The organism is Geobacillus sp. BMUD (assembly GCF_013096845.1).
Lineage (GTDB): Bacteria > Bacillota > Bacilli > Bacillales > Anoxybacillaceae > Geobacillus > Geobacillus vulcani.
In genome coordinates, this window is sequence record NZ_SDLA01000017.1 from 1 (window position 1) to 54,788 (window position 54,788).

General features: G+C 51.7%; 69 protein-coding genes, 1 rRNA gene and 2 other annotated features (1 of these 72 running past the window's edge). Of the genes, 2 read left to right on the forward strand and 68 right to left on the reverse strand.

The genetic code is table 11. The features are described from left to right. Nucleotides 1–201 (reverse strand): 16S ribosomal RNA (locus ETC05_RS14695); the annotation flags it as partial. A gap of 538 nt (nt 202–739) precedes the next feature. Between ETC05_RS14695 and pdaB the strand changes: the two genes are divergently transcribed. Next, nucleotides 740–1,495 (forward strand): polysaccharide deacetylase family sporulation protein PdaB, encoded by a 756-nt coding sequence (pdaB, locus tag ETC05_RS14700; RefSeq protein ID WP_031406163.1) that lies wholly within the window; start codon nt 740–742, stop codon nt 1,493–1,495. A gap of 135 nt (nt 1,496–1,630) precedes the next feature. On the opposite strand, the gene ETC05_RS14705 is transcribed toward pdaB, so the two are convergent. Further along, the gene (locus ETC05_RS14705) at nt 1,631–2,230 is read right to left on the reverse strand and encodes a KinB-signaling pathway activation protein (protein ID WP_031406165.1); all 600 of its coding nucleotides are present in this window, start codon (nt 2,228–2,230) and stop codon (nt 1,631–1,633) included. A 150-nt stretch (nt 2,231–2,380) separates the two neighbouring features. Here ETC05_RS14705 and gerD point away from each other — a divergent pair, with 150 nt between their 5' ends. Then, entirely contained in the window at nt 2,381–3,010 is a 630-nt protein-coding gene (gerD, locus tag ETC05_RS14710; protein WP_031406167.1) for a spore germination lipoprotein GerD, read from the forward strand. Nucleotides 3,011–3,095: 85 nt separating this feature from the next. Here the strand turns inward: gerD and ETC05_RS14715 are convergent, their stop codons facing one another. The 66 genes from ETC05_RS14715 to clpC form a co-directional block, all read right to left on the reverse strand. Continuing rightward, on the reverse strand, nt 3,096–4,112 hold the full coding sequence (locus ETC05_RS14715) for an Mrp/NBP35 family ATP-binding protein (protein ID WP_031406169.1): 1,017 nt from the start codon (nt 4,110–4,112) through the stop codon (nt 3,096–3,098). Nucleotides 4,113–4,303: 191 nt separating this feature from the next. Beyond that, nucleotides 4,304–5,020 carry an N-acetylmuramoyl-L-alanine amidase CwlD gene (cwlD, locus tag ETC05_RS14720; RefSeq protein WP_171661353.1) on the reverse strand — a complete coding sequence of 239 codons (717 nt, stop codon included), beginning with the start codon at nt 5,018–5,020 and terminating at the stop codon, nt 4,304–4,306. 66 nt (nt 5,021–5,086) lie between these two features. Continuing rightward, the gene (locus tag ETC05_RS14725) at nt 5,087–5,527 is read right to left on the reverse strand and encodes a YbaK family protein (protein WP_031406173.1); all 441 of its coding nucleotides are present in this window, start codon (nt 5,525–5,527) and stop codon (nt 5,087–5,089) included. Between the two features lie 118 nt (nt 5,528–5,645). Next, on the reverse strand, nt 5,646–6,038 hold the full coding sequence (rpsI, locus tag ETC05_RS14730) for a 30S ribosomal protein S9 (RefSeq protein WP_025950570.1): 393 nt from the start codon (nt 6,036–6,038) through the stop codon (nt 5,646–5,648). Nucleotides 6,039–6,058: 20 nt separating this feature from the next. Further along, complete coding sequence (gene rplM / locus ETC05_RS14735) at nt 6,059–6,496, reverse strand: 50S ribosomal protein L13 (protein ID WP_011229651.1); 438 nt, start codon at nt 6,494–6,496, stop codon at nt 6,059–6,061. Nucleotides 6,497–6,672: 176 nt separating this feature from the next. Beyond that, nucleotides 6,673–7,449: a tRNA pseudouridine(38-40) synthase TruA gene (gene truA / locus ETC05_RS14740; RefSeq protein WP_031406179.1), complete on the reverse strand. Its 777-nt coding sequence runs from the start codon at nt 7,447–7,449 to the stop codon at nt 6,673–6,675. A gap of 12 nt (nt 7,450–7,461) precedes the next feature. Further along, complete coding sequence (locus ETC05_RS14745; protein WP_171661354.1) at nt 7,462–8,259, reverse strand: energy-coupling factor transporter transmembrane component T family protein; 798 nt, start codon at nt 8,257–8,259, stop codon at nt 7,462–7,464. Further along, nucleotides 8,252–9,124 (reverse strand): energy-coupling factor ABC transporter ATP-binding protein, encoded by an 873-nt coding sequence (locus ETC05_RS14750; RefSeq protein ID WP_031406183.1) that lies wholly within the window; start codon nt 9,122–9,124, stop codon nt 8,252–8,254. Before ETC05_RS14750 ends, ETC05_RS14745 begins: the two co-directional genes overlap by 8 nt. Continuing rightward, nucleotides 9,100–9,939 carry an energy-coupling factor ABC transporter ATP-binding protein gene (locus tag ETC05_RS14755; protein WP_031406184.1) on the reverse strand — a complete coding sequence of 280 codons (840 nt, stop codon included), beginning with the start codon at nt 9,937–9,939 and terminating at the stop codon, nt 9,100–9,102. Before ETC05_RS14755 ends, ETC05_RS14750 begins: the two co-directional genes overlap by 25 nt. Nucleotides 9,940–10,056: 117 nt before the next feature. Continuing rightward, entirely contained in the window at nt 10,057–10,419 is a 363-nt protein-coding gene (gene rplQ, locus ETC05_RS14760; RefSeq protein ID WP_031406187.1) for a 50S ribosomal protein L17, read from the reverse strand. A gap of 100 nt (nt 10,420–10,519) precedes the next feature. Next, nucleotides 10,520–11,464 carry a DNA-directed RNA polymerase subunit alpha gene (locus tag ETC05_RS14765; protein ID WP_011229645.1) on the reverse strand — a complete coding sequence of 315 codons (945 nt, stop codon included), beginning with the start codon at nt 11,462–11,464 and terminating at the stop codon, nt 10,520–10,522. A 150-nt stretch (nt 11,465–11,614) separates the two neighbouring features. Further along, on the reverse strand, nt 11,615–12,004 hold the full coding sequence (gene rpsK / locus ETC05_RS14770) for a 30S ribosomal protein S11 (protein ID WP_011229644.1): 390 nt from the start codon (nt 12,002–12,004) through the stop codon (nt 11,615–11,617). Nucleotides 12,005–12,029: 25 nt separating this feature from the next. Continuing rightward, the gene (gene rpsM, locus ETC05_RS14775) at nt 12,030–12,395 is read right to left on the reverse strand and encodes a 30S ribosomal protein S13 (protein WP_015373728.1); all 366 of its coding nucleotides are present in this window, start codon (nt 12,393–12,395) and stop codon (nt 12,030–12,032) included. Nucleotides 12,396–12,415: 20 nt separating this feature from the next. Continuing rightward, nucleotides 12,416–12,529, reverse strand: a complete 114-nt coding sequence (gene rpmJ / locus ETC05_RS14780) for a 50S ribosomal protein L36 (RefSeq protein ID WP_011229643.1) — start codon at nt 12,527–12,529, stop codon at nt 12,416–12,418. Nucleotides 12,530–12,564: 35 nt separating this feature from the next. Beyond that, nucleotides 12,565–12,783, reverse strand: a complete 219-nt coding sequence (gene infA, locus ETC05_RS14785) for a translation initiation factor IF-1 (protein ID WP_031406191.1) — start codon at nt 12,781–12,783, stop codon at nt 12,565–12,567. 96 nt (nt 12,784–12,879) lie between these two features. After that, nucleotides 12,880–13,647, reverse strand: coding sequence for a type I methionyl aminopeptidase (map, locus tag ETC05_RS14790; RefSeq protein WP_171661355.1), 768 nt, complete (start codon nt 13,645–13,647; stop codon nt 12,880–12,882). Continuing rightward, nucleotides 13,644–14,297: an adenylate kinase gene (locus tag ETC05_RS14795; protein ID WP_031406195.1), complete on the reverse strand. Its 654-nt coding sequence runs from the start codon at nt 14,295–14,297 to the stop codon at nt 13,644–13,646. Before ETC05_RS14795 ends, map begins: the two co-directional genes overlap by 4 nt. A gap of 45 nt (nt 14,298–14,342) precedes the next feature. Continuing rightward, complete coding sequence (gene secY, locus ETC05_RS14800; protein ID WP_171661356.1) at nt 14,343–15,635, reverse strand: preprotein translocase subunit SecY; 1,293 nt, start codon at nt 15,633–15,635, stop codon at nt 14,343–14,345. Further along, a complete protein-coding gene (gene rplO / locus ETC05_RS14805; protein ID WP_031406199.1) occupies nt 15,635–16,075 on the reverse strand; it encodes a 50S ribosomal protein L15 in 441 nt (146 codons plus the stop codon). The genes secY and rplO overlap by 1 nt, the downstream gene beginning before the upstream one ends. A 20-nt stretch (nt 16,076–16,095) precedes the next feature. Then, nucleotides 16,096–16,284 (reverse strand): 50S ribosomal protein L30, encoded by a 189-nt coding sequence (gene rpmD, locus ETC05_RS14810; RefSeq protein WP_031406201.1) that lies wholly within the window; start codon nt 16,282–16,284, stop codon nt 16,096–16,098. Between the two features lie 13 nt (nt 16,285–16,297). Then, entirely contained in the window at nt 16,298–16,798 is a 501-nt protein-coding gene (gene rpsE / locus ETC05_RS14815) for a 30S ribosomal protein S5 (RefSeq protein WP_011229636.1), read from the reverse strand. A 19-nt stretch (nt 16,799–16,817) separates the two neighbouring features. After that, nucleotides 16,818–17,180, reverse strand: a complete 363-nt coding sequence (gene rplR / locus ETC05_RS14820) for a 50S ribosomal protein L18 (protein ID WP_011229635.1) — start codon at nt 17,178–17,180, stop codon at nt 16,818–16,820. Nucleotides 17,181–17,213: 33 nt separating this feature from the next. Continuing rightward, complete coding sequence (gene rplF, locus ETC05_RS14825; protein WP_011229634.1) at nt 17,214–17,750, reverse strand: 50S ribosomal protein L6; 537 nt, start codon at nt 17,748–17,750, stop codon at nt 17,214–17,216. 32 nt (nt 17,751–17,782) lie between these two features. Further along, entirely contained in the window at nt 17,783–18,181 is a 399-nt protein-coding gene (rpsH, locus tag ETC05_RS14830) for a 30S ribosomal protein S8 (protein ID WP_012820490.1), read from the reverse strand. 33 nt (nt 18,182–18,214) lie between these two features. Then, on the reverse strand, nt 18,215–18,400 hold the full coding sequence (locus ETC05_RS14835) for a type Z 30S ribosomal protein S14 (protein WP_003247599.1): 186 nt from the start codon (nt 18,398–18,400) through the stop codon (nt 18,215–18,217). Nucleotides 18,401–18,429: 29 nt separating this feature from the next. Then, nucleotides 18,430–18,969, reverse strand: a complete 540-nt coding sequence (gene rplE / locus ETC05_RS14840; protein ID WP_011229632.1) for a 50S ribosomal protein L5 — start codon at nt 18,967–18,969, stop codon at nt 18,430–18,432. A 27-nt stretch (nt 18,970–18,996) separates the two neighbouring features. Beyond that, nucleotides 18,997–19,308 carry a 50S ribosomal protein L24 gene (gene rplX, locus ETC05_RS14845; RefSeq protein WP_011229631.1) on the reverse strand — a complete coding sequence of 104 codons (312 nt, stop codon included), beginning with the start codon at nt 19,306–19,308 and terminating at the stop codon, nt 18,997–18,999. 36 nt (nt 19,309–19,344) lie between these two features. Further along, the gene (gene rplN / locus ETC05_RS14850) at nt 19,345–19,713 is read right to left on the reverse strand and encodes a 50S ribosomal protein L14 (protein ID WP_011229630.1); all 369 of its coding nucleotides are present in this window, start codon (nt 19,711–19,713) and stop codon (nt 19,345–19,347) included. 49 nt (nt 19,714–19,762) lie between these two features. Continuing rightward, nucleotides 19,763–20,026, reverse strand: a complete 264-nt coding sequence (gene rpsQ / locus ETC05_RS14855; RefSeq protein ID WP_031406208.1) for a 30S ribosomal protein S17 — start codon at nt 20,024–20,026, stop codon at nt 19,763–19,765. Between the two features lie 24 nt (nt 20,027–20,050). Beyond that, on the reverse strand, nt 20,051–20,251 hold the full coding sequence (rpmC, locus tag ETC05_RS14860) for a 50S ribosomal protein L29 (RefSeq protein WP_011229628.1): 201 nt from the start codon (nt 20,249–20,251) through the stop codon (nt 20,051–20,053). Beyond that, nucleotides 20,251–20,676, reverse strand: a complete 426-nt coding sequence (gene rplP / locus ETC05_RS14865) for a 50S ribosomal protein L16 (protein WP_011229627.1) — start codon at nt 20,674–20,676, stop codon at nt 20,251–20,253. Before rplP ends, rpmC begins: the two co-directional genes overlap by 1 nt. Before the next feature lie 2 nt (nt 20,677–20,678). Further along, nucleotides 20,679–21,335, reverse strand: coding sequence for a 30S ribosomal protein S3 (rpsC, locus tag ETC05_RS14870; protein WP_011229626.1), 657 nt, complete (start codon nt 21,333–21,335; stop codon nt 20,679–20,681). A gap of 3 nt (nt 21,336–21,338) precedes the next feature. Then, nucleotides 21,339–21,680, reverse strand: coding sequence for a 50S ribosomal protein L22 (gene rplV / locus ETC05_RS14875; RefSeq protein WP_011229625.1), 342 nt, complete (start codon nt 21,678–21,680; stop codon nt 21,339–21,341). Nucleotides 21,681–21,698: 18 nt separating this feature from the next. Then, nucleotides 21,699–21,977 (reverse strand): 30S ribosomal protein S19, encoded by a 279-nt coding sequence (rpsS, locus tag ETC05_RS14880; protein ID WP_011229624.1) that lies wholly within the window; start codon nt 21,975–21,977, stop codon nt 21,699–21,701. 33 nt (nt 21,978–22,010) lie between these two features. Next, nucleotides 22,011–22,841 (reverse strand): 50S ribosomal protein L2, encoded by an 831-nt coding sequence (gene rplB / locus ETC05_RS14885; protein ID WP_011229623.1) that lies wholly within the window; start codon nt 22,839–22,841, stop codon nt 22,011–22,013. A 27-nt stretch (nt 22,842–22,868) separates the two neighbouring features. Next, nucleotides 22,869–23,156, reverse strand: coding sequence for a 50S ribosomal protein L23 (gene rplW, locus ETC05_RS14890; protein ID WP_011229622.1), 288 nt, complete (start codon nt 23,154–23,156; stop codon nt 22,869–22,871). Then, the gene (rplD, locus tag ETC05_RS14895) at nt 23,156–23,779 is read right to left on the reverse strand and encodes a 50S ribosomal protein L4 (RefSeq protein ID WP_011229621.1); all 624 of its coding nucleotides are present in this window, start codon (nt 23,777–23,779) and stop codon (nt 23,156–23,158) included. The genes rplW and rplD overlap by 1 nt, the downstream gene beginning before the upstream one ends. A gap of 29 nt (nt 23,780–23,808) precedes the next feature. Continuing rightward, entirely contained in the window at nt 23,809–24,450 is a 642-nt protein-coding gene (gene rplC, locus ETC05_RS14900) for a 50S ribosomal protein L3 (protein ID WP_011229620.1), read from the reverse strand. A 20-nt stretch (nt 24,451–24,470) separates the two neighbouring features. After that, entirely contained in the window at nt 24,471–24,779 is a 309-nt protein-coding gene (gene rpsJ, locus ETC05_RS14905; RefSeq protein ID WP_008881945.1) for a 30S ribosomal protein S10, read from the reverse strand. A gap of 351 nt (nt 24,780–25,130) precedes the next feature. After that, nucleotides 25,131–26,318: an elongation factor Tu gene (tuf, locus tag ETC05_RS14910; protein ID WP_011229619.1), complete on the reverse strand. Its 1,188-nt coding sequence runs from the start codon at nt 26,316–26,318 to the stop codon at nt 25,131–25,133. A gap of 128 nt (nt 26,319–26,446) precedes the next feature. Further along, complete coding sequence (fusA, locus tag ETC05_RS14915; RefSeq protein ID WP_013522754.1) at nt 26,447–28,525, reverse strand: elongation factor G; 2,079 nt, start codon at nt 28,523–28,525, stop codon at nt 26,447–26,449. Between the two features lie 180 nt (nt 28,526–28,705). Then, nucleotides 28,706–29,176 carry a 30S ribosomal protein S7 gene (gene rpsG, locus ETC05_RS14920; protein WP_011229617.1) on the reverse strand — a complete coding sequence of 157 codons (471 nt, stop codon included), beginning with the start codon at nt 29,174–29,176 and terminating at the stop codon, nt 28,706–28,708. A 39-nt stretch (nt 29,177–29,215) separates the two neighbouring features. After that, on the reverse strand, nt 29,216–29,638 hold the full coding sequence (rpsL, locus tag ETC05_RS14925; RefSeq protein WP_011229616.1) for a 30S ribosomal protein S12: 423 nt from the start codon (nt 29,636–29,638) through the stop codon (nt 29,216–29,218). 95 nt (nt 29,639–29,733) lie between these two features. Continuing rightward, nucleotides 29,734–29,982 (reverse strand): 50S ribosomal protein L7ae-like protein, encoded by a 249-nt coding sequence (locus ETC05_RS14930; RefSeq protein WP_031406215.1) that lies wholly within the window; start codon nt 29,980–29,982, stop codon nt 29,734–29,736. Nucleotides 29,983–30,116: 134 nt separating this feature from the next. Next, nucleotides 30,117–33,716 (reverse strand): DNA-directed RNA polymerase subunit beta', encoded by a 3,600-nt coding sequence (gene rpoC / locus ETC05_RS14935; protein WP_031406217.1) that lies wholly within the window; start codon nt 33,714–33,716, stop codon nt 30,117–30,119. Nucleotides 33,717–33,817: 101 nt separating this feature from the next. Continuing rightward, nucleotides 33,818–37,390 carry a DNA-directed RNA polymerase subunit beta gene (gene rpoB, locus ETC05_RS14940; RefSeq protein WP_171661357.1) on the reverse strand — a complete coding sequence of 1,191 codons (3,573 nt, stop codon included), beginning with the start codon at nt 37,388–37,390 and terminating at the stop codon, nt 33,818–33,820. A 404-nt stretch (nt 37,391–37,794) separates the two neighbouring features. Continuing rightward, nucleotides 37,795–38,397 carry a class I SAM-dependent methyltransferase gene (locus tag ETC05_RS14945; protein ID WP_171661358.1) on the reverse strand — a complete coding sequence of 201 codons (603 nt, stop codon included), beginning with the start codon at nt 38,395–38,397 and terminating at the stop codon, nt 37,795–37,797. A gap of 112 nt (nt 38,398–38,509) precedes the next feature. Beyond that, on the reverse strand, nt 38,510–38,878 hold the full coding sequence (gene rplL, locus ETC05_RS14950; protein ID WP_031406223.1) for a 50S ribosomal protein L7/L12: 369 nt from the start codon (nt 38,876–38,878) through the stop codon (nt 38,510–38,512). Between the two features lie 52 nt (nt 38,879–38,930). Further along, on the reverse strand, nt 38,931–39,431 hold the full coding sequence (gene rplJ, locus ETC05_RS14955; RefSeq protein ID WP_031406226.1) for a 50S ribosomal protein L10: 501 nt from the start codon (nt 39,429–39,431) through the stop codon (nt 38,931–38,933). A gap of 48 nt (nt 39,432–39,479) precedes the next feature. Next, nucleotides 39,480–39,641: a sequence feature (ribosomal protein L10 leader region), on the reverse strand. A 47-nt stretch (nt 39,642–39,688) separates the two neighbouring features. Next, nucleotides 39,689–40,390 carry a 50S ribosomal protein L1 gene (gene rplA / locus ETC05_RS14960; RefSeq protein WP_012820483.1) on the reverse strand — a complete coding sequence of 234 codons (702 nt, stop codon included), beginning with the start codon at nt 40,388–40,390 and terminating at the stop codon, nt 39,689–39,691. Nucleotides 40,391–40,571: 181 nt separating this feature from the next. Then, a complete protein-coding gene (gene rplK, locus ETC05_RS14965; RefSeq protein WP_011229608.1) occupies nt 40,572–40,997 on the reverse strand; it encodes a 50S ribosomal protein L11 in 426 nt (141 codons plus the stop codon). 236 nt (nt 40,998–41,233) lie between these two features. Then, entirely contained in the window at nt 41,234–41,767 is a 534-nt protein-coding gene (nusG, locus tag ETC05_RS14970; RefSeq protein ID WP_031406229.1) for a transcription termination/antitermination protein NusG, read from the reverse strand. Nucleotides 41,768–41,879: 112 nt separating this feature from the next. Further along, nucleotides 41,880–42,062 carry a preprotein translocase subunit SecE gene (gene secE, locus ETC05_RS14975; protein ID WP_012820481.1) on the reverse strand — a complete coding sequence of 61 codons (183 nt, stop codon included), beginning with the start codon at nt 42,060–42,062 and terminating at the stop codon, nt 41,880–41,882. 40 nt (nt 42,063–42,102) lie between these two features. After that, the gene (gene rpmG / locus ETC05_RS14980) at nt 42,103–42,252 is read right to left on the reverse strand and encodes a 50S ribosomal protein L33 (RefSeq protein ID WP_012820480.1); all 150 of its coding nucleotides are present in this window, start codon (nt 42,250–42,252) and stop codon (nt 42,103–42,105) included. Between the two features lie 93 nt (nt 42,253–42,345). Continuing rightward, entirely contained in the window at nt 42,346–43,029 is a 684-nt protein-coding gene (sigH, locus tag ETC05_RS14985) for an RNA polymerase sporulation sigma factor SigH (protein ID WP_031406231.1), read from the reverse strand. Nucleotides 43,030–43,065: 36 nt separating this feature from the next. After that, nucleotides 43,066–43,578, reverse strand: coding sequence for an NYN domain-containing protein (locus ETC05_RS14990; protein ID WP_031406233.1), 513 nt, complete (start codon nt 43,576–43,578; stop codon nt 43,066–43,068). A 3-nt stretch (nt 43,579–43,581) separates the two neighbouring features. Next, entirely contained in the window at nt 43,582–44,319 is a 738-nt protein-coding gene (gene rlmB / locus ETC05_RS14995; protein WP_033842309.1) for a 23S rRNA (guanosine(2251)-2'-O)-methyltransferase RlmB, read from the reverse strand. Further along, entirely contained in the window at nt 44,319–44,744 is a 426-nt protein-coding gene (locus ETC05_RS15000; RefSeq protein WP_033842310.1) for a Mini-ribonuclease 3, read from the reverse strand. The genes rlmB and ETC05_RS15000 overlap by 1 nt, the downstream gene beginning before the upstream one ends. Before the next feature lie 6 nt (nt 44,745–44,750). Then, a complete protein-coding gene (cysS, locus tag ETC05_RS15005) occupies nt 44,751–46,151 on the reverse strand; it encodes a cysteine--tRNA ligase (protein WP_171661359.1) in 1,401 nt (466 codons plus the stop codon). Beyond that, nucleotides 46,129–46,803, reverse strand: coding sequence for a serine O-acetyltransferase (gene cysE / locus ETC05_RS15010; RefSeq protein WP_031406241.1), 675 nt, complete (start codon nt 46,801–46,803; stop codon nt 46,129–46,131). Before cysE ends, cysS begins: the two co-directional genes overlap by 23 nt. Nucleotides 46,804–46,866: 63 nt before the next feature. Then, nucleotides 46,867–47,102: a binding site (T-box leader), on the reverse strand. A 71-nt stretch (nt 47,103–47,173) separates the two neighbouring features. Further along, entirely contained in the window at nt 47,174–48,646 is a 1,473-nt protein-coding gene (gltX, locus tag ETC05_RS15015) for a glutamate--tRNA ligase (protein ID WP_031406243.1), read from the reverse strand. 191 nt (nt 48,647–48,837) lie between these two features. Then, nucleotides 48,838–49,314, reverse strand: coding sequence for a 2-C-methyl-D-erythritol 2,4-cyclodiphosphate synthase (ispF, locus tag ETC05_RS15020; protein ID WP_031406245.1), 477 nt, complete (start codon nt 49,312–49,314; stop codon nt 48,838–48,840). Nucleotides 49,315–49,328: 14 nt separating this feature from the next. Further along, nucleotides 49,329–50,015: a 2-C-methyl-D-erythritol 4-phosphate cytidylyltransferase gene (ispD, locus tag ETC05_RS15025; protein ID WP_031406247.1), complete on the reverse strand. Its 687-nt coding sequence runs from the start codon at nt 50,013–50,015 to the stop codon at nt 49,329–49,331. Nucleotides 50,016–50,035: 20 nt separating this feature from the next. Beyond that, nucleotides 50,036–51,130 carry a PIN/TRAM domain-containing protein gene (locus ETC05_RS15030; protein WP_031406249.1) on the reverse strand — a complete coding sequence of 365 codons (1,095 nt, stop codon included), beginning with the start codon at nt 51,128–51,130 and terminating at the stop codon, nt 50,036–50,038. 298 nt (nt 51,131–51,428) lie between these two features. Continuing rightward, entirely contained in the window at nt 51,429–52,802 is a 1,374-nt protein-coding gene (radA, locus tag ETC05_RS15035; RefSeq protein ID WP_031406251.1) for a DNA repair protein RadA, read from the reverse strand. Nucleotides 52,803–52,883: 81 nt separating this feature from the next. Beyond that, on the reverse strand, nt 52,884–54,788 hold the 3' portion of the coding sequence (gene clpC / locus ETC05_RS15040; RefSeq protein WP_031406254.1) for an ATP-dependent protease ATP-binding subunit ClpC. 528 nt of this gene lie beyond the right edge of the window; the window shows 1,905 of its 2,433 coding nt (coding positions 529–2,433); its start codon lies off the right edge, out of view — the gene reads right to left on this strand; it ends in the stop codon at nt 52,884–52,886.

Consider the following 54,788-nt stretch of genomic DNA (forward strand, 5'->3'; position numbering starts at 1 on the left):
AGACCATGCGGTCTTCGGTGTTATCCGGTATTAGCCCCGGTTTCCCGGAGTTATCCCGGTCTTGCGGGCAGGTTGCCCACGTGTTACTCACCCGTCCGCCGCTGACCAAACCAGAGCAAGCTCCGATCCGGTCCGCTCGACTTGCATGTATTAGGCACGCCGCCAGCGTTCGTCCTGAGCCAGGATCAAACTCTCCAAAGAAAGTTGATTGGCTAATTCCGCTTCGGTCCGCCGCCGCTCGGGGTCAAATACCCCCCTCGGGGTGCAAGTACCCCTGTGGGTGAAGAACATTTGCCCGTCGCGGCGACCCGCGGACCTCCGCTTTTCGTTGCGCTTCGTTTCGTTCAGTTTTCAAGGAACGCATGCAACTGCAATAAAGTTCGCTTCCTCGCTATTCACGCTGAAGAAGCACGCTATGATGACTTAACGTCGGCTCTTCTGCTATTGTTGATCTACAAACAGCTCTTTTATGCTAACACATCCACTTTTTCTTGTCAAGATGTTGTTTATTGTTTATCGCTATCGAACATTGCGCTCGATCAGCGACGTTCATTAATATAGCACCTTTAATCGAAAAATGCAATATCTTTTTTAATGGTATTTACAGGTTATTGATTCAATGAACCCCAATTGCCCTTTCATCCTTTTTTACCAACATGGTTCATAACCGCCGCAGTGGTCCGCATAAGAATGTATGGGGACAACGATTTTATCATGTCAAAAAAGGGGGATCGATGTCATGTTTTACGCCCTGAATGGACGAACGTTGAAAAAAGCTTTCATTATTATCTGCTCCGCCTTTTTCACTGCTGTCGTCTTATACGCTTATGAAACGAACCGTCCAGTTTTTTCTCTTCCTTCTGGGCCGAAGGCGGTATATAAAGTGGACAACGCCCGCGACGAGGTGGCGTTGACGTTCGATATCAGCTGGGGAGATGAAAATGCAGACAAAATTTTAGATGTCTTGAAGCAACACGGGATTCGAAACGCAACGTTTTTTTTATCCGCCTCATGGGCCGAACGCCATCCAGCCGTGGTGAAGCGGATCAAAGAGGAGGGGCATGAAATTGGCAGTATGGGATATAACTTTGTCAACTATACGGAACTTGAGAACGCCAAAATCCGCCAAGATTTAATGATGGCGAAAAAAGTGTTTGACATGTTGGGAATTAAACAGGTCGAGCTGTTGCGTCCCCCTGGGGGGAACTTCAACAAAAATGTGCTGAAGGTTGCTCAGTCCCTCGGCTACACCGTCGTCCATTGGAGCATTGACTCGAAAGACTGGCTCAACCCTGGGACCGACCAAATTGTTGAGAACGTTACGAGGAGCCTGGAACCAGGCGATATCGTGCTCCTTCACGCATCCGATTCGGCAAAACAGACGGTCAAAGCGCTGCCGAAAATTATCGCTTCCATGAAAGAAAACGGCTACAAAAACGTCAACCTCTCCGAGTTGTTGGCGAATGGCGAAGCCGAAAGCCGTGGGATCGAGTGACACGTTCTGACGGTGACCTGAGCTGATGCGGTTGAATTGCGGCGGCAGACAGCCGCCAATCGAAACAATGGCCTTCGGCGACACGCCGTCTTGTTTCGCGGCTGCCATAAGAAAACAGGCGGCGCCTTGCTTTCTTTATTGTTTCGCGCCGCCCGTCAATTTATGCAGTATAAGAAGCTGATATGCATTACATACTAATAAAGGAATCAACATCAAATACAGCCAATCGCGGTCGTTGATGCGCAATACGGGAAACCATTCAATAACCGTAACGACGACCATAAAGAACAAAGCTGGAACGAACGCCCCCTTGTTCGTCTGTGCGCTCTTGACGTAGGCAACAACGAGGCCAACCGCCAAAATAAACAATGCGGTCAATAGATACGGAATGATTGAATCCCCCCTGTCCGCAAAAGCCATGTAGCGGAAATACACTAAATCGAACAGCACAAACATAATCAAAACAACCTGCACGGCGTTCCATAGCGAACGGAAGATGCCAAGCCCGAACCGATGGACGGTTAAATAAGCAAAAAAACCCGCCTGACTGATCACGCTGAAAATAAAGCCAACGCCGATATGCCATAAAAAAACAGCCATAAACTCCACCATTTCCAGGCGCAGCAACAAGCGCCCGAACTCCTCCCAGTTGAAAACAATGCCGACAGCCGCCGTGGCGATACCGCCGATCAGCAGCGTCGACAAAAATAAACGCACCCATTTGCGGCTGTTCACTGCTTCATCCTCCATCATTTCAGCATAACCCGCTTACCATTTTACCAACGCTCTTGTGAAAAAGCTAGCTCCGATCTCCCTCCATGCATATTTTTTTCACCAACATTCATATTAAGGGTGAGGGATTTTTGCAGAAAGGAGCTCACTTTCATGAACAAATATTTACCGCTCCTCTTGCTCAGTTTTCTCGTTCTTGGTTCCTGTGCCCCTCAAGAAATCAGCCCTCCTCCCCCGGATTATGACGAAACAAAAAAGATGGTTGTTGACATTTTAAAAACCGACGAGGGAAAAAAGGCGATTCAAGATATTATGTCGGAAGACCAGATGAAGCAACAGCTGGTCATAGATCAAAAAGCTGTAAAAGAAACATTGCAGCAAATGCTGACATCTGATCAAGGAAAAAAATTTTGGGAAAACGCGCTAAAAGACCCGAAATTCGCTGAAAGTTTTGCCAAAGGGCTGCAGGCAGAACATGAAAAAATGATGAAGGCGCTCATGAAAGATCCCGATTACCAGGCGCTGATGATCGATATTTTAAAAGATCCAGAAATGGAAAAAGCCATGGTCGATGTCTTAAAAAGCAAAGAGTTCCGCCAACATTTGCAAAAGGTGATCACCGACACGTTGAACAGCCCGCTGTATCAGGCGAAAATTCAAGATATGTTGATGAAAGCAGCTGAAACGGTTCAGCAAGGTGGAGAAAAACAAGGTGAAGAAGGCGGAGGGGAAGGGGGAGAGGGAGAAGAAAGCACCGGCAATCAGCAAGGCGGAGGAGGTTAATCAAACGAAAAAGCGTCCGTGCGCTGAAAACCGCCACCGCTCTAATCGGCGGTTTCTCGCCATCGGACGCTTTTTGCGAAACTGATTAATATTTCGCAACGATTTTGCGGGCGATATCCATATAAATTTTACCGATAGGATGATCTTCTGCGTAAACGGACGGAGCGAAGTCGTCGTCGTTCCAATCCGGCTGCTGAAGCGGCAACTGCCCTAACAGCTCGGTTTGCAGTTCTTTGGCCAACTTTTCTCCCCCACCCTTGCCGAAGACATACTCCCGCTCTCCTGTTTTCCGGCTTTCGTAGTACGACATATTTTCGATCACGCCGATAATTTCGTGTTCGGTGCGCAACGCCATGGCTCCAGCGCGGGCAGCGACAAACGCAGCGGTCGGATGCGGAGTCGTGACGATAATTTCTTTGCACGACGGCAAGAGCGTATGGACGTCCAAGGCGACATCGCCCGTGCCAGGGGGCAAGTCAAGCAGCAAGTAATCCAAGTCTCCCCATTCGACCTCTTTGAAAAAGTTGTTCAACATTTTCCCAAGCATCGGGCCGCGCCAAATGACCGGGGCGTTGTCCTCGACGAAAAAGGCCATCGAAATGACTTTGACGCCAAACCGTTCGACCGGGATGATTTTGTCGCCCCTCACGGTCGGACGCTCCGTAATGCCCATCATGTCTGGAACGCTGAACCCGTAAATGTCCGCGTCAATGAGCCCGACTTTTTTGCCGAGCCGGGCGAGCGCGACCGCCAAATTGACGGAAACGGTTGACTTGCCGACTCCACCTTTGCCGCTGGCGATGGCGATATACGTCGTTTTTTGCTTGTTTTCGCTATATTTCTCGACCACATCGCGCGGCAGTTCGGCGAACCGCAGACCGACCGTCGCAAAGCCCGCATCTTTCAGCTGCTGGACGATCGCCGTTTGCACGCGAAGCTGCTCGGGCGTTCCGGTTTTGGCAAGCGCGATTTTCACGCTGACATGGTTTTTCTCTTCCTTAATTTTGATTTCTTGGATGGCATTCGTCTCTTTAAACGTTTTGTTTAGAAAGGGATCTTTCATCTTTTCAAGAATGGCGCGCACTTCGGTTTCTGTCAACATCGTATTCACCAACCCTTTTGCAAATCAATGGTCGTTTCTACATGTTATCATACCATAAATCGGCAAACAGCCGCCATGTTGGACTTGCTCCCACACGCCCCCGTGGTTGAAAAGGGATAATTTTCCGTTTCTTTTGGCGAAACGAGACCGGTCGATTGTCTCCTCTATTCCAAATCATAAAAAAATCCCCGCTACTCGCGAGGCGTATGTTCGTTGGAAAAGTAGCGAAGCACTCCTTTATAAATCGAGGCGGCCAGCTTCGTTTGGTAGCCATCAGACACAAGCAGTTCTCGCTCATCGGGATTCGACAAAAACCCAACCTCGACAAGCGCGCCGGGGATTTTTGCATGCTTGAGCAAATAGACCGTATCAATCATTTTTGCCAGCCGATGCGTATTCTCCAAATTGCGCCGCAATTCCGCTTGAATCAATCTTGCCAGCCGCTCGTTTTCGATGAAAGACCCGTAATAAAACGTCTGCGCCCCTCGCCAACGCGGCGACGGGATGGCGTTGAGATGGATGCTGATGAAAAGATCAGCATTCGATCGATTGACGAAAGCCGTTCGTTCGAGCAAATCCTCCGTTTTCCGTCGGCTGTAGCCGCGTGTTGACGGGCTGGCCAAATCCCGATCCGTCTCGCGCGTCATCAGGACGAGCGCCCCTTGCTGTTGCAGATAATCGCGCAGCTTTTTCGCCACGTTGAGTGCGATGTCCTTTTCCAACGCCTTACCCCCGACGGCGCCGCCGTCCGGCCCACCATGACCAGGATCCAATACGATGATCCTCCCCGATAACGGGAGATTCCATGATTTTGTTGATGTCATATTGGAAAATAAAAACGGAAATAGCAAAGTGATCATAAGGGCGACGCCAGCAAAAGCGACCAGCCACTTCCATTTTTCCCTCATTGTTTCTCCTCCCGCACGTTTCCCTTCTCTATCTTATATGGGACAAGGCGCGGGAATAGAACTCATTTAGCGAAGTTTTAGACGACGCCGTTTTTTGCCCCGCTCAAATCCTTCCATCCACCAGTTGCCGATATATTGTTCACACACATCATATAGCGATTGGCTAAGGAAATCGTCGTCGATATTGCCCCAAAAGCAAAGAAAATCAAACAGCGTATCGATTAAATATTTTTCTTCTTGAGCACATCGGCAGCGTACGCTGTCCGCTGTCTCTCCATAATAGCCGAATCGGCTGTAGCGAGCACCGAGCAAATACGCTTCAATGGCCAGATCAATGCAGCCTTCCTCAACAACGGATGGGAACATTCGATACGCCGTATAAAACGGAACAAAGTGCTCAAGCGCTTTGGTCCGTAATTTCTCAAGTGACAGTTCGCGCAACATAGTTCGTTCATAGCGAAGCTGCTTTTCCTGCCTTTTTTCCGCCAATGAAGTGATGACTGCCATCGTCTTTCACGCTCCTTTACGATGTAGTGTTTAACGATCAGGCGCATTCATACGTGCGGACGAAAGGCAGAAATAAGCAAAAAACCCAGCCACATTGGCTGGGTTGGACATCATGCGATTAACGTTTCGAGAACTGCGGAGCGCGGCGGGCGCCTTTGAGCCCGTATTTTTTGCGTTCTTTAACGCGGGCATCGCGCGTCAGTAAACCGGCCCGTTTCAGCACCGTGCGGAATTCCGGATCCACTTCAAGCAACGCGCGAGCGATGCCATGGCGAATCGCACCAGCTTGGCCGGCAAATCCGCCGCCTTGGACGTTCACCAAAACGTCGTAGCTGCCAAGCGTTTCCGTCAATACGAGCGGCTGTTTGACCATTTCGATGAGCGCTTCCGACGGAATGTACTCGCGAATGTCACGCTTATTCACAATGATGCGACCATCGCCCGGGACAAGGCGGACGCGGGCGACCGAGCTTTTGCGACGACCTGTGCCGTAATATTGTACTTGTGCCAAAATCATACCCTCCCTTATGATTATCCGCGAAGTTCATATACTTCCGGTTTTTGTGCTTGATGCGGATGTTCGCTTCCACGGTAAACGTGCAACTTTTTGAACATTTGCCGGCCAAGGCTGCCTTTTGGAAGCATGCCACGCACCGCACGTTCGATCATTTGTTCCGGATAGTTCGTACGCATTTCCAGCGCTGTTCTTACTTTTAATCCACCCGGATATAAGCTGTGGCGATAGTATAGCTTTTTCGTCAACTTTTTCCCAGTGAGTTCGACTTTGTCCGCATTGATGACAATGACATGATCTCCGCAGTCAACGTGCGGGGTGAACGTCGGTTTATGTTTGCCGCGCAACAGCGCCGCTACTTCGCTGGCCAAGCGACCTAACGTCTTGCCAGCTGCGTCGACAACGTACCATTTACGCTCTACTTCATTCGGTTTCGCCATATAAGTCGTACGCAATGTCATTCCCTCCTAAAATAAAAAATGAACAAACAAATGGTCGTTTATTTCAACACGATTATGGTCCGGGGCTAATCGTGGAAAATACATGCCATATGATATAATAGCTTGCTGGCGCGCCAATGTCAAGAAGATGTTACACAAGGACTCGTTGTCTTAAAAAGCCGGGGAAGCCATCAGCCATTTGCCAATGAGTGGTCCAAACATTCAGCCTCATAGTATACGCGCCATAAATACAGTCCTTCGGGCGGCGCGGTTGGACCAGCGAGGCGCCGATCTCTCGCCGCAAGCAGTGTTGAAATGTCGGCAGGAGAACGCTTCCCTTGGCCGATCTCCAACACCGTGCCCACAATAATGCGTACCATGTTGTATAAGAAGCCGCTGCCGACAAACCGAAACTCGAGCATCGGGCCGTCGGCCTTCAATTCAGCCCGATACATGGTGCGCACCCGGTCTTCGATCGACGTTTTTGCGGAACAAAAGCTTGTAAAATCATGCGTTCCATGAAGCAAACGGAGCGCCTCGTTCATCGCGCTGATATGAAGCGAATATGGATGCCATGCGCAATAATGGCGGCGAAACACGTCGCGCTCGGCAGCCGTCCATACTTTATAGCGGTATTCTTTCGCTTTCGCCGAAAAACGAGCATGAAAGTCTGCATCAGCCTCCTGTACAAAGCGAACGACGATATCATCCGGCAGCTGAGCATTCAACGCCTTTTTCCACTGCTCCGAGGAAAGGGAAAGCGGCGTATCAAAGTGGATCACTTGCCCATAAGCATGAACGCCGGCATCCGTCCTTCCGGAAGCCGTCACACGCACTTCGGTCCCTTTATGCATCCGCCGAAGCACTTCCTCGAACTCGCCTTGCACCGTCCGCTTTCCCGGCTGGATTTGGTAGCCGAAAAAATGGGTGCCGTCATAGGCGATGATGCATTTGATCCGTTGTGTCATGGCCTTCCTCCGCTATGAGCGTAATAGACAAAGCAATACGGCTAGCAGCGCCACGGCCGCTAAAAACGCGGTGTCCACTGGCTTCCAAGCGAGCTGGCGGAATTTGGTCCGCCCTTCCCCGCCGCGGTAGCCGCGCGCCTCCATGGCTGTCGCCAGCTCATCGGCTCGTTTGAACGAGCTGATAAACAGAGGCACAAGCAGTGAGACGATGGCTTTCATCCGTTCGGAAAAACGGCCGCCAGAAAAATCAACACCACGGGCCGCCTGTGCTTTCATAATTTTTTCTGTCTCTTCCATCAATGTTGGAATGAATCGAAGCGAAATGGCCATCATCAAGGCGAGCTCATGGACGGGGACGCGCATCTTTTTGAGCGGCCCGAGCAAACTCTCGACGCCGTCGGTCACTTCAATCGGCGTCGTCGTCAACGTCAGCATCGTCGTCATCAATACAAGGAGCAAAAACCTTAGGGAAATAAAGATCCCTTGCTTGATGCCGCCTTCATATATAGAGAGCGAACCGATTTGGTAGATGACGTCTCCTTCCTTCGTCATGAATAGATGCAACAGCAATGTAAACAAAACGACCCATAAAATCGGTTTCAAGCCGCGGACAATGAACGAAAATGGGATGCGAGACAGCGCCGCAAAGGCAAACGCAAACAGCGACAGCAGCGCATACGTTGCCGCATTGTTTGCCAAAAAGACGATCAGGACGTAGGTAAACACGACCAATAGTTTGGCGCGCGGGTCTAAGCGATGAATGACGGAATGACCGGGTACATATTGCCCGATAATCAAATGGCTACTCATGGGCACTCACCTTAGCGAACAATTGCTGAATGGCTTCCACCGTCTGTTCCAACGTTAGGCACGGCGATGGAATGACAACACCGAACCGCTTTTCGAGCTGTTGTTTCAATTTGACCGTTTCCGGCACACTCAAACCGATGGCAGCCAGTTTGTCAGCATCGTGAAAGATCTCTTCCGGCGTTCCATGCCGCCACACCGTTCCTTCATGCATGACGATGATTTCATCGGCGTACCGGGCGGCGTCCTCCATGCTGTGGGTGACGAGGACCGTCGTCAACTGCTTTTCCCGATGAAGGCGATAAAACATCTCCATCATCTCTTTGCGCCCACGCGGATCAAGGCCAGCGGTCGGCTCATCGAGCACAAGCACTTCCGGCTCAAGCGCCAGCACACCGGCGATGGCAACCCGCCTCATTTGCCCCCCGCTCAAGTCAAACGGCGATTTCGCCAGTACGTCCTCGCTCAACCCAACAAGCCGAATGAGCTCCCGCGCCTTCCGTTTCGCCTCGTCTTCTGGCACGCCAAAATTGAGTGGGCCAAAACAAATATCTTTCTCCACCGTTTCCTCAAACAACTGATGTTCCGGGAACTGGAAGACGACCCCGACCTTTTTGCGCAGCGGTTTCAGCTGCTTTGGCCGCTTATTGCTCGTGATCGTCTCTTCGCCGATTTTCACCGCGCCGCTTGTCGGCTGCAACAACCCGTTTAAATGCTGAAGGAGGGTCGATTTTCCCGAGCCCGTATGCCCAACCACAGCGACGTACGCCCCGCTTCGGATCATGACATTGACATCATAAAGCGCTCGGCGGGCAAGCGGCGAACGGGCATTGTACACATGCTCTACTTTTTCGAATACAATGTCCATAGCTCCTCGACCAACTCCTCTGTCGTGAAATACCCCGTTCGAAGCGGAATACCTTGTTCCCGCAGACGGCTGCTCATTTTCACGGCAAATGGCAAATCAAGACCGATGCGTTCAAGCTTGCCTCCGAGCTGAAAGATTTGCTCCGGCGTCCCTTCTGCCATAACCTGACCTTTGTTCATGACGATGATGCGATCCGCCTTCGCTGCTTCCTCTAAATCATGGGTGATCGACAACACCGTAATGCGCTGCCGGCGGTTTAACCGGCGCACGGTCTCTAGCACTTCTTCCCTTCCCCGCGGGTCAAGCATCGATGTCGCCTCGTCCAAAATGATGATATCAGGGCGGAGCGCCAAAATGCCAGCGATGGCGACGCGCTGCTTTTGTCCACCGGACAACCGGTGCGGCTCATGACGGAGAAACGATTCCATATGGACTTCGCGGACGGCGTCGCGGATGCGCTCGATCATTTCTGCACGCGGAATGCCGTTGTTTTCAAGGGCAAAAGCGATGTCGTCTTCAACGGTCGCGCCGACAAACTGGTTGTCCGGATTTTGAAACACCATCCCGACGCGGCGCCGCACCTCCCATACGGTCGAATCATCCAACGGACGTCCAAACAGACGAATGACGCCCCGCTCCGGCCAAAGCAAGCCAATGAGCATTCGCGCGATCGTCGACTTGCCAGATCCGTTATGGCCGACGATCGCTAACCATTCCCCGCGCTCCGCCCTGAAGCTGACATTTTGCACCGCATAGTCGAATTGATTTGGATAGCGAAAGGACACTCCCTCGATTGACAAGATTGGTTCGATCATGATCGTTTCCCCTTGCTTCGCCGCGTTGCAAACGCAGCCTGCTAAATGATGGTAAACAAAAAAAGGGCATAGACCCAGTTCAAACGAAACTGTCTCGCCCTTGTTGAAATGAAACCGTTACACGAGTTCAATAATGACCATCGGCGCCCCGTCGCCGCGGCGAGGACCAAGTTTCATAATGCGCGTATAGCCGCCTTGGCGATCTTGGTAGCGCGGCGCAATGTCGCTGAACAGCTTTTGCAACGCATCTTGACCGGTTTCGCTGTTGGCGACCTCCTTGCGGATAAATGCCGCTGCTTGGCGGCGGGCATGCAGATCGCCGCGTTTGCCGAGCGTAATCATTTTTTCCATGATCGAGCGCAATTCTTTCGCCCGCGCTTCCGTCGTTTCAATGCGTTCGTTGATGATTAAGTCTGTTGCCAAGTCACGAAGCAGTGCTTTTCGTTGCGAAGTCGTGCGTCCTAATTTTCTGTACGACATCAAATGTCCCTCCCTTTTAAAGTGATGTGTTCCTCATGGTGGTCATCATCAAAGCGATATGGTGAAAGCCCGTTTCCGGCTTGCCGGCGGAGGCCGGCTCTTAGTCATCTTTGCGCAGACTGAGGCCGAGCTCGGCCAGTTTCGCTTTCACTTCCTCAAGTGACTTGCGGCCGAGGTTGCGCACCTTCATCATATCTTCTTCCGTTTTTTGCGTCAGCTCTTGAACGGTGTTGATGCCGGCCCGCTTCAAGCAATTGTAGGAACGAACCGAAAGATCGAGTTCCTCAATCGTCATTTCAAGCACTTTTTCTTTTTGGTCGTCCTCTTTCTCGACCATGATCTCCGCATTTTGCGCCTCATCCGTCAAGCCGACAAAAATGTTCAGGTGCTCCGTTAAAATTTTTGCTCCAAGAGAAATGGCCTCTTTCGGCCCGATGCTTCCATCCGTCCACACATCAATGGTCAGTTTGTCATAGTCCGTCACTTGGCCGACCCTTGTATTCTCGACTTGATAAGAAACTCGGGAAACCGGCGTATAAATGGAATCGATCGGAATGACGCCGATGGGCTGGTCTTCGCGCTTATTTGCCTCAGCAGGAACATATCCGCGCCCCCGCTTGGCGGTCATGCGCATACGCAGGCGGCCGCCTTCCGCCAGCGTCGCGATATGAAGGTCCGGGTTTAAAATTTCTACATCACTGTCGTGAGTGATATCAGCAGCCGTGACAACTCCTTCACCCTGCACATCAATCTCTAACGTTTTCTCTTCGTCTGAATAAATCTTCAGCGCTAATTTTTTGATATTCAAAATGATAGCTGTCACATCTTCAACAACGCCGTCAATCGTTGAAAACTCATGCAAGACGCCGTCGATTTGCACCGATGTTACAGCTGCACCAGGGAGTGAAGACAATAGGATACGACGCAAGGAGTTCCCTAAAGTTGTACCATATCCACGCTCAAGCGGCTCGACGACGAATTTGCCGTATTTGGCATCTTCGCTCAGTTCGACCGTTTCAATTTTCGGCTTTTCAATTTCAATCATCGATTATTATACCCTCCTTCAAAACGTCGAGACCCCGATCAAACAGTACACGCCTACCAACATTCCCCCATGAATCTCTCTTTACGCTTGCCTGCCATGGTCTTTATCATATCCCATTATTGACAACGGCGCAAATTCTATACAGGGGCGTTACACGCGGCGACGTTTTGGCGGACGGCATCCATTGTGCGGGATTGGAGTGACGTCTTTGATCGCTGTAATTTCCAATCCAGCGGCTTGCAGGGCACGGATCGCTGCCTCGCGGCCAGCCCCTGGACCTTTGACGTTCACTTCGACCGTTTTCATGCCATGTTCCATCGACGCTTTCGCTGCTGCTTCAGCCGCCATTTGCGCCGCAAACGGCGTTGATTTGCGCGAACCTTTGAACCCCAGCGAACCAGCGCTCGCCCAAGCAATGGCGTTGCCATGAACGTCCGTAATTGTCACGATCGTGTTGTTGAACGTGGAACGAATATGGGCGATGCCTGTATCAATATTTTTTCTTACCCGGCGTTTGCGAGTGTTTGTTCTACGTGCCATTCGTCAAATGACCTCCCTTGCGTGATTATTTTTTCTTGTTTGCTACCGTACGGCGCGGACCTTTGCGCGTGCGGGCATTGTTTTTCGTGTTTTGGCCGCGAACCGGCAACCCACGGCGATGGCGAAGACCACGATAGCAACCGATCTCCATCAAGCGTTTAATGTTCAACGATACTTCACGGCGCAAATCGCCTTCCACTTTCAAGCGGCCGACGATTTCACGAATGCGGCTAAGCTCCTCTTCCGTTAAGTCGCGAACGCGCGTGTCTTCCGATACGCCAGCTTCTTTTAAGATTTTTTGTGCTGTCGGTTTGCCGATCCCATAAATGTATGTTAACGAAATGACTACCCGTTTATCACGCGGAATATCGACACCTGCAATGCGTGCCATATGATACACCTCCTTGGAAATTACCCTTGGCGTTGTTTATGTTTCGGATTTTCGCAAATGATCATGACTTTGCCGCGTCTGCGAATAACTTTGCATTTTTCGCAAATCGGTTTGACAGATGGTCTTACTTTCATATTGTTTACCTCCCTATTGAACGGAGTGCATTCCTTTATTTATATCGATACGTGATCCGCCCACGCGTCAAATCATACGGCGACAGCTCCACCGTCACCCGATCGCCAGGCAAAATGCGAATAAAATGCATGCGGATTTTGCCCGATACATGAGCCAACACCGTGTGCCCATTTTCTAATTCTACACGAAACATCGCATTTGGCAATGTTTCGACGACGGTGCCTTCCACTTCAATTACATCATCTTTCGCCATCGAGCGGCTCTCCCTCCTTCGAATGAGTAACATTGTGTTACGCAAAACCGAACGTGATGTCCATGATGCTCGAGAAGACGTTCGCCCCTTTCCTACTTATAAAGTAGGGGGCTCATTTCCACAAGGCGTCAAAATTTCATAGCCATCTTCTGTAATGACAATCGTATGTTCAAAATGGGCGCACCGTTTTCCATCAGCCGTGACGACAGTCCAATCATCGGCCAACGTTTTCACGTAACGGCTGCCGGCATTGACCATCGGTTCGATGCACAGCGCCATCCCTGGCCGCAAAATCGGACCTTTGTTCGGTGGTCCATAATGTGGGATTTGTGGGTCTTCATGTAAGTGTTGACCAATTCCATGCCCGACATACTCGCGAACAACGGAAAAGTGATGCGCTTCGACATACGTTTGAATCGCATGGGAGATGTTTGTTAAACGAGCACCCGGCTTTGCCTCGGCAAGCCCGACATACAGCGATTGCTTTGTCACATCAAGCAACCGTTTCGTCTCGGCGTCGATGTCCCCAACTGGATACGTCCAAGCCGAGTCGGCATGATAGCCTTCATACTGCGCGCCAACATCGATCGTAATAATATCGCCTTCCTGCAATACACGGCCGCCGGGAATCCCGTGCACCAGCTCTTCATTCACCGAAGCGCAAATGCTTCCGGGAAACCCATGATACCCTTTAAACGACGGAATGGCGCCATGGGAACGAATCACTTCCTCCGCGATGGCGTCCAGTTCCTTTGTCGTGATCCCGGGACGAATGTGCTTTTGCACTTCTTTTAATGTAAGGGAAACGATTTTTCCCGCCTCGCGCATCAAAGCAATTTCCTGCGCGGTTTTGCAACGAATCATCGGGCAAGTCCCCCGAGCAATTCACGAATATCAGCAAACACCTTTTCCATTTCCTGTTCGCCGTTAATGTGACGCAAATAGCCTTTTTGCTCGTAAAAGTCGAGGAGCGGCTTCATTTGTTTCTTATTCACCTCAAGCCGATTGGCCACCGTTGCTTCATTATCATCAGGGCGCTGGTACAGATCGCCACCACATTTGTCGCATACGCCCGGTTTTGCCGGTGGATGAAAGACCAGATGGTACGTTGCTCCGCAGTTGCGGCAAATGCGTCTGCCGGTCAGACGCTCCATTAGGACCTCTTGGCGGACATCGATATGGATGACATAGTCAAGCTTGCGCTGGATTTCCGCCAGCATCGTTTCAAGCGCTTCTGCTTGGGCGACCGTGCGCGGGAATCCATCGAGCAAAAAACCATTTTGGCAATCCTCTTTGCTCAGTCGTTCGCGGACGATGCCGATCGTCACCTCATCCGGCACAAGATCGCCGCGGTCCATATACTGCTTTGCCTGCAACCCTAACGGCGTCCCCTCTTTGATCGCCGCTCGGAACATGTCTCCCGTTGAAATATGAGGAATTCCATAAGCCTCGACAATTTTCTCGGCTTGCGTGCCTTTGCCGGCGCCCGGCAGCCCCATCAGCACTAAATTCATCCTAACTCCCCCTATCGGCAAGGGACGATCCCGCTCTTGCCTTCTTTACTTGATGAATCCGCGGTAATGGCGTTTCACCAGCTGGCTCTCAAGCTGTTTCATCGTCTCCAGCGCCACGCCGACGACGATGAGCAAGCTCGTTCCGCCGATTCGTGCAGAAGGCGGCAAGTTCGCAAAGTTCACAAAGAACACCGGCAACACGGCGATGACTGCCAAAAAGATCGCTCCGACCAACGTCAGCCGGTATAAAATTCTCGTTACGTACTCTTGTGTGTTTTTCCCTGGACGAATCCCCGGGATATAGCCGCCTTGTTTTTTCAAGTTGTCCGCCATCTGCTCCGGATTGACTTGAACAAACGCATAAAAGTACGTAAATGCGATAATGAGCACAACGTAAATGATCATCCCAACTGGGTGCGTATAATCAAACGTTCGGCGAATCCACAATGTTACATCATTCGTGCCAAAAAATGATGCAATTGTCGGTGGTGCAATTAAAAACGATACAGCGAAAATGACCGGAATGACTCCCGCTGGATTCACTTTGAGCGGCAAATGGGTCGAGTGGCCACCGACCGGGCTTCGGCCTTCCAACCGCTTCGCGTATTGAATCGGAATTTTCCGGAACGCCTGCTGGATGTAAATGACGCCGACAATGACGGCAACGACCGCCAGCGCCACAAGCAGAAGCCGGACGATGCGCAAAAACACATCTTCCCCGACATTTTCAAACTGTTGGGCGTAAATTTGGTTCAAAACCGTCGGAATGCCTGAGACAATCCCGGCGAAAATAATGATCGAAATACCATTGCCCACGCCTTTCGCGGTGATCTGTTCGCCGAGCCACATTAAAAAGGCTGTGCCAGCGGTCAAGACAACCGCGATCAGCAAATACGTGCCGATGCCCGGATTTCGAATGAGCATCCCGCCAGCCAAGTTGTTAAAGCCGTACGACATGCCGATGGCCTGAATAAACCCGAGCACGACTGTGAAATAGCGGGTAAACTGAGCTAATTTACGCCGGCCAACCTCGCCTTGTTTCGACCACTCCGTAAATTTTGGAACAACGTCCATTTGCAATAGCTGGACGATAATCGATGCCGTGATATAGGGCATAACCCCCATGGCAAAAATCGAGAAGTTTTGCAGCGCCCCGCCGCCGAAAATGTTCAGGACGCCGAATGCATTCAATTCATCTTGCAGTTTTAATACATCCGCGTTCACGCCCGGAACAGGGATGAACGTCCCGATGCGGAACACGATGAGCATAAGAAGAGTGAAAATGATTTTGTTGCGAATATCGCTGACGCGCATAAAGTTGGAGATTGTCCGAAACATTAAATCACCTCAGTTTTACCGCCAGCCGCCTCAATGGCCTCTTTTGCCGATGCCGAGAACTTATGCGCTTTGACCGTGAGTTTTCTCTCGATTTGGCCTTTGCCTAAAATTTTCACACCCGATTTCAGTTTGCTGATGACACCCGTCTCAAGAAGCAATTCCGGTGTCACTTCCGTTCCGTCTTCAAAACGATTCAGTTTTTCCAAATTCACAACAGCATACTCTTTGCGGTTGATGTTCGTAAATCCGCGTTTCGGCAAGCGGCGGAATAGCGGAGTTTGACCGCCTTCGAACCCAAGACGAACTCCTCCACCTGAGCGGGCATTTTGACCTTTTTGACCACGTCCGGACGTTTTGCCGTTGCCCGATCCGATCCCGCGCCCGACGCGGACCGCTTTCTTCCGGGATCCCGGTGCTGGTTTCAGTTCATGAAGTTTCATGGCGAAGCACCTCCTTATGATTATTCCTCGATTTCTTTCACGTTGACAAGGTGGGCCACTTTGTTGATCATCCCGCGGATGGCAGGATTGTCGTTATGGATGACCGTTTGATGCATTTTTCGCAAGCCGAGCGTTCTGACGGTAACGCGTTGGTCTTCCGGACGGCCAATCACGCTGCGCGTGAGGGTAATCGCCAGTTTTTTTGCCATGATCGTTCCCTCCTTATCCTAACAGTTCCTCGACTGTTTTACCGCGCAATCTCGCAACGTCTTCGGCGCGTTTTAATTGTTTCAGCCCATCAAACGTTGCACGCACCATGTTGATCGGCGTGTTTGATCCGATCGATTTCGACAAAATGTCGCTGATGCCCGCCAGCTCTAATACAGCACGCGCCGGCCCCCCAGCGATGACCCCGGTACCTTCGGAAGCAGGTTTCAAAATGATTTCCCCGGCACCGAAATGGCCGATGACTTCATGTGGAATCGTTGTGCCGACGATCGGCACCTCAATCAAGTTTTTCTTCGCATCTTCAATGGCTTTGCGGATCGCTTCCGGAACCTCTTGCGCTTTTCCGGTGCCAAAGCCGACATGGCCGTTTTTATCACCGACGACGACGAGAGCTGAAAAGCGCAGGCGGCGTCCGCCTTTCACGACTTTTGCTACACGGTTGACCGCGACTACACGTTCTTCCAATTCAAGTTTGTTTGGATCGATACGACGCATCGTTGTCCCTCCTTTGTAATTAGAATTCCAAGCCGGCTTCGCGGGCGGCGTCTGCCAATGCTTTCACCCGTCCATGATACAAATACCCGCCACGGTCGAATACAACTTTTTTAATGCCTTTTTCCAACGCCCGTTTGGCGACAAGTTCGCCGACCTTTTTCGCTGCCTCAATGTTGTTCGTCGAATCTAAACCAAACTCTTTATCTAGCGTCGAGGCGCTGACGATCGTCGACGATTTTGTATCATCAATAATTTGTGCATAAATATGTTTATTTGAACGGAACACGCTCAACCGCGGACGTTCAGCCGTGCCGAAGATTTTTTTGCGGATGCGCGCGTGTCTTTTTTTCCGAACCGCGTTTCGGTCCACTTTCGTGATCATCGAATGTCACTCCTTTCGCTTCGCTATGCCGCGTTATTTACCTGTTTTGCCTTCTTTCAAGCGCACCAGTTCGCCTTCGTAGCGAATGCCTTTGCCTTTATACGGCTCTGGCGGACGAACCGCGCGAATGTTGGCAGCCAATTCACCGACGCGCTGTTTGTCTGCCCCTTTGACGATGATTTTCGTTTGGGACGGCACTTCAATTTCAAGTCCTTCTTCCGGCTCAATTTCGACCGGATGAGAATAACCGACGCTCAATACGAGCTTTTTCCCTTGTTTCGACGCCCGGTACCCGACACCAACGAGTTCGAGCGCTTTTTCATAACCTTTCGAAACGCCTTCGACCATGTTGGCGAGTAAGCTGCGCGTCGTGCCATGGAGCGCACGATGATGTTTTTCATCGCTTGGACGCGTAACAGTGATCACATTGCCCTCAACGGTGATCGTCATATCTGGATGGAACGTGCGGGTCAGTTCTCCTTTCGGCCCTTTGACCGTAACCGTGTTGCCGTTGACCGTAACGGTGACACCGGCAGGAATTTCAATTGGTTTTTTGCCGACACGTGACATGTCAAAAACACCTCCATTCTTGAGCAGATAAATTACCAAACGTAGGCGATTACTTCGCCGCCCGTGCCTTTTTGCCGTGCTTCTTTGTCTGTTAAGATGCCTTGCGATGTCGAAAGAATGGCGATTCCTAAGCCGTTCAAAACGCGCGGCACTTCATGGGCTTTGACGTAAACGCGCAGCCCCGGTTTGCTGATGCGTTTCAGCCCGGTAATGACACGTTCGTTGTTCGGACCGTATTTCAAGAAGATGCGGAGAATGCCTTGTTTGTTGTCTTCGATATATTCATAATCACGAATAAACCCTTCGCGCTTTAAAATTTCCGCGATTTCCCGTTTGATTTTCGAAGCCGGGACCTCGAGTTTTTCGTGACGCACCATATTCGCATTGCGGATGCGAGTCAGCATATCAGCAATTGGATCTGTCATCACCATTATGTTTTACCTCCTTCCCAATCAATGGGTTGATTACCAGCTGGCTTTTTTGATGCCTGGAAGTTGGCCTTTGTATGCGAGCTCACGGAAACAAATACGGCACAATTTGAATTTGCGATAGACCGAGTGCGGACGGCCGCAGCGCTCGCAGCGGGTGTACGCTCTCACTTTAAACTTCGGCGTCCGTTTTTGTTTCGCGATCATCGATTTTTTAGCCACGATTTCGCCTCCCTTGCGTTATGGGATCATTATTTTTGGAATGGCATGCCGAGCAACGCCAGCAGTTCACGAGCTTCTTCATCCGTGTTGGCCGTTGTGACGATCACGATGTCCATGCCGCGCACTTTGTTCACTTTATCGTAATCGATCTCTGGGAAAATGAGCTGTTCTTTAATGCCGAGCGTATAGTTGCCGCGGCCGTCAAACGACTTTTTCGATACGCCGCGGAAGTCGCGCACGCGCGGAAGCGAGACCGAAATCAACTTATCGAGAAACTCATACATCCGTTCGCCGCGCAGTGTGACTTTCGCACCGATCGGCATCCCTTGGCGAAGACGGAAGCCGGCGATCGATTTTTTCGCACGCGTTACCACCGGACGCTGGCCGGCGATCAGCGTCAGCTCTTCAACGGCGCTGTCTAATGCTTTCGGGTTTTGCACCGCATCGCCGACACCCATGTTGATGACGATTTTTTCGATTTTTGGCACTTGCATGATCGATTTATAGTTGAACTTGCTCATGAGAGCAGGTACGACTTCATTTAAATACTTCTCTTTCAGGCGGTTCATAAAAGTACCTCCCTTCCTGCGTCACGGTTATTTATCCAGAATCTCACCGGATTTTTTCGCATAGCGCACTTTTTTGCCATCGACAATTTTGTAGCCGATGCGCGTCGGCTCACCCGTTTTCGGGTCGAGCGGCATGACTTTCGAAACGTGAATCGGCGCTTCCTTCTCAATGATGCCGCCTTGCGGGTTGGCTTGCGACGGTTTCGCATGCTTTTTCACAATATTGACGCCTTCGACGATGACGCGGTTTTTCTTCGGAAACGCCGCCAGAATGACGCCTTGCTTGCCTTTGTCTTTGCCGGAGATTACTTGCACTTTATCGCCTTTTTTTACATGCATCGCATTCGCACCTCCTTGAAACGCTGTTCCGTTCCATTAAATAACTTCCGGAGCTAAAGAAATGATTTTCATGAAGTCTTTATCGCGCAGTTCACGGGCAACCGGTCCGAAAATCCGCGTACCGCGCGGGCTTTTGTCATCGCGGATGATGACGCAGGCGTTTTCGTCAAAACGGATGTATGAACCGTCCGGACGGCGCACCCCGCGTTTCGTACGAACAACAACGGCTTTCACGACTTGACCTTTTTTAACAACGCCACCTGGTGTCGCATCTTTGACCGTCGCCACAACGACATCGCCGATGTTCGCATAGCGGCGACCCGAGCCTCCGAGCACTTTAATGACAAGCACTTCGCGCGCACCAGAGTTATCAGCTACTTTCAAGCGAGATTCTTGTTGAATCATCGACGAAACCTCCTTTCGGAATTATCTCTCCGAACTAAGCGAAGAACCATTAGAGAACAACAGCCTTTTCAACGATTTCCACCAAACGGAAGCGTTTTGTGGCCGACAGCGGGCGAGTCTCCATGATTTTCACGATGTCGCCGACTTTCGCTTCGTTATGTTCATCATGTGCTTTATATTTTTTCGAATATTTCACGCGTTTACCGTACAGCGGATGTTTTTTGTACGTTTCGACCAACACGGTGATCGTTTTGTCCATTTTATCCGATACAACCCGTCCAACGTACACTTTGCGTTGATTGCGTTGGCTCATTTCACAAACCTCCTCTCAAACACATTATTTATTGGCAGCGAGCTCACGTTCGCGAATGATCGTTTTCATACGGGCGATGTCTTTGCGCACCTGGCGGATGCGCGCCGTGTTTTCCAATTGGCCTGTGGCCAGTTGGAATCGTAGATTGAACAACTCTTCCTTCAATGCTTTAATTTTTTGTTCGATCTCGGCAGTGGTCAACTCACGGATTTCTTTCGCTTTCATTACGCTTCACCACCAGTTTCTTCACGTTTTACAAATTTGCATTTGATCGGAAGTTTGTGAGAAGCGAGACGCAATGCTTCACGTGCCACTTCCTCAGAAACACCGCCCACTTCAAACATCACTTTGCCCGGTTTGACAACGGCGACCCAGCCTTCCGGCGCCCCTTTACCAGAACCCATCCGCACTTCAAGCGGTTTTGCCGTATACGGTTTGGAAGGGAAAATGCGGATCCATACTTTCCCGCCCCGTCTCATGTAACGGGTCATCGCCCGACGGGCTGCTTCGATTTGCCGGTTCGTAATCCAAGCTGATTCTAATGCTTGCAATCCAAATTCACCGAAATGAACTTCCGTGCCGCCTTTCGCCCGGCCTTTCATCCGTCCGCGATGTTCACGGCGATATTTGACGCGTTTTGGCATTAACATGATTATTTTCCTCCTTCCTCAGCTTTTTTCTTGGTCGGAAGGACTTCTCCACGATAAATCCATACTTTCACGCCAATTTTTCCGTACGTCGTATCGGCTTCTGCCGTTCCATAGTCGATGTCAGCGCGCAACGTATGGAGTGGAACCGTCCCTTCGCTGTAATGCTCCGAACGAGCGATGTCAGCCCCGCCTAAACGGCCGGATACCATTGTTTTGATCCCTTTCGCCCCAGCGCGCATTGCACGTTGAATCGCTTGTTTTTGCGCTCGGCGGAACGATACGCGGTTTTCCAGCTGACGAGCGATATTTTCAGCAACAAGACGTGCATCCAAGTCCGGTTTTTTGATTTCGACAATGTTGATATGGACGCGTTTACCGGTTAATTGCGCGAGCGCTTTACGGAGCGCTTCCACTTCCGAACCGCCTTTCCCGATGACCATGCCCGGTTTGGCCGTATGGATCGTGACGTTGACGCGGTTGGCTGCCCGTTCAATCTCCACGCGGGAGACGGCCGCGTCTTGCAGGCGTTTGCTAATGTATTCACGGATTTTCAAGTCTTCGTGCAACAGATCTGCATAGTCTTTTTCCGCATACCATCTTGATTCCCAGTCACGAATGATGCCGATGCGCAGACCGATCGGGTTGACCTTTTGACCCACGGATTATCCCTCCTTCTTTTCTGAAACGACGATCGTAATATGGCTTGTGCGTTTGTTAATGGCGCTTGCCCGTCCCATGGCGCGCGGACGGAAACGTTTCAACGTCGGGCCTTCGTCGACGTACGCTTGCGTGATGACCAAGTTGTTGACGTCCATGTCATAGTTGTGTTCAGCGTTGGCCACCGCCGATTTCAATACTTTTTCGATGATCGGAGAAGCCGCTTTTGGCGTATGGCGCAAAATGGCGAACGCTTCGCCCACTTCTTTGCCGCGAATCAAGTCAATGACTAAGCGCGCTTTGCGAGGAGCGATGCGAACGGTTCTCGCAACTGCTTTAGCTTGCATATCTAGAACCTCCTCTCATTACCGTTTTGTTTTCTTGTCATCGCCGGCATGGCCGCGGAACGTGCGCGTCGGCGCAAATTCGCCGAGTTTGTGCCCGACCATGTCTTCCGTGATGTAGACCGGTACGTGTTTGCGGCCATCGTACACCGCGATCGTATGCCCGACAAACTGTGGGAAGATCGTCGAACGGCGAGACCACGTTTTGATCACTTGTTTTTGTCCAGTTGCATTCAGTTTTTCGATTTTTTTCATCAAATGCTCATCGCAAAACGGACCTTTTTTCAAGCTGCGACCCATAAGTGAACCTCCCTTCTGAATTGCGCTCGTTCATTATTTCTTGCGGCGACGGATGATGAATTTATCCGATTTGTTTTTCTTTTTGCGTGTTTTGTACCCAAGCGTCGGTTTGCCCCATGGCGTCATCGGCGACTTGCGTCCAATTGGCGCTTTTCCTTCACCACCGCCGTGCGGATGGTCAACCGGGTTCATAACCGAACCGCGAACAGTCGGACGAATGCCAAGCCAGCGAGCACGTCCGGCTTTCCCGATGTTGACAAGTTCATGCTGCTCATTGCCCACTTCGCCGACCGTAGCGCGGCATTTGCCTAAAATCATGCGCACTTCACCGGAAGCGAGTCGAACGATGACATATTTGCCTTCTTTCCCAAGCACTTGCGCTGAAGTGCCGGCTGCGCGCACCAATTGCCCGCCGCGACCTGGTTTCAGCTCGATGTTGTGGACGAGCGTACCAACCGGGATGTTCTCAAGCGGAAGCGCATTGCCGATTTTAATGTCTGCATCCGGACCGGACATGATCTCCATGCCGACTTTCAAGTTTTTCGGCGCGATAATGTAGCGTTTTTCACCGTCTGCATAGTTGATGAGTGCGATGTTGGCCGAACGGTTCGGATCGTATTCAATCGTAGCAACACGTCCTGGAATTCCGTCTTTGTCGCGCTTAAAGTCGATAATCCGATATTGGCGTTTATGGCCACCGCCTTGATGGCGCACCGTAATTTTTCCTTGATTGTTGCGGCCAGCCTTTTTCTTTAACGGAGCAAGCAGCGATTTTTCCGGCTGATCCGTCGTAATTTCCGAGAAATCCAGCACCGTCATGCCGCGACGGCCGTTCGATGTCGGTTTATACTTTTTGATCGCCATCGGAATGTCCCTCCTTCATCGTTTATGTTACACTTCAAACAGTTCGATCTCTTTGCTGTCCGGCGTCAACGTGACGATCGCTTTGCGGCGGCGGTTCGTATAGCCGCTGTAGCGGCCGACGCGCTTAAATTTCCCTTTATAGTTCATGATGTTCACTTTGGCTACTTTCACGCCAAAAATTTTCTCAACGGCGTCTTTCACTTCTGTCTTGTTTGCTTTGACGTCGACCTCAAACGTGTATTTTTTTTGCCCGATCAGGTTCATTGTATTTTCCGTGATGATGGGGCGCTTAATAATGTCGCGAGGGTCTTTCATTATGCAAGCACCTCCTCTACTTTCTCCACGGCCGCCTTCGTAATGACGAGTTTGTCATGGTTGAGCACATCGAGCACATTGATGCCGTTAGCAGCAACGACTTTCACACCCGGGATGTTGCGTGCGGACAGATATACGTTCTCATTCAACTCGTCGGTGACGATGAGCGCCTTCCGGTCCACCGAGAGGTTGTTCAAAATTTTTACCATTTCTTTCGTTTTCGGTGCTTCAAGCGACAATTGATCCAATACAACGATGTCGTTTTCGAGCACTTTCGAAGACAATGCCGATTTGATCGCCAAACGGCGAACTTTTTTCGGAAGTTTGTAGCTGTAGCTGCGCGGAACTGGACCAAAGACCGTACCGCCGCCGCGCCATTGCGGAGCGCGAATCGAGCCTTGACGGGCGCGTCCCGTCCCTTTTTGGCGCCATGGTTTGCGGCCGCCGCCGCTCACTTCAGCGCGGTTTTTCGTTTTATGCGTTCCTTGACGCATCGAGGCGCGTTGCATAATCACTGCTTCGAACAACACATGCTTATTCGGTTCAATCCCAAAAACGGCGTCGTTCAACTCGATTTCACCGACCGTCTGACCGTTTTGGTTGTATAATGCTACTTTTGGCATTACGTAGTTCCTCCTTTCTTGGCCGGATGTTATTTCGCCTTCTTGGCCGCTTTCACGGCGCTTTTGACGATGACTAAACCTTTTCTCGGACCCGGCACATTGCCTTTAATGAGCAACAAGTTGCGCTCCGGATCGACTTTGACGATTTTCAAGTTTTGGATCGTCACACGCTCGCCACCCATGCGGCCCGGCAAGTTTTTCGTTTTGAAAACACGGTTTGGTGCGATGGACCCCATCGAACCCGGACGGCGATGGTAACGGGAACCGTGAGCCATTGGCCCGCGCGATTGACCGTGGCGTTTGATCGCCCCTTGGAACCCTTTCCCTTTCGAGATGCCCGTAACATCAACGATTTCGCCTTCACTGAAAATATCCACTTTCACTTCTTGGCCAACTTCATATTCATCAATGTTGGCGCCGCGGATTTCGCGAATGAAGCGCTTAGGTGCCGTGTTAGCTTTGGCAGCATGGCCAATTTGCGGTTTATTGGCGCGTTTTTCGCTAATATCTTCAAAACCTAATTGGATCGCTTCGTAACCGTCATTTTCGATCGTTTTCTTTTGCAGGACGACGTTTGGCGTCGCATGAATGACGGTTACCGGAATCAAATCGCCATTTTCCGCAAATATTTGCGTCATACCGATCTTTCTTCCTAAGATTCCTTTCGTCATGTGTCACACCTCCTAATCGATTAAAGTTTAATTTCAATGTCAACGCCCGACGGCAAATCGAGACGCATTAACGAATCAACCGTTTGCGGAGTCGGGTTGATGATGTCGATCAAACGCTTATGCGTCCGCATTTCGAATTGTTCACGGGAGTCTTTGTACTTATGAACGGCACGCAAAATCGTATACACCGTTCTTTCCGTCGGCAGCGGGATCGGACCCGACACTTTTGCCCCGGAACGTTTTGCGGTTTCCACAATTTTCTCCGCCGATTGATCTAAAATCCGATGATCGTAAGCTTTTAAACGAATGCGAATTTTTTCTTTTGCCATTTGGTTTCCCTCCTTCTTCGCCTATTTTGAAAAATAGACTTCTCCACGGAAATTTCCTGCACACCGCCGTGGCAAAGCGGCCGGGTGTGTCAGCAACCTTCCGCTTCATCGCAGTCAAAGACCAACATTTGATATTATACTCGTATGTAAGCGAGATTGCAAGCCATTTCTCTGTTTTTCCCACACTTCTTCATTATACATAGCCGCCACCTCGTTTTCAACACGGGCTCCTAGACGTCAAACGAATGGACCCTTCAGCGCCATCCTTCTCCCCTTTCATTCGCGTGATCAGCTGCCCAAAATAAACGAAGGCGCCCTGAACAAGTCAGGACGCCTTCGCTTTTGCCGCGATTATTCAATGATTTCCGATACAGAGCCGGCGCCAACCGTACGACCGCCTTCGCGGATCGAGAATTTCGTGCCTTCTTCGATCGCGATCGGAGCGATCAGTTCCACCGTCATTTCAACGTTGTCGCCAGGCATAACCATTTCGACGCCTTCCGGAAGCGTGATGATGCCTGTTACGTCCGTCGTACGGAAGTAGAATTGCGGACGGTAATTCGAGAAGAACGGAGTATGGCGTCCGCCTTCTTCTTTCGTCAGGACGTATACTTGCGCTTTGAATTTCGTATGCGGTGTGATCGAACCAGGTTTCGCCAACACTTGGCCGCGCTCGACTTCATCGCGCGATACGCCGCGGAGAAGCGCACCGATGTTGTCGCCTGCTTCTGCTTGGTCGAGAAGCTTGCGGAACATTTCTACACCCGTAACTGTCGTCGTTTTCGGTTCATCCGACAAACCGATGATTTCAACCGGGTCGCCAACTTTCAACGTACCGCGTTCAACACGGCCTGTTGCAACCGTACCGCGGCCCGTGATCGAGAAGACGTCCTCGATTGGCATCATGAACGGTTTGTCCACTTCACGCTGCGGCGTCGGGATGTATTCGTCAACGGCATTCATCAGTTCAATGATTTTTTCTTCCCATTGCGGGTCGCCTTCGAGCGCTTTTAATGCCGAACCTTTGATGACCGGCACTTCATCGCCCGGGAAGTCGTATTCAGAGAGAAGATCGCGAACTTCCATTTCAACAAGTTCAAGCAATTCTTCGTCGTCCACCATGTCGCATTTGTTCAAGAATACAACGATGTACGGAACACCGACTTGGCGGGAGAGAAGAATGTGCTCGCGCGTTTGCGGCATCGGACCGTCAGCAGCCGATACAACAAGGATCGCGCCGTCCATTTGCGCTGCACCTGTGATCATGTTTTTGACGTAGTCCGCGTGGCCCGGGCAATCAACGTGCGCATAGTGGCGAGCATCTGTTTCATACTCGACGTGCGCCGTCGAGATCGTAATCCCGCGTTCACGCTCTTCCGGAGCAGCGTCGATTTGGTCGTACGCTTTTGCTTCGGCTTTGCCTTGTTTCGCCAAAACCGTCGTGATCGCAGCTGTCAACGTCGTTTTCCCGTGGTCAACGTGGCCGATCGTGCCAATGTTGACGTGCGGTTTCGTGCGCTCAAATTTCGCTTTAGCCATGAGAGATATCCTCCTTAAAAGTAAGATATAAATTTATATGGTTAGGTAAGTATAGGATGCTTGGGAACAAAATGTTCCCAAGTCTTACTTACATAAGTATTTATAGCGAAACTAGCAAGAGAAATCAATTATTCGCCTTTATTTTTTTTGATAATTTCATCGGCGATGTTTTTCGGAACTTCTTCATAGTGATCAAACACCATCGAGAACGTTCCGCGTCCTTGCGTGTTCGAACGGAGCGATGTCGCATAACCGAACATTTCGGCCAGCGGCACCATCGCCCGGACGACTTGGGCGTTGCCGCGCGCTTCCATCCCCTCGATGCGGCCGCGGCGAGACGTGATGTCGCCCATGATATCACCGAGGTACTCTTCAGGGATGACGACCTCCACTTTCATGATCGGTTCCAAAAGAACCGGATCACACTTCGTCGCCGCGTTTTTCAATGCCAAGGAAGCAGCGATTTTGAACGCCATTTCGCTCGAGTCGACATCGTGGTACGATCCGTCGAACAGTTTCGCTTTAATGTCAACAACCGGATAGCCGGCTAAGACGCCGTTTTGCATCGCTTCTTCCAATCCAGCTTGGACAGCCGGCACGTATTCTTTTGGAACAACCCCACCGACGATGGCGTTCTCGAATTCGAAGCCTTTGCCGCGCTCGTTCGGCGAGAATTCGATCCAAACGTGGCCGTATTGACCGCGGCCGCCAGATTGACGGATGAATTTGCCTTCGACTTGCGCCGATTTGCGGAACGTTTCGCGGTAGGCAACTTGCGGCGCCCCAACGTTCGCTTCGACTTTGAATTCACGGCGCATCCGGTCGACGATAATGTCAAGATGCAGCTCGCCCATCCCGGAGATGATTGTTTGTCCCGTTTCTGGGTCGGTGTGAGCGCGGAACGTCGGGTCTTCTTCTTGCAATTTTTGCAACGCTTGGCTCATTTTGTCTTGGTCCGCTTTCGACTTCGGCTCGATTGCCACCGAAATGACCGGTTCTGGGAATTGCATCGACTCTAAAATGACAGGATGCTTCTCGTCACATAGAGTATCACCGGTCGTCGTATCTTTTAAACCTACCGCTGCGGCAATATCACCCGCATAGACTTTCGAAATTTCTTGACGGTGGTTCGCGTGCATTTGCAACAAGCGGCCGATCCGTTCACGCTTCCCTTTCGTCGTGTTCATCACATATGAACCAGAATCAAGCGTTCCAGAGTAGACGCGAATAAACGTCAATTTCCCGACATACGGGTCAGTCATGATTTTAAATGCCAAAGCGGCAAACGGAGCGTCGTCGCTTGCTTCGCGTGTCACTTCTTCTTCGGTATCCGGAACAACACCACGAATCGCCGGGATGTCCACCGGAGACGGCAAGTAATCGACAACGCCGTCAAGAAGCAGCTGAACACCTTTGTTTTTGAATGCCGAGCCGCAGAAGACCGGGAAGAATTCCACGCTGATCGTCGCCTTGCGGATTGCGGCCTTCAGCTCTTCCGTCGAGATTTCTTCCCCTTCTAAATACTTCATCATTAATTCTTCGTCCAGCTCAGCGACCGCCTCAATCAGCTTGTTATGGTACTCTTCTGCCATATCGCGGTATTCTTCCGGAATGTCAATGCGCTCAATGTTTTTGCCAAGCTCATCATGGTAATGGTACGCGCACATTTCGACCAAGTCAATAATGCCGGAGAACTGATCCTCAGCGCCGATCGGCAGTTGCACCGGATGAGCGTTCGCTTGCAGGCGGTCATGGAGCGTTTTCACCGAATACAAGAAATCGGCGCCGATTTTATCCATTTTGTTGACGAACACGATCCGCGGGACGCCATATGTCGTCGCTTGGCGCCAAACGGTTTCCGTTTGCGGTTCCACGCCTGATTGCGCATCTAAAACCGTGATGGCCCCGTCCAATACGCGCAGCGAACGCTCAACTTCGACCGTAAAGTCGACGTGCCCCGGCGTGTCAATGATGTTGATGCGATGGCCTTTCCATTGCGCCGTCGTCGCCGCCGACGTGATCGTAATTCCGCGCTCTTGTTCTTGTTCCATCCAGTCCATCGTTGCCGCGCCTTCATGCACTTCCCCGATTTTATGAACGCGGCCGGTATAGAACAAGATCCGTTCGGTCGTCGTCGTTTTCCCGGCGTCAATGTGCGCCATAATCCCTATGTTGCGAGTCTTTTCCAAGGAGAACTCTCTTGCCATAGTGGTTATTTTCTCCTTCCTTCAAATATGAAATATAAGTAGATGGCGCCGCCATCGATGGCGCAATCCCCTTGTCTTTGAAGTTGTCCCATGCGCGACCGAAAAGGCCGCAATATATAGGAAGATAGGTGAATAGGCAGCCACAGCGCCTTCTCACCTATTTCCTTTAGGCGACGCTCCTTACCAGCGGTAGTGGGCAAACGCGCGGTTCGCTTCAGCCATTTTATGCGTATCTTCGCGTTTTTTCACCGCTGCACCCGTGTTGTTGGCAGCGTCCATAATTTCATTTGCCAAGCGCTCTTCCATCGTTTTTTCATTGCGAAGACGTGCATATTGCACGAGCCAACGCAAACCGAGAGAAACGCGGCGGTCCGGACGAACCTCAACCGGAACTTGGTAGTTCGCCCCACCGACGCGGCGGGCGCGTACTTCCAACACCGGCATGACGTTTTTCAACGCTTGCTCAAACACTTCCATTGGATCTTTACCCGTGCGCTCACGGATAATATCAAACGCGGTGTAAAGAATTTTTTGCGCTTTCGATTTTTTACCGTCGATCATAATTTTATTGATCAACCGGGTGACAAGCTTCGAGTTGTAAATCGGATCTGGCAATACGTCACGTTTAGCAACAGGGCCTCTACGTGGCATAGTGTTTCCTCCCTTCAGGAAAACATTCTCTTCATTTCATTATTTTTTCGCTGCTTTTGGTTTTTTCGCGCCGTATTTCGAACGACCTTGCATCCGGTTTGCTACACCTGCGGCATCCAACGCCCCACGAATGATATGGTAGCGCACCCCTGGCAAGTCTTTGACACGTCCACCGCGGATGAGCACAACACTGTGTTCTTGCAAGTTATGACCGATGCCCGGGATGTACGCCGTGACTTCAATCCCGTTTGTCAGGCGGACACGGGCGTATTTCCGCAACGCCGAGTTCGGTTTTTTCGGCGTCATCGTGCCGACACGCGTGCAAACGCCGCGTTTTTGCGGAGACGACACGTTCGTTTGTTCTTTTTTGAAGCTGTTATACCCTTTGTTTAACGCAGGGGATTTCGATTTAACGACTTTTTTCTCGCGTCCTTTGCGGACCAATTGGTTGATTGTAGGCATGAAAAGATCCTCCTTTCGCATGCATTGTTTAAGCCCACATATCCAGGTGGTTCATCATTTATGCAAATAAAGGTTTTAAAGAGAAAGACAAAGCGTTAACGAAGGATCGCCACCGCGGCCGCGCCGACTTGGATTTTGCAGGCCTTGCCGAGTTTTTTCATCGAATCGACTTTTATGACCGGCACGTTGGCCTCATTGGCGGCGGCGGTCACTTTCTCGATGATCGGCAAGTCGGCATCCTCCGCCACGATCACTTCCGCCGCTTTCCCTTCCTTTAAAGCCCTTATCGTTTGTTTGGTTCCAATCACGATTTTCCCAGCCTGTAATACTTTTTCATAAGACATGTAACATATCCTCCAAAGTACCAGGTTGTTGGAACACCTTTATTAGACTACCATTTTCTTTGCCGATTGTCAACTGGATTTTAAATGAGATGATGGCCGGCCAAGGCGCACCCTAGCCGGCCACTCGGTTCGTGTTATTTGGACGACACCGTGTCGCCAGCCGTTTCCTTTTTGACGGCCGGCTTCACTTTCCGGTAGCGAGCCATACCCGTTCCAGCCGGGACGAGTTTGCCGATAATGACGTTTTCTTTTAAACCAAGCAGTTCATCGCGTTTTCCTTTGATCGCTGCATCGGTCAAGACGCGCGTCGTTTCTTGGAACGAAGCTGCTGATAAAAACGAATCCGTCTCAAGCGACGCTTTCGTGATGCCGAGCAGCACCTGACGGGCCGTCGCCGGCCGTTTCCCTTCGCGAAGAGCTTTGGCGTTGACATCCGTGAACTGGTGGACATCCAACAGCGTGCCCGGCAGCACATCGGTGTCGCCGGCATCGATGACGCGCACTTTGCGCAACATTTGCCGCACCATGACCTCGATATGCTTATCGCTGATTTCCACCCCTTGCATCCGATACACTTTTTGCACTTCGCGGAGCAAGTACTCCTGGACGGATGTAATATCGCGCACGCGCAACAACTGTTTCGGGTCGACCGAGCCTTCTGTCAGCTCTTGGCCCCGCTCAACACGCTGCCCCTCTTCGACTTTCAGCCGTGCGTTGTACGGCGCTACGTACGTGCGCGTTTCAACCTCGCTTTGGACGACGATTTCATATTGGTTGTCGCGCGTTTCATTAATCGAAATAACCGTGCCGTCGATTTCCGAAATGACCGCTTGCCCTTTCGGGTTGCGCGCTTCAAACAGCTCTTGCACCCGCGGCAACCCTTGAGTGATATCGTCGCCGGCGACGCCGCCTGTATGGAACGTCCGCATCGTCAGCTGCGTGCCCGGTTCGCCGATCGACTGAGCGGCGATGATGCCGACGGCTTCGCCAACTTCGACGTCCATGCCGGTCGCCATGTTGCGGCCGTAGCATTTTTTGCAGACGCCATGGCGCGTGTTGCAGGCAAAGACGGAGCGAATCCATACTTCCGTAATGCCGGCTTTAATGATCTCATTGGCGATATCTTCGGTGATCATCTCGTCTTTGCGAACGATCACTTCCCCTGTTTCCGGATGGCGCACCGTTTTATGCGCATAACGGCCAACAAGCCGTTCTTCGAGCTTGACGACCACTTCCGTGCCGTCCGTCAACGCCCGAGCCAAAATGCCGCGGTCGGTGCCGCAATCTTCCTCGCGGACGATGACGTCTTGCGCCACGTCGACGAGGCGTCGCGTGAGATAGCCCGAGTCGGCCGTTTTGAGCGCCGTATCCGCCAACCCTTTCCGCGCACCGTGCGTCGAGATGAAGTATTCCAATACCGTCAAGCCTTCACGGAACGACGACTTGATCGGCAGCTCGATGATCCGGCCAGCCGGGTTGGCCATCAAACCGCGCATCCCCGCAAGCTGCGTAAAGTTCGACGCGTTCCCGCGCGCTCCGGAATCGCTCATCATAAAGATCGGGTTGCGCTTATCTAACGATTTCATCAGCCGATCTTGAATTTTGTCTTTCGCCGCACTCCAGATGGAGATGACGCGCTCGTACCGTTCTTCGTCGGTAATCAACCCGCGGCGGAACTGCTTCAAAACCGTATCGACTTTCGCTTGCGCTTCATCCAAAATTTCTTGTTTTTCTGGCAGGACGACGATGTCGGCCACGCCGATCGTGATGCCGGCCTTTGTTGAATATTGGAAGCCGAGGTCTTTCATGCGGTCGAGCATCTTCGATGTTTCAGTGATTTTGAACCGTTTGAACACTTCGGCGATAATTTGCCCAAGCACTTTTTTCTTAAATGGCGGCACGAGTTCGCGCTTGCGAATTTCTTCGCGCACGTTGACCCCTTTGTCAAGGAAGTACTTATCCGGCGTCCGTCCTTCAATGTTTTCCGTCGTCGGCTCATTGATGTACGGGAACGAATTCGGCAAAATTTCGTTGAAAATGAGCTTTCCGACGGTCGTTAAGAGCAGTTTGTTGTTTTGCTCTTCGGTAAACGTTTCGTTTTTCAGCGAGCCGGCATGAATCGCAATGCGCGAATGGAGATGGACGTAACCGTTATGATAAGCAAGAAGCGCCTCATCGGTGTCTTTGAACACCATGCCTTCGCCGATGGCCCCTTCTCGCTCCATCGTCAAGTAGTAGTTGCCCAACACCATGTCTTGTGACGGCGTCACGACCGGTTTGCCGTCTTTCGGGTTCAAAATGTTTTGCGCCGCCAACATCAACAAGCGCGCTTCGGCTTGCGCCTCAGCCGACAACGGCACGTGCACAGCCATTTGGTCGCCGTCGAAGTCGGCGTTGTACGCCGTACAAACGAGCGGATGAAGACGGATCGCCCGCCCTTCGACAAGCGTTGGCTCGAACGCCTGAATGCCGAGACGGTGCAGCGTCGGGGCGCGGTTTAACAGCACCGGATGTTCTTTAATGACATCTTCGAGCACATCCCACACTTCCGGATGAACGCGCTCGATTTTCCGTTTCGCACTTTTAATGTTGTGCGCCAAGCCCCGCTCGACAAGCTCCTTCATAACAAACGGCTTAAACAGCTCGAGCGCCATTTCTTTCGGCAAACCGCATTGATACATTTTCAAGTTCGGGCCGACGACAATGACGGAACGGCCGGAATAGTCGACCCGCTTGCCGAGCAAGTTTTGCCGGAAGCGGCCTTGCTTCCCTTTCAGCATATGAGAGAGCGACTTTAACGGACGGTTCCCGGGACCCGTCACCGGACGGCCGCGGCGGCCGTTGTCGATCAACGCATCGACGGCCTCTTGCAGCATCCGTTTCTCGTTTTGAACGATAATGTTCGGCGCGCCAAGGTCGAGGAGCCGTTTCAGCCGATTGTTGCGGTTGATGACGCGGCGGTACAAATCGTTCAAATCCGATGTTGCAAACCGACCGCCGTCAAGCTGAACCATCGGACGCAACTCTGGCGGAATGACCGGCAGCACATCAAGCACCATCCAGGCCGGGTCGTTCCCTGAACTGCGAAACGCCTCAAGCACTTCAAGCCGCTTAATGATGCGGGCGCGCCGCTGACCTTGCGCTGTTTTCAACTCCTCTTTCAGCGCATTGACTTCTTTATCCAAATCAATGTCTTGGAGCAGCTTTTTGATCGCTTCCGCTCCCATCGACGCTTGGAACGATTGACCGTACTTCTCCCGGTAGGCGCGGTATTCCTTTTCCGACAACAGCTGCTTTTTCTCAAGCGGCGTATCGCCCGGGTCGGTGACGACATAGGAAGCAAAATAAATGACTTCCTCAAGCGCCCGCGGCGACATGTCAAGGACAAGCCCCATCCGGCTCGGGATCCCTTTGAAATACCAAATGTGCGAAACTGGGGCGGCGAGCTCAATATGGCCCATCCGTTCGCGGCGGACTTTTGAGCGAGTCACTTCAACGCCGCAGCGGTCGCAGACGACGCCTTTGTAGCGAACGCGTTTATATTTGCCGCAATGGCACTCCCAGTCTTTCGTTGGACCGAAAATGCGCTCGCAAAACAAGCCGTCTTTTTCCGGCTTTAACGTCCGATAGTTGATGGTCTCCGGCTTTTTGACTTCGCCATACGACCAAGAACGAATTTTCTCCGGGGAAGCGAGCCCAATTTTCATGTACTCAAACTTATTGACATCTAGCAAGGGGTATACCTCCCTTTGTTGATCCGTCGGTTTTGCTGTCGTCCGTTCGCTCAAGCGGCCAATGGCGGGGAACAGCTCCCCGCCTGGCCGTTATGGCCGTTTTACTCTTTCGTCACCGCGTCTTTCTCTTCACCAGCTTCCTCTCGTTCGGCCGGTTTGACGTCGACCATGATGGCATCCGGCGCATGGTCATCGTCATCGTCAAAGTTTTCCATGTTCACCTCTTGTTCATCGCTCGTCAAAATCGTGACATCCATACCCAAGCTTTGCAACTCTTTGATCAATACTTTAAACGATTCGGGCACTCCCGGTTCCGGAATGTTTTCCCCTTTGACGATCGCCTCGTACGTTTTGACGCGGCCGACGACATCGTCGGACTTGACGGTCAAAATTTCTTGCAACGTATATGCCGCCCCGTACGCCTCAAGCGCCCATACTTCCATCTCGCCAAAACGCTGGCCGCCAAACTGCGCCTTGCCGCCGAGAGGCTGCTGGGTGACAAGCGAGTACGGGCCAGTCGACCGAGCATGAAGCTTGTCGTCGACCATATGGGCGAGCTTGATCATGTACATGATCCCAACCGAAACGCGGTTGTCAAACGGCTCGCCTGTCCGGCCGTCATACAGCACGGTTTTCGCATCGCGCGCTAGGCCTGCCTCTTCGAGGATGTTCCAAACGTCTTCCTCTGTCGCCCCGTCAAAGACCGGAGAAGCGATGTGCAGACCGAGCTTTTTCGCCGCCATGCCAAGGTGCAGCTCGAATACTTGCCCGATGTTCATCCGCGACGGAACGCCGAGCGGATTGAGCATGATGTCAATCGGCGTGCCATCCGGCAAGAATGGCATATCTTCCTCCGGCAAAATGCGGGAAATCACCCCTTTGTTCCCGTGGCGGCCTGCCATTTTGTCGCCCTCGGAAATTTTCCGCTTTTGCACAATATAGACGCGCACCAGTTGATTGACGCCTGGTGGAAGCTCGTCGCCATCTTCGCGGTTGAATACTTTTACGTCAAGGACGATGCCGCCGCCGCCGTGCGGGACGCGCAACGACGTATCGCGGACTTCGCGCGCTTTTTCACCGAAGATCGCATGCAACAGCCGCTCTTCGGCTGTCAACTCGGTCATTCCTTTTGGCGTCACTTTGCCGACGAGCAAGTCGCCGTCTTTCACTTCTGCGCCGATTCGGACGATGCCGCGTTCATCCAAGTTTTTCAGCGCGTCTTCCCCAACGTTCGGGATGTCGCGCGTAATTTCTTCCGGACCAAGCTTCGTATCACGCGACTCGGCCTCGTACTCTTCAATATGAATTGACGTGTACACATCTTCTTTAACGAGCCGTTCGCTCATAATGATCGCATCTTCGTAGTTGTAACCGTCCCATGTCATAAAGGCGACAAGCACGTTGCGGCCGAGCGCCAATTCGCCCTTGTCCATCGACGGACCGTCGGCCAAAATTTCTCCCTTCTCAACGATATCGCCTTTTTTCACGATCGGACGCTGGTTGTAGCACGTGCCTTGGTTCGAACGAACGAATTTCAGCAGCCGATATTTATCTAGATCACCCTTGACTTCTTTGCCATCCACTTCAATCAGCCGACGCACCCAAATTTCCTTTGCTTCGACACGCTCGACGATGCCGCGGTGCTTGCAAATGACCGCTGCGCCCGAGTCTTTCGCCGAGACGTACTCCATCCCCGTGCCGACGATCGGCGCTTCCGGTTCCAACAGCGGCACGGCTTGCCGTTGCATGTTCGCCCCCATCAGCGCGCGGTTCGAGTCGTCGTTTTCCAAAAACGGGATGCACGCCGTCGCTGCCGAGACGACTTGCTTCGGCGAAACGTCCATGTAGTCGACGCGATCGCGCTTGACGACGATGTTCTCGCCGCGGAAACGGGCGACAACGTTTTCTTCAAGGAATGTGCCGTCCTCCGCAAGCGGTACGTTCGCCTGCGCTACAACATAATTGTCCTCTTCATCGGCTGTCAAATAATCGATTTGGTCCGTCACCCGCCCCGTTTCCGGATCGACGCGCCGGTATGGCGTTTCAATAAAGCCGAACTTGTTCACTTTGGCATAGGTAGACAGCGAGTTGATCAGTCCGATGTTCGGACCTTCCGGCGTTTCGATCGGACACATCCGTCCGTAGTGCGAATAATGAACGTCGCGCACCTCAAACCCTGCGCGCTCGCGGGTCAATCCGCCAGGGCCAAGCGCGGACAGACGCCGCTTGTGCGTCAGTTCGGCCAATGGGTTCGTTTGATCCATGAACTGTGACAGCTGCGAGCTGCCGAAAAACTCTTTGATCGCCGCGATCACTGGACGGATGTTGATGAGTTGCTGCGGTGTAATCGTGTTCGTATCTTGGATCGACATGCGTTCGCGTACGACGCGCTCCATGCGCGACAGACCGATGCGGAATTGGTTTTGCAGCAGCTCACCAACCGAACGAAGGCGGCGGTTGCCTAAATGGTCGATGTCATCCGTATCGCCGACGCCGTGGAGCAAGTTGAAGAAATAGCTGATCGACGCAATGATGTCAGCCGGTGTAATATGTTTGACATCTTCGGCGATAAAGCCGTTGCTAATGACGTTGATCACTTTTTGGCCATCCGGGTCATTCGGGGCATAAATTTTAATCGTTTGCACCGAAATGTCCCCGTCCACCACCCCTTCGGCCGGACGGTACGTCTGTAAGCCGACACCTTTTTCCAAATAAGGAAGCAGGCGGTTGAGCATACGCCGGTCGATCATCGCTCCAGCTTCGGCGATGACTTCTCCGGTTTCCGGGTCGGTAATCGTTTCGGCGAGCCTTTGATTGAACAAACGGTTTTTAATATGAAGTTTTTTGTTGATTTTATAGCGCCCTACGCTCGCCAAGTCATAGCGTTTCGGGTCAAAAAAGCGCGACGCCAGCAAATTTTTCGCGTTCTCAAGCGTCGGCGGCTCACCCGGGCGAAGACGCTCGTAAATTTCAATCAACGCTTTTTCCGTGCTGTCGGTATTATCCTTTTCAAGCGTATTGCGCAAGTATTCGTTGTCGCCAAGCAGATCGATGATTTCTTGGTCGGAGCTGAACCCGAGCGCACGAAGAAGCACCGTAACTGGCAGTTTACGGGTGCGATCGATGCGAACGTAAACGACGTCTTTCGCATCGGTTTCGTATTCAAGCCATGCGCCGCGGTTTGGAATCACTGTCGCCGAGTAGCCGCGCTTGCCGTTTTTATCCACTTTGTCACTGTAATAGACGCTTGGCGAACGGACGAGCTGGGAAACGATGACGCGTTCCGCCCCGTTGATAATAAACGTTCCCGTTTCCGTCATGAGCGGAAAATCGCCCATAAACACGTCTTGTTCCTTCACTTCGCCCGTTTCTTTATTGATCAGTCGAACTTTGACGCGAAGCGGCGCCGCATATGTAACGTCGCGTTCTTTCGCCTCTTCGACTGTGTATTTCGGTTCTCCTAAACTATAGTCGATAAATTCAAGCGAGAGGTTGCCGGAAAAGTCTTCAATCGGGGAAATTTCCCTAAACATTTCCCGCAGCCCTTCATCGAGAAACCATTGGTAGGAGGACGTTTGAATTTCAATCAAGTTCGGCAATTCCAACACTTCACTGATGCGTGCATAGCTTCTGCGTTGGCGGTGTCGCCCGTATTGAACCAGTCGGCCTGTCAAGAGTGATTCACCCCTCAAATGTAGACATTAGTGAAACCGGAACCGGAACAGCTCCACCATCCGCCCTTCAACAATCAATGCCGTCAAGGCGGACTGACCGCTCCGTCATTCCGGGGCAAAGCGCTAGGCATGCATGCGGCCGGCCCCCGCCATCCGGACGGAAACGGCTTCGTTTCGTGCACCGCCGTTTCATTTAGAGGATTTAAAACGCCCCGGTGCGAGGAAACCAGGCGTTAAACGGAGAAAAAAAGAAAATGGTTTCTATTCCAATAGAAAACCATATGGTTCGTTGCTTATTGATTTTATCATTGTTTCCATTGCATCCAAAATTATACGTCATCCCCTCTACGCGGGAAATGTGCATATTTAGCATTTTATAATGCTACCACAACAAAAAAACGGTGTCAACATTTTTTCGCCTTTATGATATAATATCCTTTTTTCTTCGCGACGACTTCTACAGCAGGAAACCATTCGTTCAGCTTTTGCAAGGCCGATGGGGCGCCTTGCTTTTTTTGAATGACGACCCATAGCTCGCCATGATCGAGCAGATGATCGCGGCTTTGTTCAAAAATCGTGTAAACGACCCGTTTGCCAGCCCGGATCGGCGGATTCGTGACGACGGCTGCAAATCGCCGTTCTCCGACTTCTGAAAAAAGATCGCTTTTGTAAATCACCGCATTGTCAATGCCGTTTGCCTGCTTGTTTTCCTGCGCCAGTTCGAGCGCCCGCTCGTTGATATCAATCATGTGAACATGCCGGTTTGGAAACGATCGAGCCAAGGCAAGCCCGATCGGCCCATATCCGCAGCCGACATCCAACAAATCCCCCGCCACTCCTGGCTCCTCGAACGTTTCAATTAACAAGCGTGTGCCAAAGTCCACTTCGCGCTTGGAAAACACTCCATTGTCGGTCGTAAAGCGGAATTCATGCCCCCGCAACACGTACGTCCACGTTTGTGGGTTTCGTTCCGACGTCGGATTGACTGAGTAATAATGCTCGCTCACCATCATCCCCTCCTCCTTGTCGGCAGGCTGCACTGCCTTCCGTTTATATAGTGTAACAAAAAAGAGGCCGTCCCTTGCTCGGGCCAGCCTCTTTTTTTCAAGGGCGCAACCATTACTTGATTTCGACTTTCGCGCCAGCTTCTTCGAGTTTTGCTTTGATTTCTTCTGCTTCTTCTTTCGCAATGCCTTCTTTGATTGGCTTCGGCGTGTTGTCCACCAAGTCTTTCGCTTCTTTCAAGCCGAGACCAGTGATTTCGCGAACGACTTTGATGACTTTGATTTTTTGCGCGCCGGCGTCGGCAAGAATGACGTCGAACTCCGTTTTTTCTGCCGCCGCTTCAGCGCCAGGTGCTGCGCCGCCCGCAACAACAACCGGAGCCGCAGCCGTTACGCCGAATTCTTCTTCGATTGCTTTCACCAATTCGTTTAATTCCAATACGGTCATATTTTTCACTGCTTCAATGATTTGTTCTTTCGTCATCACAACTTCCTCCTTTGTTTTATATGATCGTTAAGCGCATATCAACGTGCCATTATGCCCCTTGTTCCTCTTTTTTGTCGGCCACTGCTTTAACCGCAAGCGCAAAGTTGCGGATCGGGGCTTGAAGAACGCTAAGCAACATCGAAAGCAACCCTTCGCGGGACGGGAGTTTCGCCAACGCATCGATTTCTTCTTTGCTGGCGACGTTCCCTTCGATGACACCGCCTTTGATTTCCAATGCTTCATGCGTTTTCGCAAACTCGCTTAAAATTTTGGCCGGAGCCACGACATCCTCATTGCTGAAGGCGATGGCATTCGGACCGGTGAACACTTCATCCAGTCCTTCCAAACCGACTTCCGCGAGCGCCCGGCGGGTCAAGGTGTTTTTGTACACTTTAAACTCAACGCCTGCCTCGCGCAACTGTTTGCGCAACTCGGTCATTTCCGCCACGTTCAGGCCGCGGTAATCCACGATGACGGTCGCCTTGCTGGCCCGAAATTTGTCTGCAATTTCCGCGACCACTTGTTTTTTCAGTTCAATCGCGCTCGACACATCCTGCACCTCCTGTAAGGAAAATGAGAGAATACCACTTATACCGTTCACTCAAATCAAAAACCTCCATGCCGCGTAGACATGGAGGTGTCGCTCAACGCCCCCGCTCGTTCCCGATGCGGGGCGCGCTGTTCTATCGTCCATATACCTCGGTAGGAAATTAAGCCTCAAACGGGCACCTACTGTCTACGGTACAAATGATATTCATTTGTTCAGCCAAATGGCATTTTAACAGACGAACAAACAAAAGTCAACGGTTATTGTGCAACAGCAACCGTGGACGGGTCGACTTTGATGCCTGGGCCCATCGTCGACGTAATGGTGACATTTTTCACGTACGTGCCTTTTGCCGCCGCCGGTTTGGCTTTCAAAATTGCTTCGTAAACGGCCGCGAAGTTTTCAGCCAGCTTCTCGTTGTCAAACGACACTTTGCCGATTGGAACATGGATGTTGCCTGCTTTGTCGACGCGGTATTCCACTTTACCAGCCTTGATTTCTTGCACCGCTTTCGCTACGTCAAACGTGACGGTTCCGGTTTTCGGGTTTGGCATCAACCCTTTCGGCCCTAAAATGCGGCCGAGTTTCCCGACTTCGCCCATCATGTCCGGCGTAGCAACAACGACGTCAAAGTCAAACCAGCCTTGCTGGATTTTGTTGATATATTCGGTATCACCGACATAGTCAGCGCCAGCGGCTTCTGCTTCTTTCGCTTTTTCCCCTTTCGCGAACACCAACACGCGCGCCACTTTCCCTGTACCATGCGGCAAGACGACGGCGCCGCGAATTTGTTGGTCCGCTTTTTTCGGGTCAACGCCCAAACGGAACGCCACTTCCACCGTGGCATCGAATTTCGCGATGTTCGTTTTTTTCACGAGTTCGATCGCTTCAGCAATCGGGTATGCTTTGGAGCGGTCGACAAGCTTCAATGCTTCTAAGTATTTTTTTCCTCTTTTCGGCATGTGAAAAATCCTCCTTGATTGTGGTTTTAGCGGAAAAACCTCCCACGTTGAACGTCCTTCGCTTCTTTGGAAAGCGAAGAAGCGGACGGATGCCCATTCATCGGGCTCGTCTTGCTGTTTTTGTTCATGGAGAAAGAGGTTGCCAAATGACGCAACCTCCCCCACAAACGACGCACCGGCTTTAGTCTTCAATCACAATACCCATGCTGCGGGCCGTGCCTTCGATCATGCGCATGGCCGCCTCAATGCTCGCCGCATTCAAATCCGGCATTTTCAGCTCAGCGATCTCACGCACTTTGTCGCGTTTAATTGTCGCCACTTTGTTGCGGTTCGGTTCGCCGGAGCCCGATTCAATGCCCGCCGCTTTTTTGAGCAATACAGCGGCTGGCGGCGTTTTCGTGATGAATGTAAATGAACGGTCTTCAAAAACCGTAATTTCAACCGGAATAATCAACCCTGCTTGGTCAGCCGTACGAGCATTAAACTCTTTGCAAAACGCCATAATATTGACACCGGCTTGACCCAATGCAGGACCTACTGGCGGCGCCGGATTCGCTTTCCCTGCAGGAATTTGCAGTTTGACGACCTTGATGACTTTTTTCGCCACGAGACACACCTCCTTAAGTCCGTGATGTGGTATTAGGGATTGCCCCTCCCACTCATCCGGCTCCGGTCTACCGAGCCGTTTTCCTATCTCCCGTTCAGTTGAGAGGATCAGCGTAAAAACAAAATGGCTCCCTTATACAAAAGTGTATAAGTTCATCGCGACATGTCTCCGTTTAAGAGACATACTGACCTTAAAATAGTATCACTTTTCCCTAGCAATTGCAAGTTCTTTATCCATTAGATTTTTTCGATTTGCGAAAACTCAAGCTCCACCCGTGTTTCGCGCCCAAACATATCGACAAGCAGCTTCACTTTATGTTTATCCGGATCAATCGCTTCAATTTTCCCTATAAAGTTCGCAAACGGACCTTCTTTGATTCGCACCGTTTCATTTACCTCATAATCAACATCGACCTCAGCAAGCGGCATGCCCATCCGCTTCAAGATCATTCTCACTTCTTCCTCCATCAGCGGCGTCGGTTTCGAACCAGCCCCGCTTGAGCCGACAAATCCAGTGACGCCCGGCGTGTTGCGCACGACATACCATGAGTCATCGGTCATGACCATCTCGACGAGCACATAGCCAGGGAACACTTTCTTTTTCGTCGTTTTCCGTTTTCCGTTTTTGACGTCCGTTTCCGTCTCTTCCGGAACGACGACGCGAAAAATTTTATCTTGCATTCCCATCGATTCGACGCGTTTTTCCAAATTGGCTTTTACTTTGTTTTCATATCCCGAGTATGTATGGACGACATACCAGTTTTTCTCCATCAGCGAGCCTCCCCAAGGCGGTTTTCGTCTTGTTTTTTGCGCAAAACAAAAACCCGTTGCCGGGTCCCATACGCGCGCGATTATCTTTCATTATAACATATCCTTCGCCCGCTTATTCAAACACGAGACGAATCAACTCAGAAATGCCGAGGTCCACAACGGCAAAAAAGACGGTGAAAAACGCCACCGTGGCTAGCACGACTGCCGTGTAGTTCACTAACTCCTTCCGGTTTGGCCAACTCACTTTTTTCAGCTCGCGTACGACTTCTTTTAAAAAGTTGATTACTCGCTGCATCACTCGTACCTCCATCATCGTTCAGAACTATCTCCGCCGCCTATTTCGTTTCACGATGGATCGTATGTTTGTTGCATGTGGAGCAAAACTTGTTGGCCATAAGGCGCTCACCAAGGCGACGTATTTGTTTTGCTGCCGTATAGTTTCGGCTCCCGCACTGCGCGCAAGCCAGCGTCACTTTTTGGCGCATCAGCATTCCACCGTTCTTGCGAGATGTCCATAAAAATTTATCATATTGGCTGTTTCACTGTCAATGACATCTTTTGATGCGACAGTGCGATGCCTACAAACTGATCTCGCGGTATTCCAAATATTTCTCGAGCTTCCGCTTGACGCGTTGCAACGCGTTGTCGATCGACTTGACATGGCGGTTCAGCTCTTCGGAAATTTCCTGATATGAACGTCCATCCAAATACAAAGCGAGCACTTTCCGCTCGAGGTCGCTGAGCAGCTCCGCCATCTTTAGTTCAATATCGTCGACTTCCTCACGGTTGACAATCAATTGTTCTGGGTCCATCACCTGCGTGCCGGACAACACATCCATCAGCGTCCGGTCAGATTCATCGTCATAAATCGGCTTATCCAAGGAAACATAGGAGTTGAGCGGAATATGCTTTTGGCGGGTCGCCGTTTTAATGGCGGTAATCATTTGCCTTGTGATGCAAAGTTCTGCAAACGCTTTAAATGAGGAAAGCTTGTCCCCCTTAAAATCGCGGACGGCCTTATACAGACCGATCATTCCTTCTTGCACGATATCTTCCCGATCAGCTCCGACTAAAAAATAGGAGCGAGCTTTGGCGCGCACAAAGTTTTGGTATTTATGGATTAAAAAATCAAGTGCTTCCCCATCCCCTTCGTGAACGAGCGCAACAAGCTGCTCATCGTCCAGCTGATGATAATCTTTCCCTTTCATTGCTTTCAAGCATTCCCCCACGCTGATCCCCCCGACCGCATCAATCGCTAACATGTATTATACAGGACAAATTTTTACAGCGTCAACCGCTCATTTTTCTCCTCTTCGCCATTTTTCAAAAATTTCAGCAATTCTATCATCTAGAGGAACTTTGGAGATCGGAGTGTGCTGCCGCATCGCTTTGACTTTTTGGGAAATGTCCCGCTCAACCGTCTCGATTTCATTCAATAGCTCACGCGCCGACTTGCGCAAGGCGCCTTGACCGAACACTGTCCATTGTTCGGTGTAGTCGGAGGTAGCGACATACACCTTTGTGCGCGCATTCATCAATGTTTTTGCCAACCGTTCAATTCGCTCGTCGGCCGTCTCATGCTCCTTTGTAAAAATGACGTCGACGTCGTAATGTTTATACTTTTTCTCGTTTCCTTGCACAAGGTGGGCATCGAATACGATCACGACATGATCCCCGGTGAATCCTTTGTAGTCAGCCATTTTTTCAATCAATAAATCCCTTGCCGCTGCCAGATCGCCCTCTTCTTTCAGCCGGCGCAGCTCCGGCCAAGCACCGATCATGTTATAGCCGTCGACAATCAAAATGTTCATCGGCTATTCTCCCAACGGATACCGCTTCCGGTACACCTCGTACATGAGCAGGCTGGCGGCGACAGAGGCGTTGAGCGAGGTGACGTGCCCGCGCATCGGCAGTCGGAACAAGAAATCGCATTTTTCCAGCACCAAACGGCTGATCCCTTTCCCTTCGCTCCCGATCACCAGCGCCAGCGGCATCGTGCCATCGAGCGAGCGGTAGTCGTCTTGAGCCGATGCATCCGTTCCGGCTACCCACACTCCGCGCTCTTTCAGCTCGTCAATCGTCCGCGCCAAGTTTGTGACACGCGCGACCGGAACGTGCTCAATCGCCCCGGTCGAAGCCTTCGCCACCGTTTGGGTCAGCCCGACCGAACGCCGCTTCGGAATGATAAGGCCATGCGCCCCGACTGCATCAGCGGTGCGCATGATGGCCCCTAAATTATGCGGATCCTCAAGCTCGTCCAAAATGAGAAAAAACGGCGCCTCGCCCCGCTCGGCGGCGCGAGCGAACAAATCATCGATTTCATAGTAGCGGTAGGCCGCCGCCTGAGCGATCACCCCTTGATGGGCCCCTTCCGCCATCTGGTCAAGCTTGCGCTTCGGGACATATTGGACGAGCACGCCCCGCCGCCTTGCCCATTCAAGCACAGGTTCGACAGTATGGCGCTGCGCCCCTTCAGCGATCCAAATTTTATTGATGTCACGCCCCGCTTTGAGCGCTTCAATGACCGGATTTTTACCGATAATGTAGTCCATCATTCCAACGCCCTTTCTTCCCTTTCAATAATCGCAAACGAACGGCCGATCAGCTCATCAACCCGTTTTTCATTATTCCCTAAAAAATGGTACCCGATGAGCGCCTCAAAGGCCGTGCTATGCCGGTATGTTTGCACATCCGTGTTTTTCGGGATCGTGCCGGATTTGGCATTGCGGCCGCGGCGGACGATGTCCTTTTCCTCCTCGGTCAAGACGCCCTCGTCAAGCAATGCCAAAATCACTTTCGCTTGCGCCCGCGCCGACACATAGCGGACCGCCCGCCGATGCAGTTCATGCGGCCGCATCCTGCCGCCAGCAAGCAAATGGCGGCGCACATACACCTCGTAAACCGCATCCCCAATGTAGGCAAGCGCCAGTCCATTCAACTGCTTCACATCGTCGACCGTTTCAAACCCCGCCATCATCGCCTGTTATCCCCGTTTCCATCTCGTTCCTTGCGGCGTGTCTTCCAAAATAATGTTTTTGGCTCTCAACTCGTCACGAATGCGGTCAGCCAAGGCAAAATTGCGATTTTTCCGGGCTTCATTGCGTTTTTGGATCAACGCCTCGATTTCCTCATCAAGCAGCTCCTCCTGTTTCAAGGTAAGCCCCAGTACGTCCGCCAGCTGCTCGAACTCGCGCAAAAACGCGGCAATGACCTTCTCGGATGTCGTTTTTTCCTGCAAGTACAAGTTGGCCTGTTTCGCCAATTCAAACAATACAGCAATGCCGTTCGCGGTGTTGAAATCGTCGTCCATTTCGCGGATGAACGAGGCGCGGATGTCAGCAAGGCGCGACAGCCATTCCTCGTCATTGTCCGTTAAGTTCGTGCTTGCCTGCAGGCGATGCTGCAAATTGCCGTACGCCGTCTTCAGGCGCTCGAGCCCGCGCCGCGCGCTCTCAAGCAGCTCTTCGCTGTAGTTGATCGGATGGCGGTAATGCACCGACAGCATGAAAAACCGCAGCACTTGCGGGTCGATCTGCCGGATGATATCGTGAACAAGCACGAAATTGCCAAGCGACTTCGACATTTTTTCGTTGTTAATATTTAAATACCCATTGTGCAGCCAATATTTCGCGAACGGTTTGCCGGTCAGCGCTTCTGACTGGGCGATTTCGTTTTCGTGGTGCGGAAACGTCAAATCTTGGCCGCCGGCGTGGATATCGATCGTATCGCCCAAATATTTGCGCGCCATCGCCGAACATTCGATATGCCAACCGGGCCGCCCTTTCCCCCATGGGCTGTCCCATGAAATCTCTCCTTCTTTCGCCGCTTTCCAAAGGGCAAAATCAAGCGGATCGTCCTTTTTCTCGCCAACTTCAATGCGCGCCCCAGCTTGCAGCTCATCGATCGATTGATGGGACAACTTGCCGTATTCGCGGAACTTGCGCGTCCGGTAATACACATCGCCTTCGACTTCGTAGGCATATCCTTTGTCAATGAGCGCCTGAATGAATTCGATAATCGTATCAATGTTTTCGGTCACGCGCGGATGGATATCCGCTTTTTTGCAGCCGAGCGCTTGAATGTCCTCAAAATACGCCTCAATGAACCGTTCGGCGATCACCGGAACGCTCTCGCCGAGCTCGCGAGCCGCTTTGATCAGCTTGTCATCAACATCGGTAAAGTTCGATACATACGTCACATCATAGCCGCGGAACTCCAAATAGCGGCGGATCGTGTCAAAAACGATGGCGGCCCGAGCATTGCCGATATGAATATAGTTATACACCGTCGGGCCGCACACATACATTTTCACCTTGTTCGGCTCCAACGGCTCAAACGGTTCTTTTTTTCGTGTCAGCGTATTATAAAGCCGTATGCTGCTCATACTCGTTCTTCCTTTCTTGTTGTTTCAATGCCTCAAGCTCGCTTTTCAGCCGAGCGATTTCCTCTTCAAGCTCCCGGAACCGGTCGGCGATCGGGTCGGGCAGGTCGGTATGGTTTAAATCTTTCTTCACTTTCACCCCGTCGCGCACAACGACGCGGCCCGGAATGCCGACGACGGTCGAATTGGGCGGTACGTCTTTCAGCACGACCGATCCGGCGCCGATTTTCGAGTTTTCTCCGATCGTAATCGATCCGAGCACTTTCGCTCCCGCTGCAATCAAGCAGTTGTCTTTGATCGTCGGGTGCCGCTTCCCTTTTTCTTTCCCTGTCCCGCCTAATGTGACCCCTTGATAGACAGTGACGTTGTCACCGATTTCGCACGTTTCGCCGATCACCACGCCCATGCCGTGATCGATGAAAAAGCGGCGGCCGATTTTCGCGCCCGGATGGATTTCAATGCCGGTGAAAAAGCGGCTGATTTGCGAAATCAAGCGGGCAAGGAAATAAAATTTCCGCTTGTAAAGCGCGTGGGCGATCCGATGCGCCCAAATGGCATGCAGACCGGAATACGTTAAAATGACTTCCAAATAGCTTCTCGCCGCAGGGTCTTGCTCAAAAATGACCTCAATGTCCTCTTTTAACGTTCTGAACATGATATCCTCCCTCCATCCCTCTTCAGTTGCCTTGTGAATAGAAAAGCGCCCCTGTGCCGAAGACACAGAGACGCTGTTGGCGCGGTTCCACTCTGTTTAGCGAAACGGGACGCCGTTTCGCTCACTCGATTCCGATAACGGAGATGCTCCGCTCCCCTCTACTGCAGAACGTCTCTGTTCCGGTTCGAAAGGAGGCTCCGAGGCGCACTTCAGACAACACCGAACATAAGCCGCTTCCAGCCAAGACGGCTCTCTCTGGGATGCCGATGCTTCCTACTTCTCCTCGTCAACGCTTTTCCCTTATACGCTTGTGGCAACGAAAACTTTGTATTATTATACCACATCCACCGTATAAACGTGCAGAGGCCGATTAAAATTTTTCTTGCAACGCCCGCTCCAGCCGCTCAATCACCTTTTTCTTGCCGAGCAGCTGAATGGCAAACGGCAGCTCCGGCCCGTGCGTTTGCCCAGTCACCGCCGCGCGGATCGGCATAAACAACTTTTTCCCTTTTTGCCCGGTCGCCTTTTGCACGGCTTTAATGGCCGCTTTGATCTCGTCTGCCGTAAACGGCTCAAGCTCACGCACGATTTCAAGGAAGGTGGAAAGCACAGCCGGCACTTGCTCTTCAGCCAGCACTTGACGCGCCTCGTCCTCGTAGTCGATTTCTTCTTTAAAGAACAGCTCAGACAGCGGGACGATCTCCGCCCCGTAGCTCATTTGCTCTTGATACAAGGCAATTAAATCGCGCGCCCATTGCCGCTGTTCATCCGTCATATCGGCCGGCAGGCGTCCGGCTTTCACTAAATGCGGCAAGGCCAGCTCCACAAGCCGGTCAAGGTCGAGCTTTTTGATATATTGGTTGTTCATCCATGTCAGCTTTTTCGTATCAAACATGGACGGCGATTTGGACAGCCGGGAGACATCAAACATGCGGATCAGTTCGTCTTTCGTAAAAATTTCTTCCTCCCCTTCCGGCGACCAGCCAAGCAACGCGAAAAAGTTGAACATCGCTTCTGGCAAATAGCCAAGCTCTTTGTATTGTGAGACGAACTGAATGATCGATTCATCGCGCTTCGACAGCTTTTTCCGCTGCTCGTTGACGATCAACGTCAAGTGCGCGAACTGCGGCGGCTCCCAGCCGAAATATTCGTATACCATGAGCTGCTTCGGCGTATTGGACAAATGCTCCTCACCGCGAAACACATGGCTGATTTCCATTAAATGGTCGTCGATAACAACAGCGAAATTGTATGTCGGAATGCCATTCGCCTTGACAATCACCCAATCGCCGCCGACGTCCTTCGACTCAAACACCACTTTGCCGCGCACTAAATCATAAAATTCGTACGTTTTCCCTTCCGGCACTTTCAGGCGGATCGTATACGGCTTCCCTTGCGCCTCAAGCTCTGCTGCTTGCTCCGGCGTCAAATGGCGGCATTTGCCGCTGTACTGCGGAGCGGCGATGCCGGCCGCCCGCTGCGCCTCCCGCTCGCGCTCGAGCTCTTCCGGCGTGCAAAAACATTTGTACGCATGACCTTGTTCAAGCAATTCATTCACATATTTTCGATAAATATCAAGCCGTTCCGTTTGCCGGTACGGCCCGTAGCCGCCGTCTTTGTCAATCGATTCGTCATAATCAATGCCAAGCCATTTTAAATTTTCAAGCTGCGACTGTTCGCCGCCTTCGACGTTCCGTTCAATATCCGTATCCTCGATGCGGACGATCATTTTTCCGCCGTGATGGCGGGCAAATAAATAGTTAAACAACGCTGTCCGCGCTCCGCCGATATGCAAATGGCCGGTCGGGCTCGGCGCATAGCGCACGCGCACGTCTTTTGCCATCGTCCAAAACCTCCAATTTCATCGAAACTTGTACCACTATTGTACCGTTTATCGCGGCAAAGTTCAAAACAGACGGCTCTCGCCTAGGGCGGCGCCGATTTGCCGACACCCCTTTCCCCTAGGACGGTGAACAAAGCGCTTATGTATGGAGAAACGAGACCTCCTAAATGATGTGGCCAAAGGCCGCTCCATCAGCTTTTTTGCAGCAAGACGACTGCTTGGGCGGCAATGCCTTCCCCCCGCCCAGTGAATCCGAGCTTCTCCGTCGTCGTCGCTTTCACATTGACTTGCGAGTGATCGGCCTCGAGCAGCCGGGCGATCACCCTCTTCATTTCTTCAATATACGGCGCCATCTTCGGCTTTTGCGCGATGATCGTGCAGTCGGCGTTCACTAGCGCGTACCCTTCCTGCCGAACAAGCGCCCATACGTGCGCCAACAGCTCAGCCGAGTCGGCATCTTTAAAGCGCGGGTCCGTGTCCGGAAAATGTCGGCCGATGTCCCCGGCGCCGATCGCCCCAAGGCATGCGTCCGCCACCGCATGAAGCAGCACGTCGGCATCGGAGTGGCCGAGCAACCCTTTTTCATACGGAATGGTGACGCCGCCAATGATCAGCGGACGCCCTTCGACAAGCTGATGGACGTCAAACCCTTGTCCAATGCGAAACATTTCTCCACCCCCATCTATTCAGCCGTACGGCTTGCTAAAATCGCCTCAGCAACCAAAAGGTCCTCGGGCGTCGTCAGCTTAATATTACGATAATCCCCTTCAATGATCTTTACCGGCTTGCCGATTCGTTCCACAAGGCTGGCATCGTCCGTACCAAGATATCCGGCCTGTTTCGCCGCTTCGTGCGCTTCCATGATCAAAGACAGACGAAAAGCTTGTGGCGTTTGCACCGCCCACAAGCTGGAACGATCAATCGTCTGCTCGACAAACAAACCGTTCGCTTTTTTAATCGTATCTTTCACCCGCACGGCCGGGATGGCCGCTCCGTACTGAACGGCGGCGTTCACTAACTCGTGCAAATGATGAACGCGGACAAACGGGCGGGCGCCGTCATGGATGAGAACAATCTCCTCCCCCTGGAGCGCCTGCAATCCGTTATAGACGCTATGCTGCCGCTCCCGTCCGCCGTTGGCAAACGCCATGACTTTGCGGATGCGATGGCGTTCAAGCAGCTGCTCAAACCGGTGCCGTTCGGCCGGGTTGACGACGAGCACAATGCCGGCGCACCGCTCGTCGCCGTCAAACACTTTCAATGTCCGAACGATGAGCGGTTCGCCGCCAAGTTCAAGAAACTGCTTGTTCATGCCGGCGTTCATCCGCTTTCCTTGTCCGGCCGCCAATACGATCGCTTCATACTTCATCGGACGTTTCCCCTGTTCTTCTACAACGCTTTTTGCAACAGTTTCAGCTTGGCGAAAATCATTCTCCCCGCAGATGTTTGTAACACGCTGGTGACTAAAACGTCAACCCGTTTGCCGATATATTCTTTGCCATCTTCAACGACGATCATCGTCCCGTCATCCAAATAGGCCACGCCTTGGTTATGCTCCTTCCCATCTTTAATGACGTGCACATTCAGCTCTTCACCCGGCAGCACCACCGGTTTGACGGCGTTCGCCAAATCGTTGATATTCAAAACACGCACGTTTTGCAGCTCACATACTTTGTTTAAATTGAAATCGTTCGTCACGACAACGCCTTGAAGCTGCTTTGCCAGCTTGACGAGTTTGCTGTCGACCTCCTGGACGTCGCTGAAATCCGCTTCATAGATTTCCACTTTCATCGCCATTTCTTTTTGGATGCGGTTCAAAATATCCAAGCCGCGGCGGCCGCGGTTCCGCTTGAGCACGTCGGACGAATCGGCGATATGCTGCAATTCTTCGAGCACAAACCGCGGGATGACAAGAGGCCCTTCCAAAAAACCAGTTTGGCAAATGTCTGCAATCCGCCCGTCGATGATGACACTCGTATCCAAAATTTTCACGGCACCGCCCTTTGACGATTCGTTTTCGGCTTCTCCACCTTTTTTCTTCGCCATGCGGTTGGACAAGGAAAATAAGTTCATCAACTCATTCCGTTTCTTTAAGCCGACGCGAAACCCTAAGTACCCAAGCAACACCGTCAAAAAAATGGGCAACACCGTATTCAACACTTGAATGTGAAACGATTGCAACGGCATGACAACGAAAAACGCGATAATAAGACCGAAAATCAGCCCGAGACTGCCAAATAGCACGTCGGCGGCCGGCGCCTTCACCAGCGTTTCCTCCACCCAGCGAATCATGTCGACGACATAATCAACAAGCCAAAACGTCAGCAAAAAGAAAACAACCGCTCCCAATACCGCCAGCGTATACGAATGATCAAGAAGCGGCATGCCGCTTACTTTCATCAGCTTGAGCAAGTCAGGCAAAAACATGGCGCCTAACGTTCCGCCTACGGCGAGGAAAAATAATTGCACAATACGTTTGACCATCAGCCCATCTTCACCTCCCTATTTAACATTATAAACAGTTTCCCATGTTTGAAACCAATTGGAAGGCAATTTTTCATCGTTTTTGAACATTCGACATCTGCTTGTAACAATAGGCGGAAAACGCCGGAGTTGTTTCGGATCCCCTACTATTTTTTACGTACATTAGAGCGAAAAGGTTCAATCCTTTTAGGCTGTTTTATGCCTCTGCTTGAGCATGTAAGGAATGAAGAGACGATGAATTTTTGATCACTCTATCCCCTTGGGCGCGAAGAAGCGGGCCGCGCAGGCGAAAGAGCGATTAACACATTGTATGCTCAAGCGCCTCGGCCACATGCGAAACGCCGATCACATGAACGCCTTTTGGCGGCTGCCAGCCGGCTAAATTATTTTTCGGCACAATGATGCGGGAAAAGCCTAATTTTACCGCCTCCTGCACCCGCTGTTCGATGCGGGAGACGCGGCGCACTTCTCCGGTCAGGCCGACTTCGCCGATAATGACGTCCGTTGGATTCGTCGGCCGGTCGCGAAAGCTTGAGGCGATGCTCACGGCGACCGCCAAATCAATCGCCGGTTCATCAAGCTTCACGCCGCCCGCCACTTTCAAGTAAGCATCCTGGTTTTGCAACAGCAGACCAACTCGCTTTTCAAGCACAGCCATCAAAAGCGATACCCGGTTATGATCAAGGCCGGTCGCCATTCGCCTTGGGTTGCCGAAGCTCGTCGGCGAGACGAGCGCCTGGATTTCGACGAGCACCGGACGCGTCCCTTCCATCGCCGCCACGACCGTCGAGCCAGCCGCCCCGCGCGACCGTTCTTCTAAAAACACTTCTGATGGGTTTTCCACTTCCTTAAGCCCGATGTCGCGCATCTCAAAAATGCCGATTTCGTTCGTTGAGCCAAAACGGTTTTTCACCGCCCGCAAAATGCGATACGTATGATGCCGCTCCCCTTCAAAATAGAGAACGGTGTCCACCATATGTTCGAGCAGACGCGGCCCGGCGATCGCCCCTTCTTTCGTCACATGGCCGACGATAAAAATGGCAATGCCTTTCGTTTTCGCCAGCTTCATCAGCTCGGCCGTGCATTCGCGCACTTGGGTGACGCTGCCCGGCGCAGAGGTGATGTCGGTGCGATACACTGTCTGAATCGAATCGATGATCACACAGGCGGGCTGAATCGTTTCAACCGATGTTACAATATATTCCAAATCTGCTTCCGCCAACACATACAGTTGGTCACACTCGGCGCGAAGGCGCTCAGCGCGCAGCTTTACTTGTTTGACCGACTCCTCGCCGGAGACATACAGCACTTTATGCCCGGCGGCGGCGAGCTGCGCCGATGTTTGCAAAAGCAACGTTGATTTGCCAATGCCAGGATCGCCGCCGATCAAAACAAGCGAACCTTTGACGATTCCACCGCCAAGCACACGATTGAGCTCCACGCTGTTCGTTTTCATGCGCGGCTCTTGCGCCGCCTCCACGGTTGTAATCGGGACCGGTTTGGCCGAACCCCCCCGCTCCGAATGAAGAAATGCGCCGCGCACAGTCGGTTTTTCCTGCTCAATTTCCTCAACAAACGAATTCCATGTTTGGCATCCCGGACATCGTCCAAGCCATTTGGCCGACTCGTATCCGCACTCTTGGCAAACAAATTTCGTTCTCTTCTTCGCCATCGATTCTAACCCTTTCTGTAACATTTTCCAACGAAAAAAGGCATGGGCAGGAAGCTGCCGCATACCTTTTCCCCTTATACGTTACACGACCGCCTGTTTTGACAATACGACAAACTCCCCGTCTTTGACATCCACGACGACTTTTTGCCCTTTGGCGATCGTACCTTTTAACAATTCTTCGGATAAACGATCTTCAACATGCTTTTGCAGGGCGCGGCGCAACGGGCGGGCACCGTATTCTGGATCGAACCCTTCAGCGGCGATTTTTTCAATGGCGGCCTCCGTCAGTTCAAGATCAATGTCTTGCTCCTTTAGCCGCTTCACGAGCGTATCAGCCATCAACCGGACGATTTGTTTGAGATGGTCTTTTTCGAGCGAATGGAAGACGATGATTTCGTCGATCCGGTTTAAAAACTCTGGACGGAATGCTTTTTTCAGCTCATCCATCACTTTGCTTTTCATATCTTTGTATTGCTGGTTCCCGTCTTGGATGTTGAAGCCAACGTACTTGTTTCGTTTCAACGCATCGGCGCCGACGTTGGATGTCATGATAATGATCGTGTTGCGGAAGTCGACCGTCCGCCCTTTCGAGTCAGTCAGCCGCCCATCTTCCAACACTTGCAACAAAATATTGAACACGTCCGGATGCGCTTTTTCCATCTCATCCAACAGGACAACCGAATACGGCTTGCGGCGCACTTTTTCCGTCAGCTGGCCGCCTTCTTCATAACCGACATACCCCGGCGGGGACCCGATGAGCCGCGATGTCGAGTGTTTTTCCATATACTCAGACATATCGATTCGAATAAGGGCGTCTTCGTCGCCAAACATTGCTTCTGCCAAGGCGCGTGCCAACTCCGTTTTCCCAACGCCAGTCGGACCAAGGAAAATGAACGAACCGATCGGGCGTTTCGGGTCTTTCAGTCCCGCACGGGCGCGGCGCACCGCTTTGGCGACGGCTTTGACCGCCTCATCTTGGCCGACGACACGCGAATGCAAAATTTCTTCCAGCTTGAGCAGCCGCTCCGTTTCCGTTTCGGCGAGCTTCGACACTGGAATGCCGGTCCAACTCGAGACGACCGCGGCGATGTCTTCGACCGTCACTTCCAAATTTTCTTGGCCTTGTTTTTCTTTCCATGCTCGTTTCGTTTCCTCTAGTTCTTCGCGCAACCGCTGCTCCATATCGCGCAGCGACGCCGCCTTTTCAAACTCTTGGCTTTGCACCGCCGCATCTTTTTCTTTCCGCACTTCCTCAAGCTTTTGTTCAAGTTCTTTCAATTTCGGCGGTGCCGTGAACGAACGAAGGCGCACTTTCGAGCAAGCCTCGTCGATCAAATCGATCGCCTTATCCGGCAAGAAACGGTCGGTGATGTAGCGGTCAGACAATTTGACGGCTTGCACAATCGCCTCGTCGGAAATCGAAACGCGGTGATGCGCTTCATACCGATCACGCAGCCCTTTTAAAATTTGGATCGATTCTTCCACTGTCGGTTCCTCAACGTAAATCGGCTGAAAGCGGCGTTCAAGCGCGGCATCTTTTTCAATATATTTCCGGTACTCATCGAGCGTTGTCGCGCCGATGCATTGAAGCTCCCCGCGCGCCAACGCCGGTTTCAAAATGTTCGACGCGTCGATCGCTCCTTCCGCCCCACCGGCGCCAATCAATGTATGCAGTTCGTCGATGAACAAGATAATGTTGCCCGCTTGGCGAATTTCATCCATCACTTTTTTCAGTCGGTCTTCAAATTCCCCCCGATATTTCGTTCCGGCGACAACCGTCCCCATATCGAGCGTCATGACCCGCTTGTCGCGCAGCGTTTCTGGCACTTCGTTATTGACAATTTGTTGGGCTAACCCTTCAGCAATGGCCGTTTTCCCAACACCTGGCTCGCCAATCAACACCGGATTGTTTTTCGTCCGCCGGCTTAACACTTCAATGACGCGCTGAATTTCTTTGCTGCGACCGATGACCGGATCCAGCCGCCC

Excerpts from the sequence above, each read along its gene's own strand:
- ETC05_RS14755 (WP_031406184.1), bottom strand. The coding sequence starts at position 9,939 with ATGATCGAACCAATCTTGTCAATCGAGGGAGTGTCCTTTCGCTATCCA.
- rpsQ (WP_031406208.1), bottom strand. The coding sequence starts at position 20,026 with ATGAGCCAACGCAATCAACGCAAAGTGTACGTTGGACGGGTTGTATCG.
- rpmG (WP_012820480.1), bottom strand. The coding sequence starts at position 42,252 with ATGCGCCAAAAAGTGACGCTGGCTTGCGCGCAGTGCGGGAGCCGAAAC.
- rpsK (WP_011229644.1), bottom strand. The coding sequence starts at position 12,004 with ATGGCACGTAGAACAAACACTCGCAAACGCCGGGTAAGAAAAAATATT.
- ETC05_RS15000 (WP_033842310.1), bottom strand. The coding sequence starts at position 44,744 with ATGATGGCGGGGTTTGAAACGGTCGACGATGTGAAGCAGTTGAATGGA.
- rpsL (WP_011229616.1), bottom strand. The coding sequence starts at position 29,638 with ATGCCTACAATCAACCAATTGGTCCGCAAAGGACGCGAGAAAAAAGTC.
- rplL (WP_031406223.1), bottom strand. The coding sequence starts at position 38,878 with ATGACGAAAGAACAAATCATTGAAGCAGTGAAAAATATGACCGTATTG.
- rplD (WP_011229621.1), bottom strand. The coding sequence starts at position 23,779 with ATGCCAAAAGTAGCATTATACAACCAAAACGGTCAGACGGTCGGTGAA.
- rpmJ (WP_011229643.1), bottom strand. The coding sequence starts at position 12,529 with ATGAAAGTAAGACCATCTGTCAAACCGATTTGCGAAAAATGCAAAGTT.
- rlmB (WP_033842309.1), bottom strand. The coding sequence starts at position 44,319 with ATGGACTACATTATCGGTAAAAATCCGGTCATTGAAGCGCTCAAAGCG.
- ETC05_RS14745 (WP_171661354.1), bottom strand. The coding sequence starts at position 8,259 with ATGAGTAGCCATTTGATTATCGGGCAATATGTACCCGGTCATTCCGTC.
- rpsS (WP_011229624.1), bottom strand. The coding sequence starts at position 21,977 with ATGGGTCGCAGCTTGAAAAAAGGTCCGTTTTGCGATGAGCATTTGATG.
- rplN (WP_011229630.1), bottom strand. The coding sequence starts at position 19,713 with ATGATTCAACAAGAATCTCGCTTGAAAGTAGCTGATAACTCTGGTGCG.
- ispD (WP_031406247.1), bottom strand. The coding sequence starts at position 50,015 with ATGAAGTATGAAGCGATCGTATTGGCGGCCGGACAAGGAAAGCGGATG.
- rpmC (WP_011229628.1), bottom strand. The coding sequence starts at position 20,251 with ATGAAAGCGAAAGAAATCCGTGAGTTGACCACTGCCGAGATCGAACAA.
- rplR (WP_011229635.1), bottom strand. The coding sequence starts at position 17,180 with ATGATCACGAAAGTGGACCGAAACGCGGTTCGGAAAAAAAGACACGCG.
- rplA (WP_012820483.1), bottom strand. The coding sequence starts at position 40,390 with ATGCCGAAAAGAGGAAAAAAATACTTAGAAGCATTGAAGCTTGTCGAC.
- gerD (WP_031406167.1), top strand. The coding sequence starts at position 2,381 with ATGAACAAATATTTACCGCTCCTCTTGCTCAGTTTTCTCGTTCTTGGT.
- radA (WP_031406251.1), bottom strand. The coding sequence starts at position 52,802 with ATGGCGAAGAAGAGAACGAAATTTGTTTGCCAAGAGTGCGGATACGAG.
- ETC05_RS14930 (WP_031406215.1), bottom strand. The coding sequence starts at position 29,982 with ATGTCTTATGAAAAAGTATTACAGGCTGGGAAAATCGTGATTGGAACC.
- ETC05_RS15030 (WP_031406249.1), bottom strand. The coding sequence starts at position 51,130 with ATGGTCAAACGTATTGTGCAATTATTTTTCCTCGCCGTAGGCGGAACG.
- rpsH (WP_012820490.1), bottom strand. The coding sequence starts at position 18,181 with ATGGTGATGACAGATCCAATTGCTGATATGCTGACTCGCATCCGCAAT.
- tuf (WP_011229619.1), bottom strand. The coding sequence starts at position 26,318 with ATGGCTAAAGCGAAATTTGAGCGCACGAAACCGCACGTCAACATTGGC.
- ispF (WP_031406245.1), bottom strand. The coding sequence starts at position 49,314 with ATGTTTCGCATTGGACAAGGGTTTGACGTCCATCAGCTTGTCGAAGGG.
- rplQ (WP_031406187.1), bottom strand. The coding sequence starts at position 10,419 with ATGTCGTACAGAAAATTAGGACGCACGACTTCGCAACGAAAAGCACTG.
- sigH (WP_031406231.1), bottom strand. The coding sequence starts at position 43,029 with ATGTTAGCGATTGATGCGGTCGGGGGGATCAGCGTGGGGGAATGCTTG.
- rplF (WP_011229634.1), bottom strand. The coding sequence starts at position 17,750 with ATGTCACGTGTCGGCAAAAAACCAATTGAAATTCCTGCCGGTGTCACC.
- fusA (WP_013522754.1), bottom strand. The coding sequence starts at position 28,525 with ATGGCAAGAGAGTTCTCCTTGGAAAAGACTCGCAACATAGGGATTATG.
- rplB (WP_011229623.1), bottom strand. The coding sequence starts at position 22,841 with ATGGCGATCAAAAAGTATAAACCGACATCGAACGGCCGTCGCGGCATG.
- rplX (WP_011229631.1), bottom strand. The coding sequence starts at position 19,308 with ATGCATGTAAAAAAAGGCGATAAAGTGCAAGTAATCTCCGGCAAAGAC.
- ETC05_RS14715 (WP_031406169.1), bottom strand. The coding sequence starts at position 4,112 with ATGTTGACAGAAACCGAAGTGCGCGCCATTCTTGAAAAGATGAAAGAT.
- ETC05_RS14795 (WP_031406195.1), bottom strand. The coding sequence starts at position 14,297 with ATGAATTTAGTGCTGATGGGGCTGCCGGGCGCCGGCAAAGGCACGCAA.
- cysE (WP_031406241.1), bottom strand. The coding sequence starts at position 46,803 with ATGTTCAGAACGTTAAAAGAGGACATTGAGGTCATTTTTGAGCAAGAC.
- rplW (WP_011229622.1), bottom strand. The coding sequence starts at position 23,156 with ATGAAAGACCCTCGCGACATTATTAAGCGCCCCATCATCACGGAAAAT.
- rplC (WP_011229620.1), bottom strand. The coding sequence starts at position 24,450 with ATGACGAAAGGAATCTTAGGAAGAAAGATCGGTATGACGCAAATATTT.
- ETC05_RS14725 (WP_031406173.1), bottom strand. The coding sequence starts at position 5,527 with ATGGCAGTCATCACTTCATTGGCGGAAAAAAGGCAGGAAAAGCAGCTT.
- rpsM (WP_015373728.1), bottom strand. The coding sequence starts at position 12,395 with ATGGCACGCATTGCAGGTGTCGATATTCCGCGTGATAAACGGGTAGTC.
- rplE (WP_011229632.1), bottom strand. The coding sequence starts at position 18,969 with ATGAACCGCCTGAAAGAGAAGTATTTAAATGAAGTCGTACCTGCTCTC.
- secE (WP_012820481.1), bottom strand. The coding sequence starts at position 42,062 with ATGCAGCGAGTAATCAACTTTTTAAAAGAAGTCGTACGCGAGCTGAAA.
- cysS (WP_171661359.1), bottom strand. The coding sequence starts at position 46,151 with ATGAGCAGCATACGGCTTTATAATACGCTGACACGAAAAAAAGAACCG.
- pdaB (WP_031406163.1), top strand. The coding sequence starts at position 740 with ATGTTTTACGCCCTGAATGGACGAACGTTGAAAAAAGCTTTCATTATT.
- rpsJ (WP_008881945.1), bottom strand. The coding sequence starts at position 24,779 with ATGGCAAAAGAAAAAATTCGCATTCGTTTAAAAGCTTACGATCATCGG.
- rplP (WP_011229627.1), bottom strand. The coding sequence starts at position 20,676 with ATGTTAATGCCAAAACGCGTCAAATATCGCCGTGAACATCGCGGACGG.
- rpsG (WP_011229617.1), bottom strand. The coding sequence starts at position 29,176 with ATGCCACGTAGAGGCCCTGTTGCTAAACGTGACGTATTGCCAGATCCG.
- nusG (WP_031406229.1), bottom strand. The coding sequence starts at position 41,767 with ATGGAGAAAAACTGGTATGTCGTCCATACATACTCGGGATATGAAAAC.
- gltX (WP_031406243.1), bottom strand. The coding sequence starts at position 48,646 with ATGGCAAAAGACGTGCGCGTGCGCTATGCGCCGAGCCCGACCGGCCAT.
- map (WP_171661355.1), bottom strand. The coding sequence starts at position 13,647 with ATGATTCGTTGCAAAACCGCGCAGGAAATTGCTTTGATGCGCGAGGCG.
- secY (WP_171661356.1), bottom strand. The coding sequence starts at position 15,635 with ATGTTTCGGACAATCTCCAACTTTATGCGCGTCAGCGATATTCGCAAC.
- infA (WP_031406191.1), bottom strand. The coding sequence starts at position 12,783 with ATGGCGAAAGATGATGTAATTGAAGTGGAAGGCACCGTCGTCGAAACA.
- rplV (WP_011229625.1), bottom strand. The coding sequence starts at position 21,680 with ATGCAAGCTAAAGCAGTTGCGAGAACCGTTCGCATCGCTCCTCGCAAA.
- ETC05_RS14765 (WP_011229645.1), bottom strand. The coding sequence starts at position 11,464 with ATGATTGAAATTGAAAAGCCGAAAATTGAAACGGTCGAACTGAGCGAA.
- rpsE (WP_011229636.1), bottom strand. The coding sequence starts at position 16,798 with ATGCGTCGTATCGATCCAAACAAACTTGAATTGGAAGAACGTGTAGTC.
- ETC05_RS14750 (WP_031406183.1), bottom strand. The coding sequence starts at position 9,124 with ATGGACATTGTATTCGAAAAAGTAGAGCATGTGTACAATGCCCGTTCG.
- rpmD (WP_031406201.1), bottom strand. The coding sequence starts at position 16,284 with ATGGCAAAAAAACTGGCGATTACCCTCACGCGCAGCGTGATTGGCCGT.
- ETC05_RS14990 (WP_031406233.1), bottom strand. The coding sequence starts at position 43,578 with ATGAACATTTTGATTGTCGACGGCTATAACATGATCGGTGCTTGGCCG.
- cwlD (WP_171661353.1), bottom strand. The coding sequence starts at position 5,020 with ATGAGGGAAAAATGGAAGTGGCTGGTCGCTTTTGCTGGCGTCGCCCTT.
- rplO (WP_031406199.1), bottom strand. The coding sequence starts at position 16,075 with ATGAAACTTCATGAACTGAAACCAGCACCGGGATCCCGGAAGAAAGCG.
- truA (WP_031406179.1), bottom strand. The coding sequence starts at position 7,449 with ATGACACAACGGATCAAATGCATCATCGCCTATGACGGCACCCATTTT.